58 protein-coding genes (2 of these 58 running past the window's edge) are annotated in these 55,399 nt (G+C 71.6%); 28 read left to right on the top strand and 30 right to left on the bottom strand.

Going from position 1 to position 55,399, the window contains the following annotated elements:
* On the bottom strand, positions 1-444 hold the 5' portion of the coding sequence (locus tag LG278_RS01270) for a VOC family protein (RefSeq protein ID WP_404390143.1). 270 nt of this gene lie to the left of the window's left edge; 444 of the gene's 714 nt are visible here — the first part of the coding sequence; the start codon lies at positions 442-444; its stop codon lies off the left edge, out of view.
* 78 nt (positions 445-522) lie between these two features.
* Entirely contained in the window at positions 523-1,041 is a 519-nt protein-coding gene (locus LG278_RS01275; RefSeq protein ID WP_404390145.1) for a putative immunity protein, read from the bottom strand.
* A 56-nt stretch (positions 1,042-1,097) separates the two neighbouring features.
* Between LG278_RS01275 and LG278_RS01280 the strand changes: the two genes are divergently transcribed.
* The gene (locus LG278_RS01280; RefSeq protein WP_404390147.1) at positions 1,098-1,439 is read left to right on the top strand and encodes a DUF2200 domain-containing protein; all 342 of its coding nucleotides are present in this window, start codon (positions 1,098-1,100) and stop codon (positions 1,437-1,439) included.
* A 21-nt stretch (positions 1,440-1,460) separates the two neighbouring features.
* Here the strand turns inward: LG278_RS01280 and heR are convergent, their stop codons facing one another.
* Complete coding sequence (gene heR, locus LG278_RS01285; RefSeq protein ID WP_404390149.1) at positions 1,461-2,306, bottom strand: heliorhodopsin HeR; 846 nt, start codon at positions 2,304-2,306, stop codon at positions 1,461-1,463.
* Positions 2,307-2,404: 98 nt separating this feature from the next.
* Between heR and LG278_RS01290 the strand changes: the two genes are divergently transcribed.
* Positions 2,405-2,911: a nitroreductase/quinone reductase family protein gene (locus tag LG278_RS01290; RefSeq protein ID WP_404390151.1), complete on the top strand. Its 507-nt coding sequence runs from the start codon at positions 2,405-2,407 to the stop codon at positions 2,909-2,911.
* Between the two features lie 38 nt (positions 2,912-2,949).
* Positions 2,950-3,666, top strand: a complete 717-nt coding sequence (locus LG278_RS01295) for an AIM24 family protein (RefSeq protein WP_404390153.1) — start codon at positions 2,950-2,952, stop codon at positions 3,664-3,666.
* 8 nt (positions 3,667-3,674) lie between these two features.
* On the opposite strand, the gene LG278_RS01300 is transcribed toward LG278_RS01295, so the two are convergent.
* The 4 genes from LG278_RS01300 to LG278_RS01315 form a co-directional block, all read right to left on the bottom strand.
* Positions 3,675-4,235 carry a DUF1905 domain-containing protein gene (locus LG278_RS01300; protein ID WP_404390155.1) on the bottom strand — a complete coding sequence of 187 codons (561 nt, stop codon included), beginning with the start codon at positions 4,233-4,235 and terminating at the stop codon, positions 3,675-3,677.
* Positions 4,236-4,393: 158 nt separating this feature from the next.
* The gene (locus LG278_RS01305; protein ID WP_404390157.1) at positions 4,394-4,813 is read right to left on the bottom strand and encodes a YciI family protein; all 420 of its coding nucleotides are present in this window, start codon (positions 4,811-4,813) and stop codon (positions 4,394-4,396) included.
* A gap of 219 nt (positions 4,814-5,032) precedes the next feature.
* Complete coding sequence (locus tag LG278_RS01310) at positions 5,033-5,476, bottom strand: PA2169 family four-helix-bundle protein (RefSeq protein ID WP_404390159.1); 444 nt, start codon at positions 5,474-5,476, stop codon at positions 5,033-5,035.
* A gap of 100 nt (positions 5,477-5,576) precedes the next feature.
* The gene (locus tag LG278_RS01315; protein ID WP_404390161.1) at positions 5,577-6,077 is read right to left on the bottom strand and encodes a hypothetical protein; all 501 of its coding nucleotides are present in this window, start codon (positions 6,075-6,077) and stop codon (positions 5,577-5,579) included.
* An 83-nt stretch (positions 6,078-6,160) separates the two neighbouring features.
* Between LG278_RS01315 and LG278_RS01320 the strand changes: the two genes are divergently transcribed.
* Positions 6,161-6,721 (top strand): NYN domain-containing protein, encoded by a 561-nt coding sequence (locus tag LG278_RS01320; RefSeq protein ID WP_404390163.1) that lies wholly within the window; start codon positions 6,161-6,163, stop codon positions 6,719-6,721.
* A gap of 62 nt (positions 6,722-6,783) precedes the next feature.
* Here the strand turns inward: LG278_RS01320 and LG278_RS01325 are convergent, their stop codons facing one another.
* The 3 genes from LG278_RS01325 to LG278_RS01335 form a co-directional block, all read right to left on the bottom strand.
* Positions 6,784-8,310, bottom strand: coding sequence for an alpha/beta fold hydrolase (locus tag LG278_RS01325; RefSeq protein ID WP_404390165.1), 1,527 nt, complete (start codon positions 8,308-8,310; stop codon positions 6,784-6,786).
* Positions 8,311-8,518: 208 nt separating this feature from the next.
* A complete protein-coding gene (locus LG278_RS01330; protein ID WP_404390167.1) occupies positions 8,519-8,998 on the bottom strand; it encodes a nucleotidyltransferase domain-containing protein in 480 nt (159 codons plus the stop codon).
* A 29-nt stretch (positions 8,999-9,027) separates the two neighbouring features.
* Positions 9,028-9,660 (bottom strand): dihydrofolate reductase family protein, encoded by a 633-nt coding sequence (locus LG278_RS01335; protein ID WP_404390169.1) that lies wholly within the window; start codon positions 9,658-9,660, stop codon positions 9,028-9,030.
* 215 nt (positions 9,661-9,875) lie between these two features.
* On the opposite strand from LG278_RS01335, the gene LG278_RS01340 reads away from it, so the two are divergent.
* Positions 9,876-10,091, top strand: coding sequence for a hypothetical protein (locus LG278_RS01340; RefSeq protein ID WP_404390171.1), 216 nt, complete (start codon positions 9,876-9,878; stop codon positions 10,089-10,091).
* A gap of 74 nt (positions 10,092-10,165) precedes the next feature.
* Here the strand turns inward: LG278_RS01340 and LG278_RS01345 are convergent, their stop codons facing one another.
* Positions 10,166-11,026 carry a hypothetical protein gene (locus tag LG278_RS01345; RefSeq protein ID WP_404390173.1) on the bottom strand — a complete coding sequence of 287 codons (861 nt, stop codon included), beginning with the start codon at positions 11,024-11,026 and terminating at the stop codon, positions 10,166-10,168.
* A gap of 172 nt (positions 11,027-11,198) precedes the next feature.
* Between LG278_RS01345 and LG278_RS01350 the strand changes: the two genes are divergently transcribed.
* Complete coding sequence (locus LG278_RS01350; protein WP_404390174.1) at positions 11,199-11,531, top strand: MmcQ/YjbR family DNA-binding protein; 333 nt, start codon at positions 11,199-11,201, stop codon at positions 11,529-11,531.
* Positions 11,532-11,567: 36 nt separating this feature from the next.
* Here LG278_RS01350 and LG278_RS01355 read toward each other — a convergent pair whose 3' ends face one another.
* Genes LG278_RS01355 through LG278_RS01370 form a run of 4 tightly spaced genes read right to left on the bottom strand, consistent with a single transcriptional unit; the run spans position 11,568 to position 20,905 of the window.
* Positions 11,568-12,950, bottom strand: a complete 1,383-nt coding sequence (locus tag LG278_RS01355) for a wax ester/triacylglycerol synthase family O-acyltransferase (protein WP_404390176.1) — start codon at positions 12,948-12,950, stop codon at positions 11,568-11,570.
* Positions 12,951-13,003: 53 nt separating this feature from the next.
* Positions 13,004-15,334, bottom strand: a complete 2,331-nt coding sequence (locus LG278_RS01360) for a beta-galactosidase (RefSeq protein WP_404390178.1) — start codon at positions 15,332-15,334, stop codon at positions 13,004-13,006.
* Positions 15,331-17,526, bottom strand: coding sequence for a glycoside hydrolase family 3 N-terminal domain-containing protein (locus LG278_RS01365; RefSeq protein WP_404390180.1), 2,196 nt, complete (start codon positions 17,524-17,526; stop codon positions 15,331-15,333). The genes LG278_RS01360 and LG278_RS01365 overlap by 4 nt, the downstream gene beginning before the upstream one ends.
* A 1-nt stretch (position 17,527) precedes the next feature.
* Positions 17,528-20,905: a GH36-type glycosyl hydrolase domain-containing protein gene (locus LG278_RS01370; protein WP_404390182.1), complete on the bottom strand. Its 3,378-nt coding sequence runs from the start codon at positions 20,903-20,905 to the stop codon at positions 17,528-17,530.
* A gap of 176 nt (positions 20,906-21,081) precedes the next feature.
* Between LG278_RS01370 and LG278_RS01375 the strand changes: the two genes are divergently transcribed.
* The 6 genes from LG278_RS01375 to LG278_RS01400 all read left to right on the top strand — a co-directional run bounded on the left by LG278_RS01375 (position 21,082) and on the right by LG278_RS01400 (position 27,994).
* Complete coding sequence (locus LG278_RS01375; RefSeq protein ID WP_404390184.1) at positions 21,082-22,749, top strand: ABC transporter substrate-binding protein; 1,668 nt, start codon at positions 21,082-21,084, stop codon at positions 22,747-22,749.
* A gap of 61 nt (positions 22,750-22,810) precedes the next feature.
* Positions 22,811-23,800: an ABC transporter permease gene (locus LG278_RS01380; RefSeq protein WP_404390186.1), complete on the top strand. Its 990-nt coding sequence runs from the start codon at positions 22,811-22,813 to the stop codon at positions 23,798-23,800.
* Positions 23,801-23,808: 8 nt separating this feature from the next.
* Entirely contained in the window at positions 23,809-24,747 is a 939-nt protein-coding gene (locus LG278_RS01385) for an ABC transporter permease (protein ID WP_404390187.1), read from the top strand.
* Positions 24,744-26,597 (top strand): dipeptide ABC transporter ATP-binding protein, encoded by a 1,854-nt coding sequence (locus tag LG278_RS01390; protein WP_404390189.1) that lies wholly within the window; start codon positions 24,744-24,746, stop codon positions 26,595-26,597. Before LG278_RS01385 ends, LG278_RS01390 begins: the two co-directional genes overlap by 4 nt.
* 87 nt (positions 26,598-26,684) lie before the next feature.
* The gene (locus LG278_RS01395; RefSeq protein WP_404390191.1) at positions 26,685-27,728 is read left to right on the top strand and encodes a LacI family DNA-binding transcriptional regulator; all 1,044 of its coding nucleotides are present in this window, start codon (positions 26,685-26,687) and stop codon (positions 27,726-27,728) included.
* Positions 27,729-27,793: 65 nt separating this feature from the next.
* Complete coding sequence (locus tag LG278_RS01400; protein ID WP_404390193.1) at positions 27,794-27,994, top strand: hypothetical protein; 201 nt, start codon at positions 27,794-27,796, stop codon at positions 27,992-27,994.
* 364 nt (positions 27,995-28,358) lie between these two features.
* On the opposite strand, the gene LG278_RS01405 is transcribed toward LG278_RS01400, so the two are convergent.
* Together LG278_RS01405 and LG278_RS01410 are read right to left on the bottom strand one after the other, a co-directional pair.
* A complete protein-coding gene (locus tag LG278_RS01405; protein ID WP_404390195.1) occupies positions 28,359-28,760 on the bottom strand; it encodes a hypothetical protein in 402 nt (133 codons plus the stop codon).
* Positions 28,757-29,113, bottom strand: a complete 357-nt coding sequence (locus LG278_RS01410) for an HNH endonuclease (RefSeq protein WP_404390197.1) — start codon at positions 29,111-29,113, stop codon at positions 28,757-28,759. The genes LG278_RS01405 and LG278_RS01410 overlap by 4 nt, the downstream gene beginning before the upstream one ends.
* Positions 29,114-29,185: 72 nt before the next feature.
* Between LG278_RS01410 and LG278_RS01415 the strand changes: the two genes are divergently transcribed.
* Together LG278_RS01415 and LG278_RS01420 are read left to right on the top strand one after the other, a co-directional pair.
* Entirely contained in the window at positions 29,186-29,749 is a 564-nt protein-coding gene (locus LG278_RS01415; protein ID WP_404390199.1) for a hypothetical protein, read from the top strand.
* Positions 29,749-30,036 (top strand): transcriptional regulator, encoded by a 288-nt coding sequence (locus LG278_RS01420; RefSeq protein WP_404390201.1) that lies wholly within the window; start codon positions 29,749-29,751, stop codon positions 30,034-30,036. Before LG278_RS01415 ends, LG278_RS01420 begins: the two co-directional genes overlap by 1 nt.
* A gap of 93 nt (positions 30,037-30,129) precedes the next feature.
* Here the strand turns inward: LG278_RS01420 and LG278_RS01425 are convergent, their stop codons facing one another.
* Entirely contained in the window at positions 30,130-31,248 is a 1,119-nt protein-coding gene (locus LG278_RS01425; protein ID WP_404390203.1) for a carbohydrate kinase family protein, read from the bottom strand.
* 113 nt (positions 31,249-31,361) lie between these two features.
* On the opposite strand from LG278_RS01425, the gene LG278_RS01430 reads away from it, so the two are divergent.
* The 14 genes from LG278_RS01430 (at position 31,362) to cobA (ending at position 44,621) form a co-directional block, all read left to right on the top strand.
* On the top strand, positions 31,362-32,711 hold the full coding sequence (locus LG278_RS01430) for a 6-phospho-beta-glucosidase (protein ID WP_404390205.1): 1,350 nt from the start codon (positions 31,362-31,364) through the stop codon (positions 32,709-32,711).
* A gap of 107 nt (positions 32,712-32,818) precedes the next feature.
* Positions 32,819-33,217, top strand: coding sequence for a universal stress protein (locus tag LG278_RS01435; protein WP_404390207.1), 399 nt, complete (start codon positions 32,819-32,821; stop codon positions 33,215-33,217).
* 131 nt (positions 33,218-33,348) lie between these two features.
* Entirely contained in the window at positions 33,349-34,320 is a 972-nt protein-coding gene (locus tag LG278_RS01440) for a lytic transglycosylase domain-containing protein (protein ID WP_404390209.1), read from the top strand.
* Between the two features lie 166 nt (positions 34,321-34,486).
* The gene (locus LG278_RS01445) at positions 34,487-34,765 is read left to right on the top strand and encodes a LysR family transcriptional regulator (protein ID WP_404390211.1); all 279 of its coding nucleotides are present in this window, start codon (positions 34,487-34,489) and stop codon (positions 34,763-34,765) included.
* Positions 34,766-34,857: 92 nt separating this feature from the next.
* A complete protein-coding gene (locus LG278_RS01450; RefSeq protein WP_404390212.1) occupies positions 34,858-35,133 on the top strand; it encodes a hypothetical protein in 276 nt (91 codons plus the stop codon).
* A 61-nt stretch (positions 35,134-35,194) separates the two neighbouring features.
* Entirely contained in the window at positions 35,195-35,959 is a 765-nt protein-coding gene (locus tag LG278_RS01455) for an ABC transporter ATP-binding protein (RefSeq protein ID WP_404390214.1), read from the top strand.
* Between the two features lie 90 nt (positions 35,960-36,049).
* Entirely contained in the window at positions 36,050-36,358 is a 309-nt protein-coding gene (locus tag LG278_RS01460) for a hypothetical protein (protein ID WP_404390216.1), read from the top strand.
* Positions 36,355-37,797 carry a hypothetical protein gene (locus tag LG278_RS01465; protein ID WP_404390218.1) on the top strand — a complete coding sequence of 481 codons (1,443 nt, stop codon included), beginning with the start codon at positions 36,355-36,357 and terminating at the stop codon, positions 37,795-37,797. Before LG278_RS01460 ends, LG278_RS01465 begins: the two co-directional genes overlap by 4 nt.
* A complete protein-coding gene (locus LG278_RS01470; protein WP_404390220.1) occupies positions 37,794-38,297 on the top strand; it encodes a M50 family metallopeptidase in 504 nt (167 codons plus the stop codon). The genes LG278_RS01465 and LG278_RS01470 overlap by 4 nt, the downstream gene beginning before the upstream one ends.
* A gap of 107 nt (positions 38,298-38,404) precedes the next feature.
* Positions 38,405-40,123, top strand: coding sequence for a nitrite/sulfite reductase (locus LG278_RS01475; RefSeq protein ID WP_404390222.1), 1,719 nt, complete (start codon positions 38,405-38,407; stop codon positions 40,121-40,123).
* Positions 40,120-40,869 (top strand): phosphoadenylyl-sulfate reductase, encoded by a 750-nt coding sequence (locus tag LG278_RS01480; RefSeq protein WP_404390224.1) that lies wholly within the window; start codon positions 40,120-40,122, stop codon positions 40,867-40,869. The genes LG278_RS01475 and LG278_RS01480 overlap by 4 nt, the downstream gene beginning before the upstream one ends.
* Entirely contained in the window at positions 40,866-41,858 is a 993-nt protein-coding gene (gene cysD / locus LG278_RS01485; protein WP_404390226.1) for a sulfate adenylyltransferase subunit CysD, read from the top strand. Before LG278_RS01480 ends, cysD begins: the two co-directional genes overlap by 4 nt.
* A 73-nt stretch (positions 41,859-41,931) precedes the next feature.
* On the top strand, positions 41,932-43,320 hold the full coding sequence (locus tag LG278_RS01490; RefSeq protein ID WP_404390228.1) for a sulfate adenylyltransferase subunit 1: 1,389 nt from the start codon (positions 41,932-41,934) through the stop codon (positions 43,318-43,320).
* 23 nt (positions 43,321-43,343) lie between these two features.
* Positions 43,344-44,621 carry a uroporphyrinogen-III C-methyltransferase gene (gene cobA, locus LG278_RS01495; RefSeq protein ID WP_404390230.1) on the top strand — a complete coding sequence of 426 codons (1,278 nt, stop codon included), beginning with the start codon at positions 43,344-43,346 and terminating at the stop codon, positions 44,619-44,621.
* Here cobA and LG278_RS01500 read toward each other — a convergent pair.
* The 12 genes from LG278_RS01500 to LG278_RS01555 all read right to left on the bottom strand — a co-directional run.
* The gene (locus LG278_RS01500) at positions 44,613-45,182 is read right to left on the bottom strand and encodes a DinB family protein (RefSeq protein ID WP_404390232.1); all 570 of its coding nucleotides are present in this window, start codon (positions 45,180-45,182) and stop codon (positions 44,613-44,615) included. The two genes, cobA and LG278_RS01500, sit on opposite strands and share 9 nt — an antisense overlap.
* A 98-nt stretch (positions 45,183-45,280) precedes the next feature.
* Positions 45,281-47,389, bottom strand: a complete 2,109-nt coding sequence (locus LG278_RS01505) for a heavy metal translocating P-type ATPase (RefSeq protein WP_404390234.1) — start codon at positions 47,387-47,389, stop codon at positions 45,281-45,283.
* A 61-nt stretch (positions 47,390-47,450) separates the two neighbouring features.
* The gene (locus LG278_RS01510; RefSeq protein ID WP_404390236.1) at positions 47,451-48,410 is read right to left on the bottom strand and encodes a phosphotransferase enzyme family protein; all 960 of its coding nucleotides are present in this window, start codon (positions 48,408-48,410) and stop codon (positions 47,451-47,453) included.
* A gap of 25 nt (positions 48,411-48,435) precedes the next feature.
* Positions 48,436-49,068 carry a hypothetical protein gene (locus LG278_RS01515; RefSeq protein ID WP_404390238.1) on the bottom strand — a complete coding sequence of 211 codons (633 nt, stop codon included), beginning with the start codon at positions 49,066-49,068 and terminating at the stop codon, positions 48,436-48,438.
* 73 nt (positions 49,069-49,141) lie between these two features.
* A complete protein-coding gene (locus LG278_RS01520; RefSeq protein ID WP_404390240.1) occupies positions 49,142-49,795 on the bottom strand; it encodes a VWA domain-containing protein in 654 nt (217 codons plus the stop codon).
* A 30-nt stretch (positions 49,796-49,825) separates the two neighbouring features.
* Positions 49,826-50,236: a hypothetical protein gene (locus tag LG278_RS01525; RefSeq protein ID WP_404390242.1), complete on the bottom strand. Its 411-nt coding sequence runs from the start codon at positions 50,234-50,236 to the stop codon at positions 49,826-49,828.
* Positions 50,237-50,608: 372 nt separating this feature from the next.
* A complete protein-coding gene (locus tag LG278_RS01530) occupies positions 50,609-51,502 on the bottom strand; it encodes an anti-sigma factor domain-containing protein (RefSeq protein WP_404390244.1) in 894 nt (297 codons plus the stop codon).
* Positions 51,499-52,098 carry an ECF RNA polymerase sigma factor SigK gene (gene sigK / locus LG278_RS01535; RefSeq protein ID WP_404390246.1) on the bottom strand — a complete coding sequence of 200 codons (600 nt, stop codon included), beginning with the start codon at positions 52,096-52,098 and terminating at the stop codon, positions 51,499-51,501. The genes LG278_RS01530 and sigK overlap by 4 nt, the downstream gene beginning before the upstream one ends.
* Positions 52,099-52,165: 67 nt before the next feature.
* Positions 52,166-52,834 carry a fasciclin domain-containing protein gene (locus LG278_RS01540; RefSeq protein WP_404393503.1) on the bottom strand — a complete coding sequence of 223 codons (669 nt, stop codon included), beginning with the start codon at positions 52,832-52,834 and terminating at the stop codon, positions 52,166-52,168.
* A gap of 117 nt (positions 52,835-52,951) precedes the next feature.
* Positions 52,952-54,514, bottom strand: a complete 1,563-nt coding sequence (locus LG278_RS01545; protein ID WP_404390248.1) for a molybdopterin-dependent oxidoreductase — start codon at positions 54,512-54,514, stop codon at positions 52,952-52,954.
* A gap of 66 nt (positions 54,515-54,580) precedes the next feature.
* Positions 54,581-55,192: a hypothetical protein gene (locus LG278_RS01550; protein WP_404390250.1), complete on the bottom strand. Its 612-nt coding sequence runs from the start codon at positions 55,190-55,192 to the stop codon at positions 54,581-54,583.
* Between the two features lie 76 nt (positions 55,193-55,268).
* Positions 55,269-55,399 carry the end of an SRPBCC family protein gene (locus LG278_RS01555; RefSeq protein WP_404390252.1) on the bottom strand. Its footprint extends 313 nt past the window's final position, so only the last 131 of its 444 coding nucleotides appear in the window; its start codon lies off the right edge, out of view; it ends in the stop codon at positions 55,269-55,271.

The raw sequence follows: 55,399 nt of genomic DNA on the forward strand, positions 1-55,399 counted from the left end.
AGGCCAGCCGGTCGCCGCGCTCCAGAAGAGCCCCACGTCCCGCGTCCCGTCGCAGGCGAGCTCTGCGAGGAAGCCGCACCCGGCGAGGTAGGCGTTGCCCGGCTCGATGACGCAGAACTCGTTGCCCTCCGGGTCCGCGAGCACCACGTGACCCTCCTCGGGCAGCTGCCCGACGTCGAGGTGCCGGCCGCCGAGCTCCAGCGCGCGAGCCACGATCCGCTGCTGGTCGTCGAGGGAGGTGCTCGTCAGGTGGAGGTGGATCTGGTTGCGACCGGACTTCTCCGCGCGGGTCGGCCGGAAGGTGAGCTCGAAGCCCGGGTCGTCGCTCGGCGGCAGGGTGATCCCGTCATCGGAGACGTCGCGGTCGAGCAACCCCGCCCAGAAGCGGGACAGGGCCTGCGGGTCGATCGCATCGACGCAGAGCGCCACGAGGTGAACGGTCACCGTGCCCACGCTAGGCCGGTCGGCGAGCGCCCGGCAACGGCATTGCGCGCCGCGGGTGCCGCGGGTGCCGGGGGACGGTCAGTCGTCGAAGGCGTTCCAGCAGATGGCGCTGCGGCGTCGCTGGTCGTCGAGCACGAGCTCGCGCACTGCGGGTGGGAGCCGCTCGCGCTGCCACTGCCGCTCCTGCGCGCGGGCGAGGTCGGCGGCGTCGGTCGGCACGCTCGCACCCACCGCCCTGATGGCGTATGCCGCGGCGCCCAGATCGTGCGCCGCGACGTGGGCGACGGCGACCGCCTGACCTGCCGACAGCGCAGCGAACTTCACCGGGTCGGGCATCCCCCGAGCCGCAGCGTTGGCCACGAAGGCCGCCTGGTGAGCATCACGCATACGCACCTCCTCCCGGACCCAGGCGTGACCGATCTCAAGAGCGTCACGGGGTCGGGTGTCGTCGGGTCGGTGCTGCTCGAAGAGCGGCAGCACGTGCTCGGCGCACGCGAGCGCCCACTCGGCGAGCAGCCGGTGGTGCTCGTCCGTCAGCGTGCCACCGCGCCGGATGGTGATCAGCCGGGGGTCGCGCTCTGTCGAGAGGATCGGCACCCTGCCATTGCTACCACGGCCTCGCCGCCATGCGCTTCGGGACTACCCTCACGCAGATGAGCAGGATCTTCACGACGAGCTTCGCCTCGGTCTATCCGCACTACGTGGCCAAGGTCGAGCGAAAGGGTCGCTCGAAGGCCGAGCTGGACGCGGTGATCGAGTGGCTCACCGGCTACGACGAGGCAGCCCTCACCGGTCATCTCGCGGCAGGCACCACGTTCGAGGACTTCTTTGCCGAGGCGTCGCTCAACCCGCGCGTCACCTCGATCACCGGCGTCGTGTGCGGGGTGCGCGTCGAGGACGTCGAGGACCCGCTGATGCAGAAGATCCGCTACCTCGACAAGCTCGTCGACGAGATCGCCAAGGGCCGGCCGATGGACAAGGTGCTGAGGACCTGACGCACCGCACAGCACGCTGACTCACCCGATGAGGACGTTGGCGAAGACCTGCCAGGCCAGCAGGCTCTTCGCCACGAGGCTGAGGACGATGTAGGTGCGCTCCCCCGTCAGGTAGTCCCGCCACCGGCCGACCTGCCTGAACTGGAGCCACTGGTTGACGGCGAAGCTGTTGAAGAACACGAAGAGCGAACCGATGATCCCGTAGACGAATCCGGGCGGGCCCGGGCCGTCGAGGACGGCCACGTTGACGAAGAGGTAGGTGGCGGCGGCGAGCCACGGGCCCACTCCCGCGATGCAGCCGAACCAGAAGGGCGTCCACCACGCGCGGTGCCCGCGGGCCGGCTGCCCCTCCTTGCCGTGCATCAAGCCGTTGTTGGACATCTCCATCAGCCAGCCGAAAAGGATCATCGAGACGTTGGCGATGCCGAGCCCGATCAGCGCCGCGACGTCGGAGATCCCCAGCACCAGGCTGATGAGGATGATCATGAGCGTCGAGGAGAGGCTGTACTCCACCCAGCGGAAGCGGTTGCGCCCCTGGGACAGCTCGTCGACGTAGCGCGGGAAGCCCCACGGCGAGGCGATCAGGAAGTGGAAGAACGCCGAGAGGAAGAGGAAGGATGCGGTCGCCACTCCCAAGGGCAGGTCGAAGACGAGGTTGGTGACGCCCTGGGAGAGCGGCGTCCCCGGCGGTCCGCCCAGGGCGAAGGTCGACACGGGCAGCGTGAAGTCGTTGCTGAGAGCGACCATGGCCGAGGCGGATGCCAGGTGCAGGAGTCCCATGACCACGTTGAAGATCCGCAGGCGCTTGGCGGGGTTGGTCCCCACGTCGACGGATCGGGTGTGCAGCTCCAGGGGGTGGGTGTCCATCACGCAGTCTCCCACCCGGAGGCACGGCGACCAGCAGGCTTCGACACCCGGACCTCTGGCCCTGGCGCAGGACGGTGCCTCGGCGTCACCCTGAGCTCATGACCGGTGATCGTGAGGGGCACGCAGCGCAGACCCGTCGAGGGCGGGCACGACTTCAGCCGCGGTGGTTCATCGTGGCGTTCTGGCACGGCCACCGCGCGCTGTTGCGCCTGACCGGCGGCCGGTTCGGTCTGTGGAGGCCGAAGCCGGGCGGGTGGGGGACGCTGTGGCTCACCACGACGGGCCGACGCAGCGGGGCGCCACGACGCGTCGTCCTCGGCTACGTCGAGGACGACGGCAACCTGGTCACGATGGCGATGAACGGGTGGGGCCCGGCCGAACCCGCGTGGTGGCTGAACCTGCAGGCTCATCCGGACGCCGTCGCCCAGACCCGCGACGGAGCGCGACCGGTCCGGGCTCGGCGCGCCGAGGGCGAGGAGCGCGTGCGGCTCTGGTCCAGGTGGGCCGAGATCGACAAGGACCTCGACGACTTCGCCGCGCGGCGGCCCACCGAGACCGCCGTCGTCGTCCTCGAGCGGCGCGACGGACCCGACCCGGCCGGCTGAACCAGCGGCCGAGGGACGTCCGGGCTAGGTTTCAAGACATGAGGACACAGATCACCGGCAGCGTCATGCCCCTGCTCGAGGTCACTCTGAGCGGGGGTGAGCAGATCATCGCCGAGGGAGGCGAGGTCGCCTGGCTGACGCCGGGCTTCGAGATGGAGACCTCGACACGGTTCGGGTCCGGGGGCCGCGGCGGGTTCATGAGCGGCCTGAAGCGAGTGCTCGGTGGTGGCCAGCTCTTCCTGACCGAATACACCGCGCCGTCCTCCGGGGGCGCCGTGACGTTCGCAGCCCGGCTGCCTGGCACCATCAAGGAGCTGCGCATCGACGCCGCCGACGCCTTCATGGTGCAGTCGGACTCCTACACCTGCAGCACCGGTGGGGTGGAGGTCTCGGTCGGGCTGCAGCGCAAGCTCGGCGCGGGCATCTTCGGCGGCGCCGGCCTGGTGTTCCAGAAGCTCTCCGGCAGCGGCACCGCCTGGGTGCAGCTCTCCGGCGAGGTCCTCGAGCTCGAGCTCGCCGCCGGCCAGTCGATGCTGATCCACCCCGGGCACCTGGCGCTCTTCCGCGCGGAGATGAACTTCGAGTTCGCGTCCATGAAGGGCGTCAAGAACAAGCTCTTCGGCGACTCGCTCCTGCTCGCGCAGATCCACGGGCCCGGTCACGTATGGCTGCAGTCGATGACTCCGGCAAAGCTCGCGGGCGCCATCGAGCCCTACCTCCCGGACAAGACCACCACGACCACCACGAGCTCCTAGTCGGCTGCTCAGGAGGGCTCGCGCAGCTTGCCGCTCCTCGCGAGGTCCGGGTCGGTGCACGACGCGAGGTCGAAGCAGCAGGGGCGGCGCTTGCCGCCGTCCATCTTCGAGAGGCTCACCTCGACCCGCCGTTGCCGGGTCTGGGGGTTCGCGGTCGCCTGCACCCAGCGGACCCACTCCCACCTGGCCATCGGCGTGATGTCCTGCCAGACGTCCTGGATCTTCGCCGGCGCGTCGGCGAGGGCCGAGGCGAGATCGTCGGGGACCTCCGGCTCCGGCCAGTCGGGCACCACGTGGAGGGATGCCTCGGCGATGTCGCCCGGGCTGACTCCGGCAGCCCGCTGGAGGGCCTCGTCGACGCGGATCCAGTGGCCACGGCGGCCGTCCGGCTCGACGACGGTGTCGAAGCGGTGCCCCGCCAGGGAGGCCTGCACGGCGACCTGCCCACGCGACGGCAGCTGCTCGCTGGCTGCCTGGGGCAGGCGGACGATGACCGTGTCCTCGATGGTGCACAGCTCGGCGGCGAAGCTGATCGGCTCTCGCGCGGACGACCGGGACGCGGGTGGCATGCACGACCTCCATCGGTGAGCGGACTCCCAGGCTCGGGACGCGACCGCACCTGGTCCCTGCTCGAGCCATCCTCCGCGCGCGCCGGTTTGCCGTCAACCGCTCGCGGCCGGGCCCGCCGAGCGCTCGCCGCTCGGCTCGGCCGAGCCGAGCCCGTCGCTCACTCGGCCGGGCTCGGTGGCTCCGTCCGTGGCTCCGTCCGTGGCTCCGTGTGTGTCTGGGTCTGTGTCTGGGGCTGGGGCTTGAAGCGGCGGACCTCATGGGGCCAGCCGCACGCCTCGGCGATCTTGCCCGCCCACATCGTCGCGGCCTCGTCGTCGGGCACGTCGACCACGGCGAACCCGCCCAGGAACTCCTTCGTCTCCACGTAGGGTCCGTCGGTGATGACCACCGAGCCGCCGGTGGGGTCGGCGCTGAACACCGGGCCGTCCTCCTCCTCCAGACCCCCGGCGAAGACGTAGACACCGGCCTCCTTCATCTCACCGACGACCCCCATCGCGAGCGGTCCGCGTCCGCGGAACCACTCCTCGGTGTGGTCGCCCACCCACTGCTGGTTGAAGTACAAGAGGTACTCGGCCACGACTACTCCTTTTGCTCGGACGGCCCCCGTGGACCGCGCTCACCCACTCCACGAACGGCACCACCCGCATACGACACGGTTGGACCGGGAAGCAGACACCGATTCTGGCTCCGTCGCGGACACGCGAACACCCCTCCACGGGCTGGGCCCGTGGAGGGGTGTCGATAGCCTCGAGCGTCGGTGATGGCGCGACGCCGCGGCGTTGCAGTGCGGGCGAGGTCAGTCCGCGACGTGCAGCGCCTTGACCTCGTCGCGAGCGGCGACGACCGCGGCGTGCTGACGGCTCACGACCTCGCGGAAACCCGCGCTGAGGTCCTGCTCGAGGGCCTTCTCGTACTCCGACACCGCGTGGTCCTCGCCGGTGACGGCCGCGCCGAGGACGCTGCCGGCGTCGTCACCGGTCAGCGCGTCCTTGAGCGAGATCCACCCGCGGTGCAGGGCCGCGACGGCCGATCCGCTCTCGTCGACGTCATCGCCGTAGGCATCTCCGAGAGCGACGATCTCGCGGCGGAAGCCCGCGCGCTGCTCGCACAGACCCTGCAGGGTCGTGGCCCACGCGGGGTGGTCGCTGTCTCGCAGCTTCTCGGCAGCGGAGGCGAAACCCCGCTCGCCGTCCTTCAGGGTCTCAACGAGGTCCTTGGCAACCTTCTCGTCATCCGACATGTGCGCTCCTTAGGTCAGTGGGCAGGTCGTTCGAGTCCTACCCGCCTCACAGAAGGCACAACCATGACGCCGAGGCCTGCGGGCCTCGCCGGCGGTCGTGTCAGCAGCCGTCGCCGACCGCGGCGCTCAGGGCGCGGACCGCGTCACCGAGCGCCCGGGCATCGGTGCCCACGGTTGCCAGGGTCGTGGCCGATGGTGCCTGCACCGCCGCCTGGAGGCTCGACTGCAGGCGAGTGCTCGCGGCCTTGAGCGCGTCGACCTGGCTCGAGTACTGCGCCGAGGCATCGGCCGGCAGCTGCTGGAGGGTGGCCTGCATGGTGGCGAGCTCCGTCGTCAGGGTCGCGAGCGCGCCCTGGCCGATCTCGATGGAGGCGATCTTGTCAGCGGACGCGCGCAGCGCCGTGACGTCGGCGCACACCGCTGGCGTCGTGCTGTCCGTGGTGCTGGGCGTCGGGCTGTCTGTCGTGCTGGCTGTCAAGGCACTCGAGGTGGCGGTGCCGCCCGATGGGGTCGCACCCTCCTGGCTGCTGCAGGCCGAGGCCCCCGCCCCGAGCGCGAGCATGCACAGGACCGAAGCTGCGATCTGCCGAGGTGTCGTCATGCCATCCAGCCTTCGCCTCGGGCGGTCCTTCCACCTCCCCCGCAACGGATGATTCCGGCCGCTGCGACCGTAGGCTTCGCCCCATGGGTGGAGAACCTCGCATCACGTACGTCCTGATCGATGGGGAGAACATCGACGCCACGCTCGGCACGTCGATCCTCGGTCGGCGTCCGCGACCTGAGGAGCGCCCGAGGTGGGAGCGCCTGCTGCAGTTCGCGCAGGAGCTGTGGGGACAGCCGGCGGCTGGGCTCTTCTTCCTCGCCGCCAACAACGAGCTGCCGATGCCCTTCGTCCAGGCCCTGATGGCGATCGGCTACCGACCGGTCCCCCTCTCCGGCGCCCCGGGCGAGAAGGTGGTCGACATCGCCATCCAGCGGACGTTGGCCGAGATCCGTCGTCGTGAGGCGGACGTGCTCCTGGTCAGCAACGACGGGGACTTCGTCGACCAGGTGCGCGACCTGCTGGACGGCCGTCGGGTCGGGGTGGTCGGCTTCCAGGAGTTCCGCAGCAACGCGTTCCTGGCGCTCAAGGAGCAGGGTCTGGCGACCTACGACCTCGAGTACGAGGTGCAGGCGTTCAAGGAGCCGCTGCCGCGCGTGCGGATCATCGCGATCGACGACTTCGACCCCGTGGACTTCCTCTAGGTCCGGCAGCTGCCGCAGGCCGTATGCCGGGGGGCTGGGTCCCCCAGCGACGTGAGCCGCTGTCAGCGGGCGACGGGGTGCACGCGGGTGGCCATGAACGCGACGAACTCGTCAGGCTGCTCGAAGAGCGGCCGGTGGCCGGACCGGTCGAGCACCACCAGCTCCTTGGTGGGCGCGGTGAGCTGGGCGAACCACTGGCCGAAGGGCTCCGAGCGACCCGGCGCCTCGTGCGCCCCCTGGGCGAAGAACACCGGCACGTCGAGCCTCGGCACGTCACTCCTGAGGTCCACGCCCTGGATCTGCGGGTAGAGCGTCCCGAAGGTGTCCATGAAGCCCGCGAGCAGGTGGACCTGGTCGACGAGCGTGTATTCGGGCACGAGGAAGTTCTCCGAGAAGCCGCCCTCGCCCTCGCTGTTGCCCGAGTGGTCGTACGGGTAGACCTCGTGCTCGGAGGACAGGGCGGTCTCATAGTCCAGCATCGAGGCGTAGGGCGGTGGACCGATGGCCGCCAGCTCGGTGGCCAACCCGGTCTGCCCCTGCGTCCGTGCCCAGGCGAGCGTGTCGGCGTAGAAGAGGCGGTCGGTCTCCACCGGGCTGACCATCTGGCCCACGCCCACGAAGGCCGAGTAGAGGGCCGGCTGCCGCTGGACGGCGAGCACGCCGAGGATGGTTCCCCAGGACTGGCCGACGAGCACGATCCGGTCGGTGGCGAAGCGCTCGCGCAGGTAGTTCGTCGTCGCGATGGTGTCATCGACAGCCGACTCGAGCGTGTAGGTGTCGGTCGGGTCGAGGGCCGGGTAGGAGGTGCCGGTGCCGCGCTGGTCGAGCGTGGCCACGGTGAAGTCCTCCTCCAGGGGTGGCAGGTGGTTGCGCATCGCCCCCAGCTCCGACCCGCCCGGGCCGCCGGCGAGGAAGAGCAGCACGGGGTTGTCGATGTCGTGCCCGCGGATCATCAGCCCCAGCTCACGACCGTTGACGTCGATCGACGCCAGCTCGGCGACGCTCCCCGGCACCGCTGCACCGTCGGCTCCGGTGATCGGGGCCGTCGAGGCGGGTCGGGCGACGGCCAGCATGATGGCGGCCATGACGACGACGGATGCCGTCAGGGCCGTCCAGCGCAGGGCTCCGCGGACGCGGCCCCCGGGCAGCTGCCCGCTCCGACGGGCAACGGCGAAGGCGCCCCACGCAGAGCCGAGGGCCATCGGCAGCAGGGAGAGCGCGGCATGTAAGCCTCGCCCGACGACGAGGGCGAACACGCCGTAGGTGCTGAGGTGAGGGGCGTCGACGGTCGGGCCACCCACCGGCATACGGGCGAGCTCGAAGGCGATGGCGAACACGACGGGCGCCAGGAGCATCGCCCACCGCGACCGGGTGAGCAGACCGGCGGCGACGCCGACCGCGAGGCTGACGAGGATCGAGACGAGGGCCGCGGCTGTGGTCTGCGGCGTCCGGGGGGTCAGCACGCCGGCCACGACCCCCCACAGGGCGGCCAGGCCGATGGTCGCGACCCACCGGTGGCGCAGCACGGACGCGACCCGGTGCGGCGGCGGGGATGGGGTCCCCGACGGCGCGGCGGAGGTGGTCGTCATGGACGTCCGATGTGCCATGGTGCATCCGGCCGGCAGGCCGTTCCCTTCCCTGCTGGGGCACGGACTCAGCATCGACGTGCGCGATCCCAGCACCTTCGACGCTACGCCCGCAGCGGGTGCCGAGCAGCGGATGGTGCGCGATCCCACAGCGCAGGCACCGCACCTCGCGCGGTCTCGCGCCACGCACGGCAGGCGGCCTGCGACGGCGTCAGAGGCGATCGAGGACGGCGAGGTCGAGCAGGTCGACGGGCCGGGGCTCGTATCCGGAGCGCAGCTGACGAAGCCGCTCCGCGCAGGCGACGACGACCTCGCGGCCACCGATCGTGCCGACAGTGCGGTCTTCGGCGGCGTGGACGAAGACCTCGTCCCCGAACCCGCGCTGCACCCCGTCTCCGTTGGCGTCGATCGCCATGGCGTGCACGTCGACGCGGCCCCGCTCACCGGCCAGCTCGACCCGGGTCGGGCGCCAGTCCTCCGTGATCCGATACCCCCGCTCACCGAGCCACGCCATCAGCGCGGGCGTGGCGGTGATGTCGACGAAGACGTCGACATCACGATGCGGGCGGGTCTGGCGACGTGCGAGGGCGTCGACACCCCATCCGCCGTTGACCTGATAGGTCACCCCGGCGGCAGTGAGCCAGTCGACGATCAGGACCACCTCTCCCGCCGGCATCTCCTCCGCCAGCACGGGTGGTCTCGCTCTTCCGGTGTCGGGCTTCACGAGGCCTTGCGCGTCAAGGTGAGGTGGGTGACGCCGCTGGGCGAGGTGACCGCCTCGACGTCGTAGCCGTCCTCGAGGGCCTCGAGACCGTCCCAGACGCGGACACCTCGGCCGAGCACGATCGGCACCTGGACGAGGTGTGCGTGGTCGACGAGCCCGGCAGCGAGGAAGTCGCGCACGACCGTGGCGCCACCCCCGATCCGCACGTCCTGCCCGTCGGCTGCTGCCCGGGCGATCTCGAGTGCCTCGGCCGGGGCAGCCTCGAGGAAGTGGAACGTGGTGCCGCCCTCCATCGGCAGCGACGGCCGGGGGTGATGAGTGAGCACGAAGGTCGGTGTGTGGAAGGGAGGGTTGGGGCCCCACCAGCCCTTCCAGTCCAGGTCGTCGCGCGATGCGGGCGGGCCGAACTTGTTGGCGCCCATGATCTCGGCGCCGATGCCGTGGCTGTGGCGCTCGGCGAACGCGTTGTCGACCCCGTCGCTCCCGCCGGCGTCCCAGAAGCGGGTGGCCATCATCCACTGGTGCAGCCGCTGGCCGGCGTGGCCGAAGGGTGCCTCGGCGGTCTGCGGTTCGCCGGTGGCGAAGCCGTCGAGGGAGATGGAGAAGTTGTGGATCCGGGTCAGTGACATCTGCGCGCTCCTCGGTCGGTGAGGTCACTCTGCAGTGGGCGACCCCGGGCCCGCAAGCGCCTTGTCGACCTTCGGTTCCCCCACCTCGGCGCCCTCCCCTCGATGCCTCGCGGCGGCGCAGAAAAAAACTTCACCCGGTCTGCATCCAAACGCCGCGCCCGTGCAGAAGAAGGAGCGACGGGTGATCAAGCACCCACCAACAGAAGGGATGTCCAATGAAGCGCATTCTCGCCGCAGGGTCCATCGCAGCTCTCGCCCTGCTCGGCTCCGCAGCCAGCGCCAGCGCCGAGTCCGCCGAGGCCGCCTGCTTCGGCCAGGTGCACAAGCTCGTCAACAGCGGCGGCGTCGAGGGCATCGACAACGTCGGGCAGCTCGTCAAGGCCTCCGGTGGCGGCGCCATGAAGAACGAGACCGCCAAGACGTTCTGCTGAACAGCTCGTCCCTCCTGAGCAACTGAGGCGGCGGCTCGGATCTCGCATCCGAGCCGCCGCCTCGTGCGTGCTGGTCAGTCGGCGGCCACGGCCCCCGACGATGCCTCTGACCGGGCGAGGACCTGGCGCACCGCCGCCAGCATCGCGGGGTCGAGCTCGACGTGCCGCTCTAGCAACCCGAGGAGGGTGCGCGCCGCGTGCGCGTTGCGCTCGTAGCCCGGCACGAGGTCGGCCAGCGGCAGCAGGTCTGGCGCGAAGCGCCGCTCGGCTCCCCGGTCGATGGCGAAGACATCCTGCTGGGGGCCGCTCCCCAGCCCGAGCAGGCCCAGGATCGTCACCCAGCGGTCGACGGCATACCCCTGGATGAAGCGGGTCGCCGTGAGGCGCTCGCCGCGCAGGTCGCGGTGCAGCCCGACGTAGAGGTTGGTGATCGCCTCACCCACCTGCTCCTCGAGCCGGGGGGTGCCGGGCAGCGGCGCGGTCGGGGTCGCGAGGCCTGCGGGGGCATCGGCGCGCTGCCAGTGCACGCGACCCGGCGGGTAGCCGGCGGTCGCCAGGTCGCTGACGGAGAAGACGGCATACTCCGCGAAGAGCCCGCCCTCGAGCAGCGCCTTGCGCCCGACGGGGCTGTTCTCGAACGACCAGGCGACCGGGTGCGCGGCCTCCAGCCAGTCGATGTCGTCGAGGTAGCGCTGGCGCGCGGCCGCGTGGTCGACCACGACGAAGAAGTCGGCGTCGGAGTGCTCGTCGAGCCGGTGCAGGTCGCGGCCGACCGAGCCGAGGCCGAGCAGCGCCACGGCGTCACCGCGCTCCGCGAGCACGTCACCGAGCCGGCCGAGGAAGGCCATCAGCCGCGCGGGCATGCCCTCCGCCGGGCCGCGGGTGGGGTCGGTCGTGGGGTCGGTCGGGGTGGGGTTCATGGCGTCGCCGGACATCCGTCGCTCCTTCGTCGGGTCGACGTTTCAGCCCGCCCGGCCCAGCGCCGTCGAGGTCGCGACACCGAGAGGGTATGCCGTCCGGCGGGCTCCGCGGAAGGGCTCGCGGCCGCGGCGGCGCGGCTCGGTCGGTGCGGTCGGGGGGCGTGCGTGACAAGGTGGAAGGGTGCCGGTGACGATCGAGCAGGTGCGTGAGGTGGCGATGGGGCTGCCTCGGTCCTACGAGGTGCTCGTGCGCGACCGGGTGAAGTTCCGGGTCGGCAAGGTGGTCTGGCTCGCCTTCTCGCGCGACGAGACCCAGATGGGCTTCGCCTTCCCCAAGGAGGAGCGGGACGTGCTCGTCGCCAGCGAGCCCGACGTCTTCCTCATGCCGCGCCGGTCCGACCTGCGCTTCAACTGGGTCGAGGTGCGTCTCGAGGCGCTCGACGAGGAGCGGATGCGCGAGATCGTCCTCGACGCGTGGCGGATGGTCGTGCCGCAGGCCGTGACGCTGGCGATGGAGTAGCTCGCTCCACCGGGCTCCTCCCCGGGTCGACGCCGCTCAGGCCGGGGCCTCCAGCGAGACGAGGTCGGTGAGCTCGCGCCCCACGGCGTCGATGAGCCGGTCGACGTCGGGCAGCGCCGCGGCGTCGGTGGTGATGCCGATCGTCATCCGGCCCGCGCAGGTGACCATCGCCGTGCTGACCCTGATCTCCTCGGCCGTGGGCGCCCACGGCACGAGCTCGACGAGCCTGCTGCCCAGCAGCCGTTGCTCCTGCGCCGGGCCTCTCACGTTGGACGCGACGAGGTTGACCCGTCCCTGACCTGACTGGCCGTAGGCCCGGGCTCCCCTGGCGAGCAGGACCGCAGGGAGGTGGTCGGCGATCCGCACCACGGCCGCCGTGGCAGCGGGCACGCCACGCGCCTTCTGGTCGGCCGTTCGCGCCTTGACGGCGTTCAGTCGGGCCGCGGGTTCGTCCAGGTCGGTGGGCAGGACGACGAACATCGCCGAGGCGAGGTTGCCGGTCCGCCGGGGCTGCTGCGGGGTGCGGGGCGACACGGGCACGATGGCGCGCACGACGATCGAGTCGACGGCCTCGACCCGGCCCCGGAGGTAGCGCCGAAGGCCCCCGGCCAGGGCGGCGAGGAAGACGTCGTTGACGGTGGCGCCGGCCCGATGGGCGACCTGGGCGACAGGGGCCAGCTCGGTCGACGTCCACCCCCAGGTGCGCTCAGCGCCGAGCGGCCCCGTGAGGGGTGACGGCGGGAGGTCGGGCACGAGCACCTGTCGCAATCCGAAGCGGACCCGAGCGGCTCGTTGCCGCGCCGCGCCCGGGTCGACGACCGAGCGGAGCAGCACCCGGATCGCCCGTAGCGGCAGCAGGACGAGCCACGCGAGCAGGTCTGCGACGAGGGCGACGGGCGTGGGCACCGGCTGGGGGTCGCGTCGGGCCACGGGTTGCGGCTGCGTGGGTGCATCGGCGAGCAGCGCAGCCACGAGGTCGGCGCCCGACTGCCCGTCGACCATCGTGTGGTGCGCCTTAGCGATCACGGCCCAGCGGCCACCTGCGAGCCCATCGACCTGCCACAGCTCCCAGAGGGGGCGGTCGGCGTCGAGCCGACGGCTCATGACCTCGGTGACGACGTCCCGCAGCTGCTCGTCGCCACCCGGCTCGTCCAGGCGAGCGTGGTGCACGTGCTCGGCCAGGTCGATCTCCGGAGCGTCGACCCACACGGGCCGGCCGAGGTCGAGCGGCATCCGCATCGCGCGCCTGCCGAGCACGGGCACGCGCGCCACGGCCCCGACGACGTGGTCGCGGAAGGCCGCCGGGTCGGGCGGCCGACCCTCGAGGATCAGCACCGAGCCGACGTGCAGCGACTGGGTGCTGGTCTCCATCGGCAGGAAGATCGCATCGAGGGCGCGGAGCCGCTGTGGTCGCGACACACCTCCAGTCTGGCCGCGCTCGGGGCCTGCAGCGGCAGATGGTGACGTGCTCGTCAGTCGTCGCGCCCGAGCCGTGTCGTCTGACCATCGACGACGACGGTCGTTCCGCCGTCGGGGTCGAGGCCGACACCGAACACCGGCGCGCCACGATCGTCCACGCGCGTGAACTCCGCACTCACCCAGTCGAACCGGCGCCCGGCGATCTCGAGGCCGAGAGGCAGGACGTGCCCACTGCGGGCGGGCACGCTCAGGCTCACCCCGTCGGCGATGGCCGTGCCGTCGAGAGCCACGGTGACCGCTGCGGGGGCGCCGGAGGTGTTGATGAGGTGCAGGGCGCGCTGACCGTCGTCGGTGCTCGTCGTCGTGGCGAAGAGGCCCGGCCACTGCGTCTCGAGGCGGAGCCCGGGCCGCACGCCGAGGGCGTCGAGTGCTCGGGTGAAGAGCGCCGGCGACGACGGCAGCTGGGCGGCGAGCACGACGGCCCGGCCCCGCCCGAGGTCGACATCGACGCCACACACGGCGCCCTCGACATCGGTGAGCACCACGTCACCGCGGTCATGGGTCAGCGGCTGCACCCAGCCCGCCCGCATCTCCGGCCAGGGTGCCGCCCAGCCGTGGGCGACCAGCGAGGGGAAGTAGTGCCCGTGGTCGCGGCGCACGGCGCCGGCCGTGAGCCCGAGAGCCTCGACGAGCAGCAGGCACGGCGAGCCGTCGAGGTCGCGCTCCGGCAGCGGGCCGAGGAGCACGAGGTTGCCACCCGCCACGACGTGGCCGACGAGTCGCTCCTGCACGATGCGTGACACGTGTCGCCCCGCACCGAGCAGCACCGTGCTGCCGGGCCGAGGGTCGTGACGCTCGAGATGCGTTGCCCCAAAACGGAATCCGCTGAGCAGCAGAGAGCGAGCGAGTGCCTTGCGCTCACCCGCGCCACGGTGCGCCGTCAGATCGTCGACGACCTCGGTCATGACGTCTGAGTCCGGGTGGTGGTACTCCGTCATGTAGGCGTCGAGCGTCAGCCCGAGCGCGATGTCGTCATGGTCCTCGGTCATTCGAGCGAGCCAGGGCTCGTTGGCCTTGACGGCGTGCACCGCTCGCTTGGTCGCCTCGTAGGCGTAGCCGCGCTGGCCCTCGGGCCCGACCGGGGCGGCGGTGCCGTGGCGCTCCCCGGTGAAGGAGATGCGGTCGTTGCCGTCGCCCACCCGCTCGTCGAGCGGCGGGTTGATGCCGCCGGCGAAGAGGTAGTAGTTGATGAGCCGGTTGCCCTGCGCGAGGCAGAGCCGCGTCTTGAGGTCGGCGGTCGACGGGTCGTACTGCATCTCCGACCCCGCGCCGTAGTCGCCCGACCCGGCCTCGAACTCCAGCGACGTCAGCGGCTGGTCGTCGTCGTGCACCGCGGCCATGTAGGCGTTGATGACGTAGAGGTCGGTCATCGTGCCCAGCGTGGCCTCGCCGAGGTAGTGGTCGGACCCCGACACCATGCCGGGGATGCCGGAGTAGGTGTCGACGAGCTGGCTGATGCCGATCGGGAAGGGGGCGCCGTTGCCGCCCTCGGTGCCGTGGATGTTGACGAAGAACGGCACGCCGCCGACTCCCCGCTCCTCGCACATCCGACGCAGCGTCGCGACGTAGTCGCCGAAGCGCCGCCGCATGAAGAGGCCCAGGTCGAGCCGGAGCATGCCGGCCGCGTCCTCGGAGGGCGAGCGCACGAGGTCGGCCCAGCCGTCGTCACCCGGCCACACGGCATACGGCGCGGCGCTCGTGCGGGCGAGGGGCCCGTGACGCTCGAGCACGAAGTCGCCGAACGCGGCCACGAGGTCGTCGGTGAGGTCGGGGGCGTTGGTCACCCAGGCGAGCATGCCGACCTCGTTGTCGAGCTGGACGCCGATGATCGGGCCACCGGCGGGCTGCAGGCGAGGCGTGAGGACGGGGATGATCGCGTCGAACCAGCGACCGCTCTCCTCGAGGAAGGCGGGCGCGAGGTAGTCGATGGTGCGGGACACGGCGGGTCGCCCGTCCCAGCCCACGGGCACGATCTCCGGGTGGTCGCGATAGACGCGGAAGGGGATGCCCTCGTTCTTCAGCTCGGCCATGATGAACGGCCCGGGACGGGCGATGAAGCGCAGCCCCTTCGACGCGGCGAGGTCGATGAAGGCGCCGATGTCGCGCTCGGGGCGGGTCTCGCCGGTGACGTCGAGCGTGCCGTCGGGCAGCTCGTGGAAGAGCCACGGGATGTAGGAGGCGACGGTGTCGCAGCCGGCCTCGACGAGCAGGTCGAGCCGCTGGCCCCACTCCGCGCGCGCGACGCGGAAGTAGTGCACCTCCCCCGACATGACGACGACGGGCTCGCCGTCGATGCGGATCTGGCGGCGGACGGTCTCGATCATGAGGAGGCCTTCGGGGACGTGACGGTGACGGACACGGGCTGGAGGCGGGCCGCGTCGGGCCCGGTGAGCAGGACGATCTCGCCCTCGTCGACGCGCGTCGTGAGGTCACGGCCTGCGTATGCGAACCGCGGGGCCTGCACGTCGAAGCTGACCTCGCGTGAGTGGCCGGGCTCGAGGTCGACGAGCGCCCAGTCGGTCAGCTCGACGAGCGGGCGGGTCACCTGGGCGACGGGGTCGCGGAAGTAGAGCTGGACGACCTCGCGACACGGGCGCTCGCCGGTGTTGGTCACCGTGACGGTGAGGGTCACGGACCCGTCGGTCGTCATCGTCGGCGACGAGAGGGCGGGTGCGCCGTAGTCGACGGTCGAGTACGACAGGCCGAAGCCGAAGGGCAGCCGCGGGTAGGTGAGGGCGTCGATGTAGCGGCCCTCCTGGTGGTCGACGTCGGCGCGGATGAGCCGCCCGGTCGGCCGCTGGTGGGTGCTCGTCGGGATGTGCCCCGTCGACAGCGGGAAGGTCATCGGGAGCCGGCCGTGCGGCTCGGCGTCGCCGAGCAGGAGGTCCGCCAGGGCGGTGCCGGCCTCGGTGCCCGGGTGCCACACGACGAGCACCGCATCGGCGAGGTCGAGGAGCTCGGTGAGGTCGAGCGGACGACCGGTGTAGACGACGGCAACGAGCGGCTTGCCGAACGAGGCCACCGCGCGCACGAGCTCGAGCTGGCCCGGAGGCAGGCCGATGTCGACGACGGACTGCGCCTCGCCGGAGCGGGACCGGTGCTCGCCGAGCAGCAGCACCGACGTGTCGGCGGCTCGCGCCTGCATCAGGGTGACGTCGGTGAAGCGGCCGTCGGCCACCGTGACGCGGTCGCCGAGGCGCTCGCGCAGGGCCGCCTCGGGAGTCGTGACCTCCTCGCCGCGGCCGTCGAGGACCCACGTGCCGAGCAGTGCGTCGCCGTCGTCGACGAACGGGCCTGACAGCAGGACTCTTCCGGAGTCGTCGGTGAGCGGCAGGACGCCGTCGTTCTTGACGAGGACGTGAGCGGCCTGAGCGGCCCGGCGGGCGACGGCCCGCGTCTCGGGAGTGGGCGCGTTCGACACACCCGGCCGGGCGGCATACGGGCGCTCGAAGAGACCGAGGTGCAGCTTGACCCGCAGCACGCGGCGCACCGCGTCGTCGACGAGCGCGACCTCGACCTCGCCCGACTCGACCAGCTCCTCGAGGTGCGCGAGGTAGGCGCCCCCGCACATGTCGAGGTCGACGCCGGCCCGGATGGCGAGCGCCGCGGCCTCGCGCAGGTCGGCGGCGACGCCCTGGTTGACGAGCTGGCCGACGCCGTTCCAGTCGGCGACGACCATGCCGTCCCAGCCCCACTCGCCCTTGAGGACCCCGCGGATGAGGTGCTCGTGGGCGTGCATCGGGGTGCCGTCGACGTCGTTGAAGGCCGCCATGAGGGTGAGCGCCCCGGCGTCGACGGCGTCCTTGAAGGGGCGCAGGTGCAGGTTGCGCAACGTGTTCTCGCCGACGCTGACGGTGTCGTAGTCGCGGCCACCGGCGGCCAGGCCGTAGCCGGCGAAGTGTTTGGCGCAGGCGCCGATCCGGTCGGGGTCGCTCGGGTCGTCGCCCTGGAAACCGCGCACGAGCGAGGCCGCGAGGCGGCCCGAGAGCACCGGGGTCTCGCCGAGCGACTCGGCGACGCGGCCCCATCGCGGCTCCTCGGAGAGGTCGACCATCGGCGCGAAGGTCCAGGCCACGCCGTCGACCGCGGCCTCGCGGGCCGCGACGGTGCCGACCTCCTCGACGAGGGCCGGGTCGAACGACGCGGCGAGCCCGAGCGGGATCGGACACACCGTGCGGTGGCCGTGGATGACGTCGCGGCCGAAGAGCACGGGGATGCCGAGCCGGCTCCCCTCGACGGCGTGCCGCTGGGCGGCGTCGATGTTGCCGACGAGCACTCCGGCGTCGCGCTCGTTGCCCGCGGTGGCGCCGGAGGCGTAGAGGCTCGAGCTGATGCGGCCGGCGCGCAGCTGCTCGGCGTCGGCCTCGGGGTCGATGTTGGCGACCTGGTGGGTCTGGGCGACCTTCTCGGCCAAGGTCATCTCGGCGAGGAGCAGGTCGATGCGGGTCTCGGTGGGCAGCGCGGCATCGAGCCACGGCCGCTCCGCCGGGTGGGCGGGGCCGGTGGGCGAAGTCATGTCAGTGGGTCTCCACAACGATCTCGACGAGGTGCTCGGGGTCCGCAGGCGCCGCTGGGCCGCCCACGAGGGCAGCGGCTGCGACGGCGACTCCGGGCTCACGGTAGGGGTTGGTCAGCGGCTCGAGCTCGAGGTCCCGCCCGGCGACGCTGATGCGGCGCACCCCGTGACCGAGCGGGCCGGCCGTGAAGCGCACGACGGCGGGTCGACCGCCGACCGGCAGGTGGGCGACGAGCTCGCTGCCCGGGGGCAGCACCGGGTCGACCTCGATGCGCTCACCGCGCGTGCGGAAGCCGAGCAGCACCTCCGTAACGAGGCGCAGCACGAGGCCCGGACCGGAGGAGTAGACCCGCCAGCCGCCCTCGAGCGGCACGTCACCGGCGAGGAGTGCCGGGTAGCGCTCCTGTGCCTCGTAGCGATCGGTGAAGGCGCCGTCGGAGGAGGAGTAGTAGCAGCTGGTCTGGCGCGGGCGGGCCTGTGGCACCAGCGTTTCGATACCGACCGGGCTGGCCTTGGCCAGCGCGGTGAGCAGTGCGTCGCCGTCGCCGACGCGGGCGAGCGCCTCCGCGTAGCGCAGGTGGGCGTGGACGTACATCAGACCGATCTCGCGGCCCCAGAAGGTGCTCGCCTCGGCGCGCTGGAAGATCGCCATCGGTCCGCCGACGTAGCCGACCGGCCGGTCGAAGAGCCGCGCGCCGTCGGGGCCGAGCAGGTGCTCCTCGATGAGGTCGAGGTGGTGGCGGGCCTGCTCCGGGGTGAGCAGGTCGGCGCTGATCGCGTGGATCCACGGGAGCACGCCGTAGTGCAGCCCGGTGCGCTCGTCGCTGGGGTGCACGAGGGGCTCGACGGTGCCGTCGTCGTGGTGCAGCAGGTAGCCCGGCAGCACCGGGTCGAGCTCGAGCCGGGCGCTGATCGCCTCGTGGGTGCGGGTCGCGAGCGCATCGGCCTCGGCCGCGAGGTCGGTGGCCTCGGCACCCGGTGCGCCGGTGGCGCGCAGCCCCTCGGCGAGCGTGCGCAGAGCCTGCGTCTGCAGCACCGCGGTCCACGTCGACACCAGGCGTGCGGCGAGGGCCGGGTCGGCCGGCTGGAGCGAGTCGTTCCAGTCGCCGTGGCCGTATGCGGGGAGCGGGCTCCCCGGGACCGTGCACTCCGTGATGCGTGCGATCGCCCGCCGCAGGTGCTCGGTGACCGACGCGTCGCCGGTGAGCCCGTCGTCGCCGACGAAGGGCAGTCGCTCGTCGAGCAGGCTGACGTCGCCCGTCGTGCGCAGGTAGTCACCCGCCGCGAGGACGGGCCAGAAGACGACGTCGCCGTGCGAGTCCTGCTGCCCCGACGAGGGCAGCGGCGGCAGGAAGTCGAAGGCCTGCGGCCAGTCGCCGCGGGCGTTCTGGGCGCGGAAGAGGCGCAGCAGCACGTCGCGCACCGAGTCCTGGTCACCGAGGGCGGTGAGGAGCCCGACGGGCCCCTGGCTGATGTCGCGCGTGCCCCAGGCGCCGCCGGAGAACTGCTCGAGCCCGCGCGGCGAGAGGTAGTGGATGAGGGCGTTGTGCACGAAGAAGGGCAGCGCGGCCGACAGCTGCTCGGCTCGGGAGCGGTGCTCGTCGGTCGTGCTCGTCAGCGAGACGGCTTCGGCGGTGCGTGACCAGAAGGCCTGCCCCAGGCCGGGCGTCGGCGAGTGCACCTCGAGCCCGGCGGGCTCGGGCGGGCCGGCCACGAGCGTCAGCGCGATGGTGTCGACGGGGTCGAAGAGCACGGTGAGCCAGCCCGGGCCGCGCAGGGTGCCGTCGGCCTGGAGGCGTGCGTCGCCGACCTCGGCATCACCGGGGGCCGACCAGGTGAGGTCCCAGGCGTGGGGCGCACCGGCGGAGCGCAGGTGCGCACCGCTCCCGGTCACGGTCACGGTCGGCGGGTCACTGAGGTCGTCGGCCACCTGCCAGGCGAGGAGGATCCGTCGTGCAGGACCGCCGCTCTGGGTGATGCGGAGCCCGAGGGCGTCGTCGTCGGCCGGGGCGCTCGAGGTCACCTCGACCGTGTCACCCGACGCGGCGGCATACCACCACGTGCAGTGGTCGAGACCGACGAACCACGCGCTCGGGGTCTCGAGCAGCTGCCAGCCGCCTGACCCGTCGTCGACGAAGGCGCGGACGCCGTGCGCGCGCTGGAGGCCGAGGTAGGTGCGGCGGCCGGTGGCCACGGGGTCGCGGCCGACGTGCCCACGGGTGATCTGGGAGTGGAACGTCCCGGCCATCCACACCGTGGAGGTGAGCCCGCGTGAGTCGGGCGTCAGGGTGTCGCCGGTGCGCAGGATGTGGCCATGGGGTCGAAGGACGACGAGATCCTTTGCGGCAGTGACGAGTTGGCCACCCCTGACCGTCCACGCGATCTCGTTGCCGTCGGCGTCGGTCTCGACGTGGGTGCGCTCGGTGAGCAGGCCGGGCCGGTCGAGGGCGTCGTGGTCGAGCGGTGTCGCGGCGTGCGCGGGAGCCGACGACCAGAGCGTGCCCGCGTCGGTGCCCACCACGACGGGCTCGTCTTCGCGGGTCGAGGGGGCATCGTGCAGGGCGACCTCCGCCCAGCGCGCGTCAGCGTCCGAGGTCGCCTCGGGGTGGTCGGGCAGGGCGATGCCCCAGAAACCGGTGAGGTGGGTCTGGCCGGGGGCGAGCTCGGTCGGCTGGTCCTGCACGGCGATGAGCGAGTGCTCGTGCTGGAGGCGGCGGCTCGGCAGCGACGGGGCGTCGAGACCGCGCCAGACGACACCCTCGGGCGTGCGCTCGACGAGCTGCAGCGCGTCGGTCGCCCAGGACTCACCGTGGCCGAGCGTGCCGACCATGAGCCACGGCGCCCGCTCACCCGGCATGTTCTGCCGCACGGCGACGGCGACGCCCTGCTCTGCCGTCTGCACGGGCGAGAGGTCGAGATACTGGCTGACGTAGTACTCGTTGGTGCGCACCGCGCCCATCGGCGCGAGGGCGGGGTCGTGCGTCAGCACGGCGTCGACGGTCACGGCGGTCGCGCGGGTGTTGGTCACCTCGAGGAGCCAGTGCCACGTCGCCTGCTCGGACCCGAGGCGCAGCGCGAGACGGTAGTCGACGTCGGCGTGGGTGCCCTCGACGATGACCTCGCGGTCCCCGAGCCGCACTGTCGAGCCGCTGCCGGGTCCGAGGAGCGGACGTCGGCTGAGGCCGTCGGGTCCGTGCACCCGCAGGTGGACGTTGGTCAGGCCCGCCTCGGCGACGGTGGCCGGTTGGAGCAGCAGGCTCAGGCCATGGGCCTCGAGCCGGTGGAGGGCGCCGTGGTGCAGCACCTCTGCCGTCACACCGGAGGGGCTCGTGAGCACTTGGTGCGACAGGGCGGTCAGGACGGCGTCTTCGTCGAGCACCACACCTTCCTATCAGGAGGCTCTGACCTTCGCCCCCTCGAATCCCCTTGAAAACAAATGAAAGCGGCTGTCCCCCACGGTCGGGCCATGAAAGTAGTTTCATGCCGTCCGACCCGTTGACAGACCCCTTTCGGCCATTACGTTGGGCCCCAATCACCACATGGGAGGACGCAACGATGCGCACTCGATCCACGCCCCTCGTCCTGGCAGTTGCCGTGTCACTCGGCCTGAGCGCCTGCGCAGGAAGCGCGGCGCAGAAGGATGCAGCCGCGTCTGCAGACGGCATGATCGCCCAGCTGACGTTCCCCTCCGAGGCCGATGCGGCCGTCGGGGGACTCGTGAACTACAACCCCAACTCGCCCAAGCCGCTCACCGCGACGTGGCTCTACGAGCCGCTCATCGTGCGCAACAACCTCACCTGCGAGGAGACGCCGTGGCTGGCCGAGAAGGCGACGTGGGAGGGCGGCGAGAAGCTCACCTTCGACATCCGCCAGGGGGTCAAGTGGAGTGACGGCAAGCCCTTCACGGCCAAGGACGTCGCCTTCACCTTCAACCTCATGAAGCAGTACCCCGCCTTCGACAAGGCCGGTCTCTGGAACGACACCTTCGGTGCGCCGGCCACGTCGGTCGTCGCCGAGGGCAACAAGGTCGTCATCACCTTCTCGGGCAACGCCGCCCCGAAGTACGACGGGATCATCAGCACCAAGATGCTGCCCGAGCACATCTACTCCAAGGTCGGCGACCCGACGAAGTACGTCGACAAGACCCCGGTCGCGACGGGCCCCTTCAAGGTCGGCAGCTACAACGGCCGCCAGCTCGTCCTCGAGCGGCGCCCCGACTACTGGCAGGCCGACAAGGTCAAGGTCGAGAAGCTCGTGCTCGAGGGGCAGTACGACGCGGCGCAGGCGGCGCTCAAGCTGCGCTCCGGCCAGCTCGACGCCTACTTCGGCGAGGTCCCCAACCCCAAGAAGACCTTCGTCGACGTCGACCCGAAGAACAACCACTTCTACTACGCGCCCAACGGCATGACCGTGCTCACGGGCAACACCGAGAAGGCGCCGTTCAACGACGAGAAGTTCCGCGAGGCCATCTCATACGCGATGAACAAGGAGGAGATCTCCCTCAAGGCGACCTACGGTGTCATGAAGCCGGCCAGCCAGACGGGACTCAAGCTGCCGTCGATGGAGTCGCTGATGCCGGCAAAGTACGCCGGCAAGGACACGGTCGTGCCCTTCGACCTCGCCAAGGCGAACGAGCTGCTCGACGCGGCGGGCTACACGAAGGGCGCCGACGGCAAGCGCACCAACCCCGACGGCTCGCCGCTCGCGGTCAACTTCTCGGTGCAGGCGGGCTTCATCGACTACCAGGCCATCGCCGACGTGGTCGTCAAGGGTCTCAACGACTCCGGCGTCAACGCCAAGGTGACCGCCTCGGCCCCCGACTCGGTCGACGGCCAGAAGAAGACCGGTGAGTTCCAGCTCATGCTCGAGTACCTCCACGGTGGTTGCGAGCTGGCCAAGAACATGGGCACCAAGCTGCTGAGCACGCAGATCCCGACGAAGACCGAGATCCTGCCCAACGTGCAGCGCTTCAAGGACCCGGCAGTCGACGCCGCCGTCGACAAGCTCGCCGCGCAGACCGACAAGGAGGCGCAGAAGGCAGCGCTCGAGCCCCTGGTCGAGACGATGATGACGCGCTACCCCGTCACGGCGCTCATCTACGCGCCGGCTCGCATCCTCTACCGCACCGACAAGGCGGTCGGCTGGCCCAGCGAGGAGGACCCGTACGCGAACCCGTCCGACGACCGGCTCCTCTGGATGACCCACCTCACTGCCCCGAAGTGACCGACCCCACGCGTGCCGGGGCGGCTCGACGAGCCGCCCCGGCCCGGGTCGGGAGGCCCACATGATCTACGTCGCAAGGAAGTTCGGCTTCTTCGTCGCCACGCTGTGGGCGGTCGTGACCCTGAACTTCCTCATCCCCCGCCTGCAGCCCGGCGACCCCGCCGAGATCATGGTGAAGCGGTTGGCCGGCAAGGACGCCGCCCTCGACCAGGCCCAGGTCGAGGCGATGCGAGCCATGCTCGGTGCGCCCGACGGCTCGCTGTGGGAGCAGTACGTCACCTACCTCGGTGAGCTCGTGCACGGCAACTTCGGGCTCTCCTACACCTACTACCCGTACTCCGTCACCGAGGTGATCGCGCAGGCGTTCTGGTGGACGGTCGTCCTGGTCACCATCGTCCAGGTGATCTCCTTCGTCGTCGGCGTCGTGCTCGGGGCGTATGCCGCGTGGCGCCGCAACTCGCGCTTCGACTCGGTGGTCACTCTCGGCTCCACCTTCCTCGGAACCCTCCAGCCGTTCTGGATCGGCCTGCTCCTGCTCTACGTCTTCGGCTACACCCTCGGCTGGTTCCCGACCTCGGGAGGCTACGAGGAGGCCACCCCGGGCTGGAACTGGCCCTTCATCCAAGAGGCGATCTCGCACGCGTTCCTGCCCGCCTTCGCCCTGCTCATCGTCACGCCGATCGGCTGGATCCTCGGCATGCGCAACACCATGATCATGAACCTCGGTGAGGACTACATCCGGCTCGCCAAGGCCAAGGGCCTGCCCGACCGTCACGTGGCGCTGAAGTACGCAGCGCGGAACGCGCTCCTCCCGAGCGTCACCGGCTTCGCGCTCGCCCTCGGTGGCGTGCTCGGCGGGGCCATCCTCGTCGAAACCGTCTTCGACTACCCCGGCCTCGGACGCCTCATGGGTGAGGCGGTCGAATACCGGGACTACCCGCTGCTTCAGGCACTCATGCTGCTGACGGCAGTGGCCACCCTCGTGGCCAACCTCGTCGCGGACCTGCTCTACGGCGTGCTCGACCCGCGTGCAAGGAGGGCTGAAGGATGACCGGCAACATGACCCCTGTGCCAACCCCGGGGGAGGACTTCATGGCCGCGGGGGAGCCAGGGCAGGAGCTCGCTGTCGAGCAGGTGAGCGACGCAGCGAAGCCGGACCAGTGGTGGCAGGTGATCTGGAGCAGCAAGAAGGCCCGGGTCGGCATCATCATCCTGGCGATCTATGTGTTCGTCGCCGTCTTCGCGCCGCTCATCGCGCCCCACGACCCCCTTGACGCCTCCTTCGAGCCGCTCGCGGGTCCGAGCTCGACGAACTGGCTGGGCACCACCACGAGTGGCCAGGACATCGCGTCGCAGCTCATCTACGGCACGCGAATCTCCTTGCTCGTCGGACTTTTCGGCGGACTGTTTGCCACGATCATCGCGACCGTCGTCGGCCTCATCTCGGGCTATGCAGAAGGCACCCTGCTCGACGACCTGCTCTCCTTCGTCACCAACGTCTTCATCGTCATCCCGGTCTTCCCGCTCATCATCACCCTGGTCGCCTACTCGGAGGTGCGAGGGCTCTGGCTCATCGTCGGGGTCGTGTCGATCACGTCGTGGGCCGGCGCGGCCCGGGCGAAGCGCGCCCAGATCATCACCCTGCGCAACCGCGACTTCGTCACGGCCGCAAAGTTCTCGGGTGAGGGCACGTGGCGCGTCGTCTTCCGCGAGATCATGCCCAACATGAGCTCGCTCGTGCTCGCAAGCTTCGTCGGCGCCGCCACCGGTGCCATCGCCGCCGAGGCTGGCCTCGCTGCCCTCGGTCTCGGCGACAGCCGGAGCGTCTCGTGGGGCACGATGCTCTACCAGTCCAACGCCCAGGGGGCGATCGCTCAGGGGCTGTGGCTCTGGGTCTTCGTGCCCGGCGCCGTCCTCGCGATCCTCATGACTGCGACGACCTTCATCAACTTCGGAGTCGACCTCCTGAGCAACCCCCACCTGCGGGAGGACGCATGACACTGCTCGACGTCCGTGACCTGAGCGTCCGCTACGAGCCCAAGGCCTCGCGTCCACTGGACGCCGTCCAGGGTGTCAGCTTCGCCATCGAGCCCGGCGAGTTCGTGGGTCTCATCGGCGAGTCCGGCTCGGGCAAGACCACCCTCGGCACCGCGCTGCTGCGCCTCCTGCAGCGTCCCGGCCGCATCAGCGGCGGGTCGATCAGCTTCAACGGCACCGACATCACCGACCTGCCCGAGGACGACCTGCGCGCGCTGCGGTGGCGCGACATCTCGACGGTCTTCCAGAGCAGCATGAACTCCCTCAACCCGGTGGTCCGCATCGAGGGGCAGTTCCGCGACGCGATCGAGCAGCACTCGAGCCTGCGCGGTGAGGCCGTCACGAGGCGCATCCGTGAGCTCTTCGACATGGTCATCATCGACCCGAAGTTCATGACGGCCTTCCCGCACGAGCTCTCCGGCGGCATGCGCCAGCGGGTCAACCTTGCGCTCGCGCTCGCGCTCGACCCGAAGTTCATCCTGCTCGACGAGCCCACGACGGGGCTCGACGTCGTCGTGCAGCACTCGATCCTCGAGAACGTCCGCCGGCTCCAGGCAGAGCAGGGCTTCGCCGTGCTCTTCATCAGCCACGACATCGGCACCGTGCTCGACCTCTCCGACCGCGTGCTCGTGATGTATGCCGGTCGCATCGTCGAGGACCAGAGCACGGCCGCGCTGCTGCGGGAGCCGCTGCACCCCTACACCAAGGGGCTGCTCGGCTCCTACGGCGATCCGCGCGAGGAGACCATCAAGATCACCTACGTGCCGGGGCGGCCACCGGACCTCAGCCGCGACTTCGTCGGGTGCAGCTTCGCGCCGCGCTGCCCGGAGCGCATCGACCGCTGCGTCACGACCGACCCTCCCCTCGTGCCGCTCAGCGGCGGACGGGCGGCGTGCCACGTCGCCGTCCTGCAGCGCACGGAAGCCGGGGCTGCCGAGTTCGGGGAGCCGAAGCGCGGCTTCGAGGGGCCGCAGTTCGTCAAGACCGCCGAGGAGTCGCGCAGCGCCCTCGACAACGAGGTCGTGCTGTCCGTCGAGCACGTCTCGAAGGTCTTCGAGCGTCGGCGTGGCTTCACCGTGACCCGCACCGAGGCTGTGAGCGACGTCAGCTTCGAGCTGCGGCGTGGTGAGGTGACGGCGCTCGTCGGCCAGAGCGGCAGCGGCAAGTCGACCCTGGCCAAGATGATCACCGGGGTCGAGGCCCCGACCGAGGGTCGCATCGTCTTCCACGGGCCCGAGGGAGACAAGCTCGTCTCGGGCTACAAGGGTCGGGCCCTGCGGGCCTACCGCGGCGACGTGCAGATGGTCTTCCAGGACCCCTACAGCTCGATCAACCCGGCCAAGCGACTCGGCTACGTCCTCTCTCGCCCGCTGGTGAACTACCAGGGCCTCAAGGGCGAGGAGCTGCGCGAGCGGGTCAAGGAGCTGCTCGAGCGGGTCGCTCTCACCCCGGCCGACCGCTTCATCAACCGCTACGGCTACGAGCTGTCCGGAGGCCAGCGCCAGCGGGTCATCATCGCGAAGGCGCTTGCGGTCGAGCCCGAGGTCATCGTCGCCGACGAGCCGATCTCGAGCCTCGACGTGTCGATCCGGGCGGAGGTGCTCGAGCTGCTCAACGACCTCGTCAAGGAGAACAACGTCGGCATCCTCTACATCACCCACGACCTGCTGAGCGCGCGGATGCTCTCCGACGAGGTGATCGTGCTCAACGGCGGCAAGGTCGTCGAGCAGGGGCCCACCCTCGATGTCATCCGCGACCCGCAGGACGACTACACCCGCACCCTGCTGGACGCGATCCCCAACCCGTTCTGACGGCATACCCCTGCGGGGCAGAGCCCTCGGCTCTGCTTGTGGGAGGGCACGGCGCCGTGCACAGTGGACCCCGGAAGAAGGAGCCCGGTGTCCCTCGAGCACGACGACGCGCGCCCGGTCACGATCTACACCGTGGCCGAGCGCGCTGGTGTGTCCATCGCGACCGTCTCGCGGGTGCTCAACGGCTCGACCCCCGCGTCGGCGCGCACCCGGCAGCGGGTGCTGCGGGCCGTCGAGGAGCTCGAGTACGTGCCGCTCCGCGCGGCCAGGCCCGTCGACCGACCCACCCACGAGACCCTCGGGCTCGTGCTGCCAGGGCTACGCGGCCCCTACTACTCCGAGCTGCTCTCCGGCTTCGAGTCGACCGCGGCCGCCGACGGGCAGTCGACGGTCGTCGTCGTGTGCGACGCCTCCAAGGACAAGGAGGCCGCGGTCCGCAAGATCCTCGGCCGCATCGACGGCATCGTCATCGGCAACGACACGATCAGTGACGCGATGGTGCGCCAGGTGTCGCGGTCGACGCCGACCGTGCTCGTGGCGCGCGACGCCATCGAGGGCTGCGACGCGGTGCAGGTCGAGAACTTCATCAGCTCGGCCGAGCTCACCCGCCACCTGCTCGACCACGGCCGGCGCTCGCTCGTCTTCGTCGGCGACCCCGAGGGCTCGCACGACATCTCCGAGCGCTACCGCGGCTTCCATCACGCCCTCGCCCGGCGCCGCGGGTCCCAGGTGGCTCCCCCCGTGCGGGTGGGCTATGAGGAGATGCACGGCCGCACGGTGCTCGCCGCGATCGAGGCGATCGAGGCGGGCGGCACCACGGTCGACGGGCTGGTCTGCGCCAACGACGAGCTCGCGCTCGCCACGATGGTGCTCCTGGCGCGGGCCGGCCGCTCGGTGCCCGACGAGCTGGCGGTCGTGGGCTTCGACGACATCATGACCTCGCGCTACCTCGCACCGGGGCTGACCACGGTGCAGCAGCCGATGCGCGAGCTCGGGCGATGGGCGGCGATCCGCCTCCACGAGCGCATCGAGGGGCGAACCTTCGACGTGCACCCGCAGGTGCTCCCGACGCGCCTCATGCTGCGCGGGTCGTGTGGCTGCGACTGGGACGAGACCGCCCTCCTCGGCTGATGGTGGCGGTATCAGCCGTTCCTCCCGGGTCTCTGTCCTTCAGCACACGCGGACGGAGGACGGCCATGGCCACGCAGCACCAGCGACACCCGCGCGACCACGCCGCTCCGGCTGCGCCGCCGCTCCCCGCCGACGAGTCCGTCGCCCTCTACTGCCCCGAGTGCGGCATGCCGACCTGGGTCGAGTGGAGCGACGGCGGGCACGTCAAGATCCGCTGCTTCTCGCGCCACTGGTTCCTCCTCCTCGCCGACCGCCTCCCCCTCTGATCGAAAGAGCGATACGTCCGCGTCCGGGTCCGCGCGGATCGCTCTTTCGATCGACCTCGTGATCGAGAGAGCGATTCGTCCGCGTCCGGGTCCGCGCGGATCGCTCTTTCGATCGACCTCGTGATCGAGAGAGCGATTCGTCCGCGTCCGGGTCCGCGCGGATCGCTCTTTCGATTGACCTCGTGATCGAGAGAGCGATTCGTCCGCGTCCGGGTCCGCGCGGATCGCTCTTTCGATTGACCTCGTGATCGAGAGAGCGATTCGTCCGCGTCTGCGTCCGGACGAATTGCTCTCTCGATTGGGGTGGCGCGCGGATCGCTCTTTCGATTGGGGTGGCGCGCGGATTGCTCTTTCGATTGGGGGGTCAGGGGCGGCGGAGGTGGTCGGGGGCGGGCATCCGACGCACGTCGACGCTCCAGAAGCGCACGACGAGGCGGTATGCCGCGCGCACCGTCACGTGGTGCTCGTAGCCACCCTCCTCGGCGGGCCCCACCTCCGACCGCGCCACCTCAGCGGCGTCGGCGACCGCCGCATCGAGGTCGCACCGGTTGGCATGGAGCACGACGGCGCCGACGTAGGTGATCGCCACGAGCTCGTGACCGCGCTCGGCGTCTCCGACGAGCAGCGTCCACGAGAAGGCGTCCCGCTCGAAGAGCCAGTCCTGCAGCTGGGCGCCGACGAGGTCGACGGCGGCGAGGCCCTGGACGTCGACGGGGAGGTCGGGTCGTGCCGGCACGCCCCGCGGTGACCCGGTCGACCCGGTCATGGCGCCGCGAATCGCACGGCCAGCTCCGCCCTGATCTCCACGTGGCGCTCGAGGAAGGCGCGCTCGTCCAGACGCTTGCGGCGCAGCCAGCCGGTGACCTCGTCGTTGCACTTGCTGGCGTTGCAGGAGCTGCAGGCAGGAGCAATGTTGTCGAGCGTGTAGCGGCCACCGCGGGAGAGGGCCAGCACGCAGTCACGCTGCAGGGGTCTGTCGGTCGCGCCGCAGTAGGCGCACCCGCCCCAGAGGACCTTGAGCGCTGCCCACTGCTCGTCGCTGAGGTCGTGCTCGACGCGATCCATCCGGCGCTTGCGTCGCCGGGCTGCCACGGCTCTGCGACTCCGGTTCACCGCCACCCCTGCAGCGTAGGTGTCCCCGACGACGCGGGCTACTTGCCAATCTGGAAAGTTGCGCGCATACTTTCCGACATGGAAAGTATGCAGCCCCAGCCGGACCCGGACGAGGCCCGATCCCTGCTCTCCGTGGCGGACCAGTCGCCCCGGCGTCTGACCGCCGACCTTCGGCTGCCGACCGGACTCCATCCCCTGCTCGGCGTCGCCGTCGCGCTGCAGATCGGCACGGCTGCCTATGGCATCGCGCAGCAGACCGCAGCCGGGCTCGCGGTCCTGCTGGCCGGGCTGGCGGTCTTCCTGCTCGTGGCCGCTGTCTCACTGCACCGGTTCCGCCGGATCAACGGGGTCAGGGTCGACGGGCTCGCCAGTCAGGTGCTGCTCGGCACCAACGCCACCTCGTCGGTCGTCTACCTCGCTGCGCTCGCCGCTGCCACGTGGGCAGCCTTCGAGTCGGTGTGGTGGGTCGTCGCGGTGGCAGCCGTGGTCGGGGGAGCCGGCTACGCGCTCGGCGCCCGCCAGTGGTGGCACGCCTACCGCGGCGATCCGGTCGCGCACGCCGGCGGAGTCTCGCCGCGGATGCTCGCTGCGCTCGCCGTGCTCGCGTGTCTGGGCCTCGCGGCACTGCTGGTCGTCGGCTGATGGCCGAGCTCGACCCGCTGATCCACGCCCCGGCCCGCCTGCAGCTCGTGACGTCGCTGTCCGCGGTGTCGGAGGCAGAGTTCTCGGCGCTGCGCGACGTCCTGGACGTCAGCGACTCGGTGATGTCGAAGCACGTGTCGGCCCTGGCCGAGGCGGGCTACCTGCACATCCGCAAGGGCAGCCGGGCAGGGCGGCGGACGACCTGGATCGGCCTCACCCCCGCCGGCCGGAAGGCAGTGCGGGACCACGTCGCCGCGCTGCGCCGGCTCATCGACGTGGTCGACTGACGCCCGCCCCTCGTCGCCTGTCGGCGGCCCCACGCAGCGGTCGCACGGCAGCGTGACCGGGCCGGACGGCATACGGGCTCGGGGTCGGTGTGCTCAGTCGAGCGCCGGCACGTCGGCGCGGCGAGCGATCGTGGCGCTGGCCCGGCGGCACGCGCTGACGGGGACGCGCGGCACGATGTCGTCGAGGAACGCGAAGCGGCGGCGCAGCGAGCGATGGTAGGCGTCGCCGCTCGGGTCGGAGACGAGGGCGGTCCACCAGTCGGAAAGGTCGCCCCAGCCCGGTGCGGCGAGCGAACCGCCGTACTGCTCCAGGGCGAGCCCCGCGCACAGGCTGGCGAACGTCATGCGCTGCTCGAGCGGCCACTCGGCGAGCGTGCCGACGAGCAGGGCCGCCCCGAAGACGTCCCCCGCCCCCGTCGGGTCGACCTCGTGCACGCGCAACGAGGGCACGCGCGCCTCCTCGCCGGTGCGCGCGTCGATGCCGAGGGCCCCGTCGGCGCCGTCGGTGACGATGGCGACGGGCACGCGGTCGGCGAGGGCATAGACGGCCTCGACCGGCGAGCTCGTGCCGGTGTAGGCCATCGCCTCGACGGCGTTGGGCATGAAGACGTCGACGCGGGCGAGGCGGTCGAGCACGTGCCGGGGCCACCGCTGGTGCGGGTCCCAGCCGACATCGGCAAAGACGAGCGCCCCCTGCGAGCGGGCGACGTCGACCCACGTCGCCTCCGAGCCGCCGAAGGCCTCGTCCTCGGCGAGGTCGACCATGACGGCGCGCGAGCGCGGCGGAGTGCCGATGAGCTCGCTCGCCGACACCGGCGCCGGGTGGCCGTGCGAGACCATGCTGCGGTCGTGGTCGACCGACATCGACACGGTCACCGGGCTGTGCCAGTCGGCGAAGCGCCGGCTGCGACCGAGGTCGATGTGCTCCTGCTCCTCGAGCGTGCGCCAGCAGAAGTCGCCGTAGTCGTCGTCGCTGAAGGCCGCCGCGAGCGACGTGCGCAGCCCCAGCCGCCGCGTCGCGACCGCGAGGTTGGCGATGCCGCCCGGGCAGGACGCCAGCCCCTCGGCCCACACCTCCGTGCCGGGCCGGGGCGCGTGCGGCAGCCCGGCGAAGATCATGTCGAGGAAGACGGTGCCCCACACGAACACGTCGATCTCCGGGTCGGCGTCGGTCCGCCGACCCGCGAGCGGGTCGAAGCTGTGGTGCGGCACGCCCCCATGATCGCGCACCGCCGCCCCGGGCACGTGCGGATTAACGAGGCCGACGCCGGTATGCCGCCCGCCCGGGTGCCGCTGCTTGCTACCGTCACGAGGGTGGTGGCGTCATGAGGTTGGTGGTGCTCGGCGGCGGCGGCTTCCGCGTGCCCCTCGTGCACGGCGCCCTGCTCGGCGACACGTCCGAGCGACGGGTGACCGAGGTCGTGCTGCACGACACCGACGCCACGAGGTTGGCCGTCATGGGCCACGTCCTGGAGGCCGCGAGCGCCGGTCGCGAGGGGGCCCCGGCGGTCAGCGTCACGACCGACCTCGACCGGGCGCTCGACGGCGGCGACTTCGTCTTCTCGGCGATCCGGGTCGGTGGCCTCGAGGGGCGCACGGTCGACGAACGGCTCGCCCTCGGTCTCGGGTTGCTCGGGCAGGAGACGACGGGCGCGGGCGGGGTCGGCTACGGGCTGCGGAGCGTGCCGGCCGCCCTGCACATCGCCCGCCGGGTGCAGGCGCTCGCCCCCGAGGCGTGGGTCATCAACTTCACCAACCCGGCGGGTGTCGTGACGCAGGCGATGCAGTCGGTGCTCGGCGACCGCGTCGTCGGCATCTGCGACTCGCCGCTCGGGCTCGCGCGGCGGGCGGCCGGCGCGCTTGGCCACGACCTCGCCGACCTCGAGATCGACTACGCCGGGCTCAACCACCTCGGCTGGCTTTCGGGGCTGCGCCTCGACGGCCGCGACCTGCTGCCCGAGCTGCTGGCGGACGCACGCGCGCTCGGATCGATCGAGGAGGGCCACCTCTTCGGCACCGACTGGCTCCAGTCGCTCGGGATGATCCCCAACGAGTACCTCTACTACTACTACTTCACCCGCGACGCGATCGCGCAGATCAGGTCTGGCGAGAGCACGCGTGGCGAGTTCCTTCTCGCCCAGCAGACGAGCTTCTATGCAGCAGTGGCGAATTCGCCCACGGGTGCCTTCGACCGCTGGGACGCGGTGCGGCGCGAGCGCAATGCGACCTACATGCAGGAGACCCGCGAGGCCACCGACGGCGAGGGCGCGGAGCGGGCGGCTGCGGACGTCGAGGGTGGCGGCTACGAGGGAGTCGCCCTTGCCCTGATGGCGGCGATCGCGCGTGACGAGCCGGCCCGGCTGATCCTCAACGTGCGCAACGGTGGCGCCGTGCCGGGGCTGCCCGACGACGCCGTGGTCGAGGTGCCGTGCCGGGTCGACTCCTCGGGCCCGACCCCGCTGCCGGTCAGCCCGCTGACCGGGTCGGCCCTCGGGCTGGCCCTGCAGGTCAAGGCCGTCGACGAGCTCGTGATCCGCGCCGTGGTGGAGGGGTCGAAATCCGTTGCGGCACAGGCCATCGCCCTGCACCCGCTCGTCGACTCCGTCACCGTGGCACGTGAGCTGCTCGCCGGCTACAGGCGGGCTCTGCCCGACTTCTACGCCCGCTTCTGCTAGGCCGCAGCGTGCCCGGGCCGCGTCGCCCATCTCGGCACGAGGCGCTCCGGCGGGCCGGCTCGCCCGTCCCGTGCAAGAGTTCGTCAGGATCCGACCCTAGGAGCAGCATGTTCACGCAGATCGTCGTCGGCTACATCCCGACCCCCGAGGGCCTCGCCGCGCTCGAGGCCGCCATCTCGCTCGCCAAGGAGGGTGGTGGGCACCTGACGGTGGTCAACACCGGACGCGCCGGCAACTACGCCGACGCGACCTTCGCCTCGGCGGAGGAGATCGACTCCATCGACCTCCAGCTCGCCAACGCCGACATCCCGCACGACGTGCGCCAGCCCACCTCGGGGCTCGTGGCGGCCGACGAGATCCTCGGCGTCGCCGAGCAGGTGGGCGCCGACCTCGTCGTCATCGGCGTCCGGCGTCGCTCACCGGTGGGCAAGCTCGTGACCGGCAGCACGGCCCAGCAGGTGCTGCTCGACGCCGGGTGCAGCGTCCTGGCGGTCAAGGCGTCCTGAACGTCCCGGTCCGGCGGGCGGCCCGGCCGCCCTGCCGTGACCGGTCTGTGGATTCCTCTCGCGCTCCGCGCCGATGGGGGCTCTACTGGAGGTGACGGACCGGGGACCGGAGCACGGAGCGTGGTGAGGGCATGAGGCGCAGCGGCGGGGTCGCGACGAGCGTGTCGTTCGCCTGCGCCGCGCTGGCGGCGAGCGCGGTGCTGGGGGTCGCCCCGGCGACGGCAGCCGGCTCCCCTGCGCCCGCTCCGACTCCGACCCCGACCGCGGAGCCCGAGCGGGCCGACCCCTTCGGCCCCACGCCCGGGTCGGCGGGCGACCCCGAGGCAGGCGGTGCCTCCACGGTCGGCCAGGTGACGGGCGCCGTCGTCGCCCCGTTCTTCGACCACGTGCGCCTCGCGGCCGCCTACGTCGTCGGCTCGACCCAGCCCGGCGGGGTGCCGAGCCCCGCCGGCACAGCCGCTCCCCCAGCTCCGGCGCAGGGCGCGACGGGCGTGACGGGTGCCGACGGCCCCGCCTGGCAGCCGCCGGCCGACCTCCGCGCACCCACGGCCGTCAGCGTGCCCGCCGACGCGGCCAACAGTCCTGCCGCCCTGACCAAGGAGCAGCTGCTGTGGGTGGCCTACACGTGGGCCGCCAAGGCGGCACCCGCCTCCTGCCGTATGCCGGTCGCTCTCCTCGCTGCCATCGGTGAGGTCGAGTCGTCCTCCCTGCGCGGTCGCTCGCTCGATGCTCGCCACAACGTGGTGCCCCCGGTGATCGGGGTGGCGCTCAACGGCAGCGGTTTCGCCGCGATCCGTGACTCCGACGGCGGCAGGCTCGACGGTGACCCCGTCTGGGACCGCGCGGTCGGACCGATGCAGTTCATCCCCGGCACGTGGCGGGCGTGGGGCAGCGACGGCAACGGCGACGGGGTGGCCGACCCCCAGAACATCGAGGACGCGACCCTCTCGGCGGCTCGCTACCTCTGTGCGGGAGGCAGGGACCTGTCCCGCCGGTCCGACCTCGACCGGGCCGTCCTGTCCTACAACGGCTCGCAGCGCTACCTGGCCACCGTCACCGGCCTGATGGACCGGGTGACCTCCGGCACCGACGCGGCACCCTGACCGGGCAGACCGGGCAGACCGGGCTGACCGGGCTGACCGGGCTGACCGGGACAGAAGGTGCCATGACCAGTTGGTGCCACACCGCCGACCGTCAGAGGCGCGCGTGAGGTCCTAGGTTGCGAGAGGTGTCGGGCTCTGGTTCCCGACGTTCGCCACAGGGGGATCCATGTTCGACCAGCGCCATCTCAGAGCCTTCATCGCTGTCGCAGAGACCGGCTCGGTCAGCCGGGCCGCCACCTATCTGGGCTACTCACAGCCGGCGGTCACGCAGCAGATCCGCCACATGGAGCAGGAGCTCGGGGTCCCGCTCTTCGACCGCGACTCCCTGCCGCTGCGCCTGACCCCCGAGGGCCGTGAGCGACTCATGGTCGCCGAGGCCATCGTCATGCTCGGCCAGCGACTCAGCAAGAGTGCCGCGCAGGCGCCGCATTCGGATATCAAATAGGTGCTGGAGCTCCAGCGAGGCCGCTCCATACCTTTCTCTCGGGTTCAGGGAAACGGCTCTGGCCACGAGAAGCGAGAAAGCAGGGAAAAGACATGAGCATGGTCACCGAAGCACAGTTCAGCACGACCAGCGCCCTTCTGGGGGCCCGACTGCGCGCCCAGGCGGCGGTGGGTCGGCGGCTCGACAGCGAGTACCGCGCCATCTGGATCGTCGTCTTCATCCTCGGCATCTTCATCATCGGCGCCGCGGCCCTGGCGATCTACTGCATCAGCCGCGGTCGCAGCGGCGGCGTCATCGACTTCAACGTCTCCCGCTGGTACAAGGGCTGGATCCCGGTCGGCATCCGCGTCGAGATCAAGTGTGTCTGAGGCCCTCGCCTCGCATCCCGCGTCACTCCGCCTGAACTGACTCCCTGAAGGGACACCCGCCATGACCGAGATCCGCATCGACCGGGTGTCCCATCACTACGGGAGCCACGCCGCCCTGACGGACGTCAGGGCGCGCGTGGCCCCCGGGCGGATCACCTGCCTGCTCGGACCCAACGGCGCCGGCAAGTCCACCCTGGTCCACTGCATCGTCGGCCTCATCACCCCGACGGAGGGCGCCATCACCGTCGACGGCGAGGTGTCAGGCTCCCGAAACGCTTGTGAGGAGATCGGATTCGTCTATGACGACCTTCCGCTCCCGGTCAACCTCACCGGCCGCGAGGCACTCGATCTGCTGCAGTCCTCGCACCGCGAATGGGACGTCACCCTCGTCGACCAGCTCACCGAGCTCCTCGGCCTCGGCGACGCCCTCGACCGTCTCGTCGCCGAGTACTCGCACGGCATGAAGCGCAAGCTCCAGGTCATCGGCTCGCTCGGTCACCGTCCCAGCGTCTGGGTGCTCGACGAGCCCTTCCGCGGCCTCGACCCGGTGGCCACCTCGGTGCTCTCGCACCTCATCACGGAGTTCGCCCGAGCGGGCACGGTGCTCATCGCGACGCACGACCTGCTGCGGGCCCAGCAGCTCGCCGACGACGTGCTCGTCGTCGACGGTGGACGTCTCGTCGGCTCGGGCCCGCTGGAGCAGGTGCTCGACGGCGAGGCCGACCTGTCGGCGCGCTACCTCATCCTCACCTGCCTCGACGTCGTCGTCGAACGCACGAAGGGTGACATCGCAGACCTGCACCTGGCCCGAGACCTCGTCTCGTGAAAGGGCCGGCACGAATTGTCTTGCGAAAGGGACACCGATGAATGGCAGACGCCCGTCAAAGAAATGCACGCAACACTTCTGGAGGCACCAATGAAAACGACCACGACGGGCCGCCGGATCATTGCGGCCGCGACCTTCTCCGCCGCTGCCATCCTCGTGGCCATGGTCGTGCAGCTCATCGTGGCGCTCGTCCTGAGCGCCGACCTGTCGATCTGGGGACTGCTCTCGGTGACCGTCACCGAGACCGCGGACGCCTCCTCGATCGGCTTCGGGTTCTCGCTGGTCGAGACCCTGCTGCTCTGGCTCGTGCTGACAGCGCTCGGCTCCCTCCCCTGGGGTCGGCGGGGCCGCACCGCGGACGAGAGCCTGGGCGGCGGGGCGCGCCCGCAGACGAGATGAGCGACCGCCGCGCCCTCCTCGGCCTCTCCCGCGCCGTCGTGCGCACGTGGGTCAACCGCGCCTCCGTGATCTGTGGAGGGCGGACCCGGTTCCGGACCGTCGCCGCCCTGCTCGCGGTGGGGGTGCTGGCCGTGGAGGCCGCGGTGGTCGTCAGTGCCGGTGCCGCCACCCCTGTCGGCGCCCAGCCCATGCTGGCGCTCGCACCGTCACTCAGCATCGTGCTGTTCGTCATCGGGCTGGTGATGGCGGCGCTGCTCGGCCTGACGATGCCCGACGGTGACGACCTCGGGGTCTTCATCGCTCCCTCAGGCCTCTCTCGCGGGGTCCGTCGTCTCGGCACCGAGCTGCCGATGTTCGGGCTCTTCGCCGTCGCGGGGGCGGTGCTCAGCATCCCGATGTCGGTCAACGTGCTCCAGGGCGAGCTCACCGTGGGCATCGTGGCGACCCGGCTCGTCGGCGCGTTCGCGCTCACGGTTTCGGGCCTCTTCGTCGGTCGCGCCGTCTGCCTTGCCGTCGTCGCGTTGCTCAGCCACCTCCGGGCCTCCCGCATGCTGGCCACCGGTCTCGCCAGTGCCGTGACGGTCGTCCTCGGCGGGCTCACGATGAAGCTCAGTCAGCCCTCGGCAGCCGATGTGACCTCACCGCCGGTCTGGCGCCGACTCGTGGGGTCCGCACTCGTGCCGGGCTGGCTGACACCGGTCATGTGGGCGACGCTCGCAGTGCTCATCGCGCTGACGCTGTGGGCGCTGGTCCGGCTCCCGGCCGGGGAGCAGCGCACCGTGGTCGAGCGTCCGGCGGCGTGGCTGCGCCGACCGTCGCGGCGCGGGCCGCTCGGGCTCGGCACGGTGACCCTCGTGGCGACGTTGCGCGAGCCGAGTGTCGTTATGTGGCTCGGCTTCGCCGCCTCGGCTCCGGCCCTCTTGCGCGGCGCCTCCTGGGTGTCGCAGCTGCCGGCCGAGATCTTCGCCGTCTATGCCATCGGCCTGCCGGCGCTCACGGCGGCGTATCCCTTCGGGGTGACCCGGGGGGCGCGACAGTGGCGCGCCGCCGCTGCTCCGGCCACGCGACGTGATGTCGTCTCGCAGCTGCTGGCCGCCGGGGCGCTCGTCGCCGGGGCCGTCGCGCTCCAGGTCGTCGTCGGGCTGCTCGTCGGCCTCCCGCCGCAGCTCGTCCAGTGGCCCCTCGTCGCCATCGTCTTCGCGGCGTCGCTCTTCTGGGGGCACGTCACCCCCGTGGTGCGGGGGGAGTCCTCGACCTGGGTGGCCGTCGACGTGCTCGCCGTGGTCACCTCCGCTCTCGTCGTCGTCGGAGGTGTCCTGCTCGCCGAGCGGCTCCCGATCGAGGCGTCGGTCTTCGAGCCGCTGGCGCTCGGCCTGCTGCTGGTGGCCGGCCTGGCCACCCTCTCGCTCGCCCGTCGCCGCGGCTCGGCCGTGGCATGAGCGCTGCCGGCCCCACGCGGTGGTGGGGGCTCGCCCTGCTGGGCAGGGCGCTCTGGTGGACGTCGTGGTGGGGCGGCCCGCTCGTCGTCACCGCCGTGCTCATCGCCGCGGTCTTCCCGCAGACAAGGCCCCTCGTGCCGCTCACGGTCGCTGTCTGGGTGTCGTATGCCGTGCACGAGCTCGGCCACGCAGCCGCGGCGGTCGCGCGGGGGGCGGAGTCGTCTCGCGTGCGGCTCGTTCGCCGCGGTGCCGGGCTCGCGGTGCTGGCCCCCGCATTGGCGCCCGTCGACACCCGTGTCATCGCACTGGCCGGCCCGGTTGCCGGGGCCGTCTCGGGGTTGTCCCTCGTGGGCGTCGTCGGTGCGGCGATGGCGGTGTCGTGGCCGCTGCTCGCCCTCCCCGGCCTCGTCGTCGTCGTGCATCATGCGGTCAACCTGCTCCCGTTCGCACCGGACGGGCGGCACGTGTTCCGGGCCCGCGGTGGTGCGCCGGCGGTCTGACCCGGCCCTCGGGGCCTGCCCGCGGCATATCCCACGTCATGGGTGGGGATGGGCCGGATGCCGGACCCGTTTGGGCGTAGATAAGCGACGGTTATACATTCGATTACATGACCGTCACCGACTCCGCGTCCGCGCCCACCCGGGCAGCGACCCGTCCGCCCCGCGCCGGACGCTCCAACGGGCAGTGGAAGGTCGACGGCACCGACCCGCTCAACGCCAACGAGACGTGGAAGCAGGAGGACGGCGGGCTCAACGTTCGTGAGCGGATCGAGCAGATCTACTCCCGCGAGGGTTTCGCCTCGATCCCGCCGCAGGACCTCTCGGGCCGCTTCCGCTGGTGGGGTCTCTACACGCAGCGCAAGCCGGGCATCGACGGCGGCCGCACGGCCCAGCTCGACGACACCGAGCTGTCGGACGAGTACTTCATGCTGCGCGTCCGGCTCGACGGCGGCGCCGTCTCGCTGGCCCAGGTGCGCGTTCTCGCAGAGATCAGCCAGGACTTCGCCCGCGGCACCGCCGACATCAGCGACCGTCAGAACATCCAGTACCACTGGATCCGCGTCGAGGACGTGCCCGAGATCTGGCGCCGCCTCGAGGCCGTCGGGCTGCAGACGACCGAGGCGTGCGGCGACACCCCCCGCGTCATCCTCGGCAGCCCGCTCGCCGGGGTCGCGAAGGACGAGCTCATCGACCCGACGCCGGTGATCGACGAGATCCTCGATCGCTATATCGGTGACCCCGAGCTCGCCAACCTCCCCCGCAAGTTCAAGTCGGCCATCACCGGGCACCCGAGTCTCGACGTCGTGCACGAGATCAACGACATCTCCCTCGTCGGGGTCGTGCACCCCGAGCTGGGCGTCGGCTACGACCTGTGGGTCGGCGGTGGCCTCTCGACGGCGCCGCGCCTCGCCGAGCGCGTCGGCGTCTTCGTGCGGCCCGAGGAGGCTGCCGAGGTCTGGCACGGTGTCATCCGCGTCTTCCGCGACTACGGCTACCGCCGGCTGCGCAACAAGGCGCGCCTGAAGTTCCTCCTCGCCGAGTGGGGCCCGGAGAAGTTCCGCCAGGTGCTGCAGGACGAGTACCTCGGTCGCGAGCTGCCCGACGGCCCGCCCCCGGCCCCGGCCAGCGGGCCCGGCGACCACGTCGGCGTGCACCTGCAGAAGGACGGCAACCGCTACGTCGGCGCCGCCCCCACCGTCGGGCGCATCAGCGGCGACGTGCTCGCCGGTCTGGCCGACATCATGGAGTCCGTCGGCTCCGACCGGCTGCGCCTGACGCCGCACCAGAAGCTCGTGCTGCTCGACGTGCCCGGCCGCCGGGTGCGCGGTGTCGTGAGCCGACTCGAGAAGCTCGGACTCTCGACGGCGCCGAGCCCCTTCCGTCGGCACACGATGGCCTGCACCGGCATCGAGTTCTGCAAGCTCGCCATCGTCGAGACCAAGGCGACGGCGGCGACGACCATCGCAGCCCTCGAGCAGCGGCTCGCCGACGTGGCGCCGAAGCTCGACACCCCGATCAGCCTCAACGTCAACGGCTGCCCCAACTCGTGCGCCCGCATCCAGGTCGCCGACATCGGTCTCAAGGGTCAGCTCGTGACGATCGAGGGCGAGCAGGTGCCCGGCTTCCAGGTGCACCTCGGAGGCGGTCTGGCCTCCGTCGACCGCGACGAGGCGGGCCTCGGCCGCACCGTCCGCGGCCTCAAGGTCACTGCCGACGACCTGCCCGACTACGTCGAGCGCGTCGTGCGGACCTTCCTCGACCAGCGCGAGTCCGGCGAGACGTTCTCGTCGTGGACCCGTCGAGCAGACGAAGGAGCACTCCTGTGAGCGCAGTCCCTCTGGCCACCCCCAAGGTCCCGCGCAAGCGGCGCTCGGAGACCGAGCTCAAGGCGATCGTCGACGACTTCAACGCGACGCTGGCGGCCGACCCCGAGCACGAGCCGACCGCCGACGAGGTCGCGGCCTGGGCCGCCCTCCACTTCGACGGCACGCTGGCGGTCGCCTGCTCGATGGCCGACGCCGTGCTGCCCCACGTCGTCTCGCGTTTCGCGCCCGGCGTCGACGTGCTCTTCCTTGAGACCGGCTACCACTTCTCCGACACGATCGTCACCCGCGACATCGTCGCGGAGGACCTGCCGATCACGCTCGTCAACGTGATGCCCGAGCTCACGGTCGCCGAGCAGGACGAGAAGTTCGACCCCCGCCTCTACGAGCGCGACCCGGCGCTCTGCTGCCAGATGCGCAAGGTCGAGCCCCTCGCCCGCACCCTCCCGCTCTACGAGGCGTGGGTGACGGGCGTGCGGCGCGACGAGGGCCCGACCCGGGCTGACGCACCGCTCGTGACGTGGGACGACAAGAACGGTCTCGTCAAGATCAACCCGCTCGCGGCGTGGACCTTCGACGAGCTCCTCGCCTACGCCGGCGAGCACCAGGTCGAGGTCAACTCCCTTCTCTCCGACGGCTACCCGTCGATCGGCTGCGAGCCGTGCACCCGCCGGGTCGAGCCCGGCGAGGACCCCCGAGCCGGCCGGTGGGCCGGCTTCGCCAAGACCGAGTGCGGACTCCACACATGACGACGACCAGCACCCCAGCCACCCGGGTCACCGGCGACGACAGCGCCGCGGGCGACCCGGCGTTCCTGAGCGCACTCGCGGGCAGCGCCGACGACCGGCGGCTCAGCCACCTCGACGCTCTCGAGGCCGAGTCGATCCTCGTCATCCGCGAGATGGCCGGCGAGCTCGAGCGCCCCGCGCTGCTCTTCAGCGGCGGCAAGGACTCCGTCGTCATGCTGCACCTCGCGGCCAAGGCCTTCTGGCCGGCGCCGATCCCCTTCCCCGTGCTGCACGTCGACACGGGTCACAACTTCCCCGAGGTGCTCGCCTACCGCGACGAGACGGTCGAGCGGCTCGGGCTGCGCCTCGTCGTGGCGAGCGTGCAGGACTACATCGACGACGGCCGCCTGCGCGACCGCGCCGACGGCACGCGCAACCCGCTGCAGACGCTGCCCCTGCTCGACGCCATCAACGACAACCGCTTCGACGGGGTCTTCGGCGGTGGCCGGCGCGACGAGGAGAAGGCGCGCGCCAAGGAGCGCATCGTCTCTCTCCGTGACGAGTTCGGGCAGTGGGACCCCAAGAACCAGCGCCCCGAGCTGTGGAACCTCTTCAACCCGAGGCACCGGCCGGGTGAGCACGTTCGCGTCTTCCCGATCAGCAACTGGACCGAGGTCGACATCTGGCGCTACATCGACCGCGAGGACATCCCGCTCGCGCCCCTCTACTACGCCCACGAGCGCGAGGTCTTCAACCGTGACGGCATGTGGCTCGCCGTCGGGCCCGTGAGCCTGCCACGCGACGACGAGACCGTCGAGACCAGGCTCGTGCGCTACCGCACCGTCGGTGACATGTCGTGCACGGGGGCCGTCGAGTCACCGGCCCGCACCAATGCCGAGATCGTCCTCGAGGTGGCCGCCTCGACGCTGACCGAGCGCGGCGCCACGCGCGCCGACGACCGCATCTCGGAGGCAGCCATGGAGGACCGCAAGAAGGAGGGCTACTTCTGAACTCCCCACGAAGTTCTCCGCTCGTTCCTCGCTCCGATACTTCGCGAGGGCCCCTAGACAAGGACCAGCTCACATGAGCGCTCCCGCGCAGACCGCGACCGCAGCCACGCCCACCCTCGACCCGGCCGCCGTCGCCGGTGCCGCCCACGGCACCCTGCTGCGCCTCGCCACCGCCGGCTCGGTCGACGACGGCAAGTCGACCCTCGTCGGGCGCCTCCTCCACGACACGAAGTCGGTGCTCTCGGACCAGCTCGCCGCCGTCGAGCGGGTGAGCCGCGACCGCGGCCTCACCGCCGCCGACCTCGCGCTGCTGACCGACGGCCTGCGCGCCGAGCGCGAGCAGGGCATCACCATCGACGTCGCCTACCGCTACTTCGCCACGGCCAAGCGCTCGTTCGTGCTGGCCGACTGCCCCGGCCACGTGCAGTACACCCGCAACACCGTCACCGGCTCCTCGACGGCCGACGTCGTGGTGCTGCTCGTCGACGCCCGCAAGGGGGTGCTCGAGCAGACCCGCCGGCACCTCGCCGTCACGGCGCTGCTGCGGGTGCCCCACGTCGTCGTCGCCGTCAACAAGATCGACCTCGTCGACTTCTCGCAGGAGGTCTACGAGCGCGTCGAGGCCGAGGTGCAGACCGTGGCCCGCGAGCTCGGCGTCTCGCAGGCCATCGCGATCCCCGTCAGCGCGCTCGAGGGCGACAACATCGCCGAGCGCTCCACGCTCACGCCCTGGTATGCCGGTCCGAGCCTCCTCGAGCTGCTCGAGGCCCTGCCCCCGTCCGACGACCCCGCACACGAGTCCTTCCGCCTGCCCGTGCAGCTCGTCATCCGCCCCCAGGGCGCCGCGCGCGACGAGGCGCACCGCGACTACCGGGGGTATGCCGGCCAGGTGGCGTCGGGCGTCGTGCGCGTCGGTGACGAGGTGGTGGCGCTCCCGTCCGGTCGGCGCACGACCGTCGTCGGCATCGACCTCGGCGAGCGCTCGCTCGAGGAGGCCTTCGCGCCCCAGTCGGTGACGCTGCGGCTCGCCGACGAGATCGACATCTCGCGCGGCGACGTCATCGCCGCCGCTGCCGACGCCCCCGAGCCGACGCAGGACATCGAAGCCGTCGTCTGCTGGCTGGGCGACGCACCCCTGCGGCCCGCGCAGCGGCTGCTCATCAAGCACGGCTCGCGCACGGTGCAGACCGCGGTGCGCTCGCTGAGCGGCGTGCTCGATCTCGACAACCTGCACGCCGTGCCCGCAGAAGCCCTGTCCCTCAACGACATCGGGCTCGTGACGCTCAGGCTGGCGGCCCCGCTGCCGGTCGAGAACTACTCGGTCTCGCGCCGCGGCGGCTCCTTCCTGCTCATCGACGCCCATGACGGCCGCACCGTCGCCGCCGGCATGGTCGGCGCAACCCTGCCCACCGCGGCCCCTGCCCCCACCGAGCCGGAGGGTGACGAGGAATGGGAGATCTAGACGCACAGGGGGCTCCGCCCCCCGTGTCCCCCCCGAAGACCCGCGCGGCTGGGTCGAGCAACCAGCCTGCTGCGCCGAAGGCGGCGCTGCCGGTCGTGCTCGACCTGGGCGGACGTCTGGTCGTCGCGGTCGGCGGCGGTCCCGTGTCTGCCCGCCGGGTGCGGGCATTTCTCGACGAGCGCGCCGTCGTGCGCGTCGTGACCCCGTGGCTCTGCGAGGACCTGCGCGACCTGGCTGACGCCGGGCGGGTCGAGTGGGTCGAGCGTGACTACGTCGGCCCCTCCGACCTCGACGGCGCGTGGCTGGTGCACACGGCGACCGGTGAGCCGTCCGTCGACCGTGAGGTCGCGGCCGACGCCGAGGCCCTGCGCCTGTGGTGCATCGACGCGACCGATGCCGCGGCGACGTCGGCCAGCATGACCGCACGTGCCGACGTCACCACCCCGGACGGCCGGGTCACCGTCTCGGCGTATGCCGCGGGCGACCCCGGTCTCGCCGTGACCGTGCGCGACGGGGTGGAGCAGGCGATAGCCACTGGCGGCCTCGACCTCCGACGCACCCGCACCCACGGCCGCAAGGGCTGGGTCGCGCTCGTCGGCGGCGGTCCGGGCATCGACGGGCTGCTGACGACCCGCGGGCGCGAGCTGCTCGCGTCGGCCGACGTCGTGGTCGTCGACCGGCTCGCTCCGCGCGCGGTCGTCGACCGGCTGCCCGCCTCGGTGCGCGTCATCGACGTCGGCAAGACGCCGGGCAACCACCCCGTGCCGCAGTCACGGATCAACGACATCCTCGTCGAGGAGGCCCAGCGCGGCTTCGGCGTCGTGCGTCTCAAGGGCGGTGACCCCTACGTGCTGGGGCGCGGAGGCGAGGAGCGCGACGCGTGCGAGGCACACGGCATACCGGTCGAGGTCGTGTCGGGCGTGACGAGCGCGATCAGCGTGCCCGCGGCGGCGGGCATCCCCGTCACCCACCGCGGCGTCGCGCGCGGCTTCTCCGTCGTGACCGGTCACGAGGACATCCCCGCCCTGCCGACGGGCGGCGACCACACCCTCGTGCTGCTCATGGGCGTGACCCAGCTGCACCGCACGACCGACCTGCTCGTGGCCCACGGGCGATCCGCCGACTGCCCCGTGGCCGTCGTCGAGCGCGGCTACCAGCCTGACCAGCGCACGACGGTCGGCACGGTCGCGACCATCGCCGATCTTGCGGCCGAGCGCGGCGTGCGGGCACCGGCGGTCATCGTCGTGGGCGATGTCGTCCGCCTCAGCCCCGAGTGGCCGTCGGCCCGACCGTCAGCCTGACTGCTCGGCCACGGCCCGCAGCCGGTCGACGTAGGCGCTCCACCAGGCCGCGTCGCCCTCGGGCAGGTTGGGGTGGGCGGCCAGCATGCCGCGCCGTCCGTCGATCTCCTCGCGGAGGATGTCCATGTGCCCGGCGTGGCGGGCCGTCTCAGCGAGCATGTGCACGAGGAGCCGGTGCAGGGTGGTCTCCTGGGGGTTCCACCACGGCACCGTCGCAGGTGCCTCGAGCGGCAGCTCCGCGATGCCGACGTCGGCATGCGCGACGACGCGCCGATAGAGGTCGGCGATCGCCTCCGGCGACTCTTCTGCCGTCGCCCACATGTCGGCGTTCGGCTCGGCGTCGTCGTCCCAGAAGGGCATCGGCTCGGGCCAGGGCCGGCCGAGGCAGCCGCCGAAGTACTCCGCCTCGACACCGGCGAGGTGCTTGACGATGCCGAGCAGGTTGGTGCCCGAGGTCGTCATCGGCATGCGCTGGTCACGCTCCGAGATGCCGTCGAGCTTCCACAGCACGGTCTCGCGCTGGCCCTTGAGGTAGTCGTGGAGGGTCGCCTTCATGTCCATGCCGCCCACCTTGCCAGCGCGAGCCCCTCTGGTGCACCGGGGTTGTCGGCGCCGCACGACCGTCCTGGGCGGAGGGTCGTGCGGCGCCACCGGGTGTTCTAGCGGGCGTCCGGCCGCAGGTCGAGGCGCCGCAGCAGCTGGGCGTTGAGCGCCACGACGATCGTCGAGAGCGACATGAGCACCGCACCCACCGACATCGGCAGGACAAAGCCGACAGGGGCGAGCACGCCCGCTGCGAGCGGCACGGAGACGAGGTTGTAGCCCGCCGCCCACCAGAGGTTCTGCTTCATCTTGCGATAGCTCGCGGCCGACAGGTCGATGACCGACACCACCGAGCGCGGGTCGTCGCTGGCGAGGATGACGCCTGCCGAGGCGATGGCGACGTCGGTGCCCGCACCGATGGCGATGCCCACGTCGACCTGGGCCAGGGCCGGGGCGTCGTTGACGCCGTCGCCGACCATCGCGACCCGCTTGCCCTCGTCCTGCAGCTGCTGCACCGTGGCGGCCTTGTCCTCGGGTCGGACCCCAGCGAACCACCGGACGATGCCGATCTCGTCGGCGACCGAGCGGGCGACCGCCTCGGCGTCACCGGTGACCATGACGACCTCGACACCGCGGGCCTTCAGCTCAGCCACGGCCTGTCGCGACTCGCGACGGATAGCGTCCTCGAGCCGGAGCGCGCCGACGACCACGCCGTCCTGCAGCACGTGGAGGATGATCGCACCGTGGTCGCGCCACGCGTCGGCAACGGCCACTTCGGTGCGGCCGGCCTCGTCGAGCAGCCTCGGGCCACCCACCCTGACCTCGCGGCCGGACACCGTGGCCGTGACGCCGACGGCGGGGGAGGAGGTGAAGCCGGTCGACTCGGGCACTGACACCCCGCGGTCGCGGGCTGCTCGCACGATGGCCTTGGCCAGGGGGTGCTCGCTGTCGGTCTCAGCCGCCGCGGCCAGCGCGAGGACGGCGGTCTCGTCGAGGTGCTCGGGGTCGGCGGCCTCGATGGCGACCAGCGTGGGCTGGCCCGTGGTCAGCGTGCCCGTCTTGTCGATGAGCACGACGTCGACGGTCCGCATGCTCTCCAGCGCCAGGCGGTCCTTCACCAGCACGCCTGCGGCGGCAGCGCGCTCGGTGGCGATGGAGACCACGAGCGGGATCGCGAGACCGAGGGCGTGGGGGCAGGCGATGACGAGCACGGTGATGGTGCGCACGACCGCCTCGTCGGGGCTCCCCGCGACCGACCACACGAGAGCCGTGATCGCCGCGGCGCCGAGGGCGAACCAGAAGAGCCACGCCGCGGCACGGTCGGCGATGCGCTGGGCGCGTGACGACGAGCTCTGGGCTGCGGCGACGAGCCGCTGGATGCCGGCCAGCGCCGTGTCGTCACCGGTGGCGGTCACCTCGACGCGCAGGCCGGAGTCGGTGGCGACGGTGCCCGCGGTGACCCGCTCGCCGGTGGTCCGGGCGACGGTGCGCGACTCGCCGGTCACCATCGACTCGTCCATTTCGGCCCGACCGTCGACGATGACTCCGTCGGCGGGGACGCTGCCGCCCGGTCGCACCACGACGACGTCGCCGAGGCGCAGGTCGGCCGGTGCCACGGTCACGATCTCGCCGTCCTCGACGCGCTCGGCCTCGTCGGGCAGCAGCGCCGCCAGCGAGTCGAGCGCCGAGGTCGTCTGGGCCAGCGAGCGCATCTCGAGCCAGTGCCCGAGCAGCATGATGACGATGAGCAGGGCGAGCTCCCACCAGAAGTCGAGCTGGTGGTCGAGCACCCCCAGGGTGGCGCCCCACGACGCGACGAAGGCCACGCTGATGGCGAGCCCGACGAGGAGCATCATGCCCGGGCGGCGGGCGCGGATCTCGTCGATCGCCCCCGTGAGGAACGGCCGGCCTCCCCAGAGATACATCACCGTGCCGAGCACGGGCGACACCCACGCCACCCAGGCGAGGTCGGGCAGGGAGTAGCCGACGATCATCGCGAACATCCCGGAGGCGGCGACGACCGGCACGGCCAGGGCCAGCATCAGCCAGAAGAGCCGGCGGAACATCGCCGCGTGGTCGGCCCCGTGACCAGCGTGGCCTGCGTGGGCGCCGCTGCCGCCCCCATCGGTCCCGTCGTGGGTGGGGGTGTGGTGGCCGCCCTGGTGCGTGGGGTGGCCCGTGTGTGCGTCGTGCCCCTCGGGTGCGGATGGGGCCAGATCCGGCATCGATGTGTTCATACCGACGTCAACGACATACCCCCATGGGGTATTCCCGGGTAGCCGCAGGTCAGCTGACCGCGGCGAGGATCCGGTCGATGCGGGCGAGGGTCACCGGGTCGTCCGGGATCTCGAGGAACCATGCAGCCAGCCGCTCGCGCTCGGTGGCGTGCGACGCTCCCACCCACCGCGAGCACGCGAGCTGGCCGATGTGGGCCTGCTCCGCGACGAGCATTGTGAAGTGACCGCGCCGGGTCACCCGCCCGGGTCCACCGGCGTCGAGGTATGCCGTGTGGATCGACCGCGACCGCGCCGGGTCGTCTGCCCCGAATTCGAAGAGCACCATGGCGAGCTCCTGGCTGGGGTCAGCCGGACCGAGGTTCTCGAAGTCGATGACGCAGACCCGTCCGTCTGCGGTGGGCAGCACGTTGTCGGCCCACAGGTCGCGGTGGCACACGATCGGCGCCTCGTGCGGCTCGATGACGGACTCCACGGCGATGAGGTCGCCAAGCAGGGCGCCGAGCACCGGGGCGAAGGGCGCTCCCTCGCGAGCGACCCTCTGCTGCAAGGAGACCCAGCTCGACTCGCCGACGCCGGTGGCAAACCAGTTGTCCACGGACTCGCGGGTGGGTGCGCCGGCTCGGTGCAGCGCGGCCAGGGTCGAGCCCACCGCGCTCGGGTCGAGCAGGCGGGTGCGGGGCAGCAGGTCGACCCACTCGAAGACCCGGATCGCCGTGCCTGCGCGCGCGGAGCCGTCCGGGATCACGGCGCTCACTGCTCCGTCGGTCGCCCGGACGATCGCCGGCGTGACCACGCCCTCGGAGCGGGCGGCAGCGACGAAGTCTGCGTCCCGAGCCACCTCTGAGAGGTCAGGCTCGGCGAACCACTCCTTGACGGCATACGGGCCCGTGCTGGTGTCGAGGCGCCACACCTGCCCGAGCTGCCCGCGCGCGACCGGGCCCTCGAGTCGCGCGTCGTGCCCGAGCGCGAAGGCGACGGCCACCGCGTCGGCGTCGGCGGCGCTCAGCACGGCAGGTGACGGGGGCGCTGGGCGATCACGGCAGCAGGCGCCAGATGGCGACCCCGACCGTGACGACGGCGAGTGCTGCGGAGGCCCATCCGAGCAGGTCACGGCCGCGGGGACCACGCCCGAGCAGGAGCACGAGGGCCGCGAGCACCGAGATCACCGCGGCCACGATGATCTCCTCGGGCCAGCGGCCGACGCTCTCGATGAAGAGCGTGGAGATGGGGCCCTGGCGCACGAGCGTGCCGAGGAGTCTGACGACGACAGTGACCCACCAGCCGACCGTGATCCAGAAGAGGGCGGCGCCGATCTGGGCGAGGAGCGGGTCGGGCACCGCGTCGGGGTCCTGCGTCGCCGCGGTGGCGGGGGCGGGGGCCCCGGTGAGGCCCGGGGTGGCGACGGGCGGCCCGCCCTCCCACGGCGGACGCGGCAGCTGCCGGGTCGGCTCGGCGACGGGCAGGACCTGGGTCTGCAGCCGGTCGTGGGCCGGTGGCGGATAGGGCAGCGGCGGCGAGGTCGGCGGCGGGTAGGCAGATCGAGCGGACGGCGGCGGGGGCTGCCCGGGGCCCGGGACGGACTGCGGTGCAGCGGCGCTCGGGATCGGCACGGTGAACTGCTCCTCCGCGGGAGCCGGGTCGGGGCCCTCGCCCCGGTCGTCACTCATGGCGACAACGTACCCCCGACCCTGCCGGGGCGACGCGCCCTTCGCCGCGCGCCGCCCGGGCCGCCCGGGCCGCTCACTCGGCTGCGGCGACGCGCTGCTCGTCGTCGAAGGCCATGTGCAGGGCTGCCTCGGTGGGGGTGGCGCCGGCGGCCACGGCCGATCGGGTGCGTCCGATGTTGCGCGACGTCGCAGCCATGGCCTCGGCGACACGCCCCCGACCGTAGGTCATCGAGTTGGCGGCCGAGACGCCGATGCTCGCGCCCACCTCGATCGCGTCCTGGTCGGCGCCGAGGTAGAGGAACTGCCAGGAGTAGTCGCGGGTCTGGCGCTCGATGAGGGCCTTGACCTGGGGGTGGGTGAGCTCGCGTGACGCGTTCTCGTGCCCGTCGGTCATGATGCCGACGATGACGACCCCCGGCCGACGGTCCTCGGGCAGCGCCGCCAGGCGTCCGCCCGCCTCGCCGATGAGCCGCCCGATGGAGTCGAGCAGGGCTGTCGTGCCGCGCGGGTGGAGCTGGAGCGGGGGCACCTCGGCGACGGCCAGGTCGGCGTAGACCTGCTCATAGGTGTCGTCGAACTGCGCCAGCGTCACCCGGCACTCACCCGGCTGGGTGCGCTGCTCGGCGATGAAGGCGTCGAAGCCGCCCTCGGTGTCTCCCTTGATCGACTGCATCGAGCCGCTGCGGTCGAGCAGGAAGTAGAGGTGCGTGAGGTTCGGGTCGGTCATGGGGTGCCTCTCTCGCTCAGGTGGTCTCGCTCAGGTGGTGCGGCGTGCGCGGAAGCGCATCGGCGCGGGTGGCTCGGGCAGGTCGGTGCCGTCGCGGTGCCGACCCTCCTCGAGGTCGTAGCGGGCGCGCTCGACGCCGGCAGCGGTGACGCGACCGGACTCAGAGCCGTAAGCGGCGAGCAGCCGCGTGCGGGCGAGGCGCGGTCCGACGGCGTTCTCCGAGAGCCCGGCAAGCGCCCCCGTCGTGCGGATCGAGCCGCCCTCGGTGACGAGCACCGCGGCCATGGCCTCGTCGGTGGCCACGGTGAGGTGGTGCTGGGCCTCGCGGAGCAGCGGCAGGGCGGCTGCGGGCGTCGCCGGATCGGCCGCTGCGAGCGCCGCCGACGCGGCCCGGAGGGCGTCGGCGATCGTCTCTTGCGTCGTGGTGCGGGCGGGGTCCATGACTCCATCGTGCCGCACTAACTGCGACTCCGCAATACCCGCGCCCAACCCAGTCGAGTGCCCAGTTCCCGACGGGCATACCCCGTCGGAAAATGGGCACTTGACCGTGGGGGGTGTCAAGAACTGCCCACTCGACGGGTGGGGAGTCGAGTGCCCAGTTCCCGACGACATGCCCGGTCGAGTGCCCAGTTCCCGACCGGCATACCCCGTCGGAAAATGGGGACTCGACCAAGCGGCACGTCGAGTGCTCACTTCCCGACCTCGACTTTGGCGAGCGTCAGGAACTGGGCACTCGACGTGAGAGATGGGGTCGGGCGGTCGCGGGCGCCAGCTGGGGAAGCCGGAAGTGTGCCCGTGACCGCCCGACGGCTGTCAGGCGAAGGAGAAGAACGCGATCGGGTTGGACGTCGGCTGCTCCGAGCCGCCCGCCGGCTCGACCGTGATGCCGGCCCCCTGGGCGTCTGCTGCGTCGCCCTGGAGCACGACCGTCTGGTCGCCCGCTGCTGCCATCAGGCCCGCCGAGGTGAACTGGCCCTCGGTGTCCTGCAGCCACAGCTGGTAGACCTTGCCGGCCGGGGCGCTGGGCAGGTCGGACGTGATGACGACCGCCTTGCCGAGCGAGGCCGACCGCACGACGGTCGCCGTGCCGCCGCCCGGGAGGGCGACGTCGGACGAGGTCTTCGCGTCGGGGGCGGTGCGCACCTGCTCGGCGACGGTCGGTGGTGGGGTGGACCCGCCGTCGGTGGAGCGCCAGACCGTGAAGCCGCCGATGGCGAGGATGGCCGCCGTCGCTGCGGCGACGAGCCAGCGCAGCGGGCTGCGGCGGGTGTCGGCGTGCCGACCGGCTCGACGGGCGGCGAGCTCGTCGGGCGCGGGCTGCTCCTCCGCCTCGGTCTCAGGTGCGGTCTGAGGCGCGGCCTGAGGAGCGGCGACGGGAGCGGGCGCTGGGGCCGGCTCGGGCGCCGACGGCGTGGCTCCCGCGGCGGCGGGCGGCTGGCTGCCGAGGTCGCGCTGCTCGCGATCGGCGGGGACGACCGGGGGCAACGGCCGCACGGTCGTGATGCCCTGGAGCACCTTGGCCCGCAGCGACGGCGGCGGAGCCACGTCGCTGAGCGAGGACAGTGCGGTCGCCGCGGCCACGAGGCTGGCCACCTCGGCCTGGCAGGCCGAGCAGCCGGCGAGGTGCCGCTCGAACTGCTCCCGCTCGACGTCGTCGAGGGCGTCAACGGCGTATGCGCCGGAGAGCGCGTGGATGTCGTCGCTCATGAGGTCACCCCCAACGTGTCTCGAAGTCTGATGAGTCCGTCTCGGATGCGGGTCTTCGCTGTGCCGAGTGGTAAGTCGAGCATCGTCGCCACCTCCGTATGCGTGTAGCCCGAGAGGTAGGCGAGCTCGAGGGCCTGTCGTTGCGCCTCGGTCAGGGTCGCGAGAGCCCGATGAACCCGCTCCGCATCCAGCCGTTCGACGACGGCCTCCGACGTGGAGTCGTGGGTGACGTCCTGGTTGGTCGTGCCGTAGTTGTCGTCGCGGTGACGGGCGGCCTCGGCCGAGCGGACCCGGTCGACGGCCTTGCGGTGCGCGATGGTGAGCATCCACGAGAGGGCACTGCCGCGGGTGGGGTCGAAACGGGCGCTGTGGCGCCAGATGTCGAGGAAGACCTCCTGGGCCACCTCCTCCGACTGGGCCGGATCGCGCACGACGCGGCGGACGAGGCCGTAGAGCCTCGACGAGACCGCGTCGTAGAGCTGGGCGAACGCGTCCTCGTCACCGGCCGCGGACCTGCGCAGCAGGCGCTCGAGATCGATGCGGGCGGGCCCCTCCGGCGAGCTGTCGCCGGAGGGGACCACCGAGAAGCGTGACATGGGATCCATTGTGTCGCCCAGTCCGTCAGTCTGCGTCAGTGAGGGTCGGTCGAGGGTCAGTCGACGCTCAGGGAAGCAGGACCGAGTCGATGATGTAGACCGTGGCGTTGGCCGTCATCACGTTGCCGCAGATGACCTTGGCGTCCATCGTGCCGACGGTGAAGTTCTCGCCCGATCCCTTGACGGTGATCGTGGTGCCGGCGAGCGTCTTGTGGTCGCCCGCAAGCTGGTCCGGCGAGAGCTTGCCCGCGACGACGTGGTTGGTGAGGACCTTCGTCAGGGTGGGCTTGTCGGCGAGCACGGCCTTGAGGTCGGCGGCCGGGATCTTGGCGAACGCGTCGTTGGTCGGCGCGAAGACGGTGATCTCGGGAGCCGAGTTCAGGGTGTCGACGAGCCCGGCCTCCTTGACGGCGGTGACCAGTGTCGAGAGCAGCGGGTTGTTGCTCGCGGCAGTGGCGACCGGGTCGGTGGCCATGCCGGAGAACGAGCCCTTGCCGTCCTTCGGCACGGCGGCGCAGCCCTCACCGAAGGTGGCCGACATCGCGTCCATCGACTCGGAGGAGGTCATCGTGTCGCTGGGGGTCGAGCTCGTCATCGAGTCGGAGCTCGTGGCGGCAGGGGTCGAGCCGGCGCCCGGGGAGGTCGTCGCCGTGTCGGTCGAGCTGCCACAGGCGGCGAGGCTCAGGGGCAGGGCGATCGCGAGGGCGGCAAAGGTGGTGCGGGTCTTCATGCTCATCATGTCAGTCACTCCTTGTGGCTGTGTGGTGCACGGTCATCGGTGGTTCGGCGCCGGCGTCGTGCCGGATTGGTCTGTGCGAGAACTTCTTTCGCGGTTCATGACAGTCATCGGCGATCATTCGACGGTCACCACCACCTCCTGGACGCCGCTGGAGCCGCTGGGGAAGGGCGTGGCCCGCTCGACGATCTGGGGCTGGCCCTTGCGGTCGACGGCACGGACGGCGATGCGGTGCAGGCCCGGCTCGGCGTCCCAGGGCAGATACCACTGGCGCCAGTAGTCGATGTTGACCTCCGGGCCCAGCTCGGTCTGCTGCCAGTCCCCCTCGTCGATGCGGACCTCGACCTTGCCGACCCCGCGGTGCTGGGCCCACGCGACACCGCCGATGGCGGTCTTGCCGGCCTTGATCGTCGACAGCGGTCGGGGGGTGTCGATGCGGGCACTCGTCTTGATGGGGGCGTCCGTCGCCCACTGCCGCTGGGTCCAGTAGGCCTGCTCGGCGGCATACGTCGTCAGGGTGAGCTTGGTGAGCCACTTCGTCGCGCCGACGAAGCCGTAGAGGCCGGGGGTGATGAGGCGGGCCGGGAAGCCGTGCGCCTCGGGCAGCTGGGTGCCGTTCATGCCGATGGCGATCATCGCGTCGCGACCGTCGCGCACGACGTCGAGGGGCGTGCTGATGGTGAAGCCGTCGACCGCGGTGCTGAGTACTTGGTCGGGCGCGCCGCTGATGCCGGCGCGGTCGAGCACGTCGCGCAGGGGCACCCCGAGCCAGCGGGCGGCGCCGACGTAGCCGCCGCCGACCTCGTTGGACACGCAGGTCATCGTGATGTCGCGCTCGATGAGGGGCATGGCCGCGAGCTCGTCGAAGGTGAGGCTGAAGGGGCGTTCGACCATGCCGTCGACCTCGAGGGTCCAGCCGTCGACGTCGACGCGCGGCACCGCGAGGTTGGTGTCGACGCGGTAGAAGGTGTCGTTGGGGGTGCGCAGCGGGGTGATGCCGGGGACCTTGGCCTCGAGCCCGGCGGGGAAGGCCGGCGCCGGGTCGGCAGGGCGTGGCAGCACGAGCCGCTTCGCCGCCTGGGCGCCGGCGCGCAGCTGCCCACCGGCAGCCGCGAGCACCGACAGCGCCGTGACTGCGAGGGCGCCACCGAGGAATGCCCGGCGGCCAGTCGAGCCATCGGCCGAGCCACCGGCCGGGCGACCGGCTGGGCGCGCTCCAGACTGGCGCTCGGTGGCAGAACCGCGATCGCGGTCACCGGCCAGCGCGAGGCCCGTCAGCCACCAGAAGGCTCCGAGGCCGGCGACGAGCGTGACAAGGGTGGGTGCCAGGTCGACCGGGGCGAAGGTCGGCCGGGTGAGGGCCGCGGCGCCGGTCAGCAGGACGAGCACGCCGAGCAGGCTCGTTGCGAGCACCCGCCGCCGACGCGCGAGCAGTCCGATGAGGGCTGCTGCCACGAGGGTCACGAGCACGACGGAGCCGAGCAGGATCGGCTTGTCCGCCGTGCCGAAGCGGGCCACCGCCCACTCCTTGACGGGGGTCGGCGTCAGGTCGATGACCGTCGATCCGATGGTGAGCACGGGCGACGTCGCGGGGTCGACGAAGCCGGCCACGAGGTGGCCGGCAGCGATCCCGGCGGCGGCAGCCAGGATGCCGCTCAGGGCGAGTCTGATGCGGATCATGCACGGGGTTCGTCACCCGCGTGCCCGGCGGATTGGCTTGCCCCCTCGGGCCTGGGCGCTGCGGCCCTACGTCGTCGGGCTCGCAGTCGCGGTGGAGGTGGGCGACGGTGCCGGTGGGGCGGACGCCGTCGCGCTCGTCATCCACGCGACGCCGAGCAGGATGACGATGCCGCTGACGAGCACGAGGGCGGCACCGCGCAGCTTGCCGAGCGCCTCGATGATCCTGGACGGGTCGGGGATCTCTCGCTCGCCGGTGGCCGTCGGCGCCTTCGTGAAGCGGCCGCGCCACTCCGTCATCGCCATCCAGACGCCGAAGAGGGTGACGGCGACGCCCACGACGGTCACCGGCCCGATGACGCGAGCGCCGATGAGCGCGCGTCCGTCGAGCTTGGCCGTCTCTGCGGCGTCGAGCCCGAGGTTGTCGGCGAAGAGCTGCGACATGACGACGAAGGCGCCGAGGAGCAGCGCGATCACGATCGCACTGGTGATGGCAAATCCCTTGTGCCAGATGGTCGGTGGGTCAGCGGGGGTGGTGGTCGTTGTCGTATGAGTTGCCGGACCGCCCGTGGGCGGCGTGCCCGCACCGCCTCCACCCGCACCGGCACCACCCGCGCCGGCGCCCGACTGACCGCCCACCCTGAAGATGGCTCGCTCGCCCTCCGCGGAGTCGTCGCTCATGCGTCCATCGTGGCAGCGCCGTGTGGGGCGAGGTGGCGTTTCGGGCGAATCGCCCGCCCCCGACCGGCGATGGACGTCAGCCGCGCCGCAGGAGCTCGACCAAGGCCTTGCGGTATGCCGTCCGGGCCACTCGGGCGACCACCGGCTCGGCCACGCGTGGCACCCATCGCACGCTGATCTGCTGCGACCAGTCGACCGTCGAGGTCG

It is taken from the genome of Humibacillus xanthopallidus (genome assembly GCF_044793955.1).
Taxonomy (GTDB): domain Bacteria; phylum Actinomycetota; class Actinomycetes; order Actinomycetales; family Dermatophilaceae; genus Humibacillus; species Humibacillus xanthopallidus_C.

Bases quoted from the DNA above. Each gene is read 5' to 3' on its own strand.
- LG278_RS01280 (WP_404390147.1), top strand. From the start codon at position 1,098: ATGAGCAGGATCTTCACGACGAGCTTCGCCTCGGTCTATCCGCACTAC.
- heR (WP_404390149.1), bottom strand. From the start codon at position 2,306: ATGGACACCCACCCCCTGGAGCTGCACACCCGATCCGTCGACGTGGGG.
- LG278_RS01290 (WP_404390151.1), top strand. From the start codon at position 2,405: ATGACCGGTGATCGTGAGGGGCACGCAGCGCAGACCCGTCGAGGGCGG.
- LG278_RS01295 (WP_404390153.1), top strand. From the start codon at position 2,950: ATGAGGACACAGATCACCGGCAGCGTCATGCCCCTGCTCGAGGTCACT.
- LG278_RS01300 (WP_404390155.1), bottom strand. From the start codon at position 4,235: ATGCCACCCGCGTCCCGGTCGTCCGCGCGAGAGCCGATCAGCTTCGCC.
- LG278_RS01310 (WP_404390159.1), bottom strand. From the start codon at position 5,476: ATGTCGGATGACGAGAAGGTTGCCAAGGACCTCGTTGAGACCCTGAAG.
- LG278_RS01315 (WP_404390161.1), bottom strand. From the start codon at position 6,077: ATGACGACACCTCGGCAGATCGCAGCTTCGGTCCTGTGCATGCTCGCG.
- LG278_RS01320 (WP_404390163.1), top strand. From the start codon at position 6,161: ATGGGTGGAGAACCTCGCATCACGTACGTCCTGATCGATGGGGAGAAC.
- LG278_RS01325 (WP_404390165.1), bottom strand. From the start codon at position 8,310: ATGACGACCACCTCCGCCGCGCCGTCGGGGACCCCATCCCCGCCGCCG.
- LG278_RS01335 (WP_404390169.1), bottom strand. From the start codon at position 9,660: ATGTCACTGACCCGGATCCACAACTTCTCCATCTCCCTCGACGGCTTC.
- LG278_RS01340 (WP_404390171.1), top strand. From the start codon at position 9,876: ATGAAGCGCATTCTCGCCGCAGGGTCCATCGCAGCTCTCGCCCTGCTC.
- LG278_RS01345 (WP_404390173.1), bottom strand. From the start codon at position 11,026: ATGTCCGGCGACGCCATGAACCCCACCCCGACCGACCCCACGACCGAC.
- LG278_RS01360 (WP_404390178.1), bottom strand. From the start codon at position 15,334: ATGATCGAGACCGTCCGCCGCCAGATCCGCATCGACGGCGAGCCCGTC.
- LG278_RS01365 (WP_404390180.1), bottom strand. From the start codon at position 17,526: ATGACTTCGCCCACCGGCCCCGCCCACCCGGCGGAGCGGCCGTGGCTC.
- LG278_RS01375 (WP_404390184.1), top strand. From the start codon at position 21,082: ATGCGCACTCGATCCACGCCCCTCGTCCTGGCAGTTGCCGTGTCACTC.
- LG278_RS01380 (WP_404390186.1), top strand. From the start codon at position 22,811: ATGATCTACGTCGCAAGGAAGTTCGGCTTCTTCGTCGCCACGCTGTGG.
- LG278_RS01385 (WP_404390187.1), top strand. From the start codon at position 23,809: ATGACCCCTGTGCCAACCCCGGGGGAGGACTTCATGGCCGCGGGGGAG.
- LG278_RS01390 (WP_404390189.1), top strand. From the start codon at position 24,744: ATGACACTGCTCGACGTCCGTGACCTGAGCGTCCGCTACGAGCCCAAG.
- LG278_RS01400 (WP_404390193.1), top strand. From the start codon at position 27,794: ATGGCCACGCAGCACCAGCGACACCCGCGCGACCACGCCGCTCCGGCT.
- LG278_RS01405 (WP_404390195.1), bottom strand. From the start codon at position 28,760: ATGACCGGGTCGACCGGGTCACCGCGGGGCGTGCCGGCACGACCCGAC.
- LG278_RS01415 (WP_404390199.1), top strand. From the start codon at position 29,186: ATGGAAAGTATGCAGCCCCAGCCGGACCCGGACGAGGCCCGATCCCTG.
- LG278_RS01420 (WP_404390201.1), top strand. From the start codon at position 29,749: ATGGCCGAGCTCGACCCGCTGATCCACGCCCCGGCCCGCCTGCAGCTC.
- LG278_RS01430 (WP_404390205.1), top strand. From the start codon at position 31,362: ATGAGGTTGGTGGTGCTCGGCGGCGGCGGCTTCCGCGTGCCCCTCGTG.
- LG278_RS01435 (WP_404390207.1), top strand. From the start codon at position 32,819: ATGTTCACGCAGATCGTCGTCGGCTACATCCCGACCCCCGAGGGCCTC.
- LG278_RS01440 (WP_404390209.1), top strand. From the start codon at position 33,349: ATGAGGCGCAGCGGCGGGGTCGCGACGAGCGTGTCGTTCGCCTGCGCC.
- LG278_RS01445 (WP_404390211.1), top strand. From the start codon at position 34,487: ATGTTCGACCAGCGCCATCTCAGAGCCTTCATCGCTGTCGCAGAGACC.
- LG278_RS01450 (WP_404390212.1), top strand. From the start codon at position 34,858: ATGAGCATGGTCACCGAAGCACAGTTCAGCACGACCAGCGCCCTTCTG.
- LG278_RS01455 (WP_404390214.1), top strand. From the start codon at position 35,195: ATGACCGAGATCCGCATCGACCGGGTGTCCCATCACTACGGGAGCCAC.
- LG278_RS01460 (WP_404390216.1), top strand. From the start codon at position 36,050: ATGAAAACGACCACGACGGGCCGCCGGATCATTGCGGCCGCGACCTTC.
- LG278_RS01465 (WP_404390218.1), top strand. From the start codon at position 36,355: ATGAGCGACCGCCGCGCCCTCCTCGGCCTCTCCCGCGCCGTCGTGCGC.
- LG278_RS01470 (WP_404390220.1), top strand. From the start codon at position 37,794: ATGAGCGCTGCCGGCCCCACGCGGTGGTGGGGGCTCGCCCTGCTGGGC.
- LG278_RS01475 (WP_404390222.1), top strand. From the start codon at position 38,405: ATGACCGTCACCGACTCCGCGTCCGCGCCCACCCGGGCAGCGACCCGT.
- cysD (WP_404390226.1), top strand. From the start codon at position 40,866: ATGACGACGACCAGCACCCCAGCCACCCGGGTCACCGGCGACGACAGC.
- LG278_RS01490 (WP_404390228.1), top strand. From the start codon at position 41,932: ATGAGCGCTCCCGCGCAGACCGCGACCGCAGCCACGCCCACCCTCGAC.
- LG278_RS01500 (WP_404390232.1), bottom strand. From the start codon at position 45,182: ATGGACATGAAGGCGACCCTCCACGACTACCTCAAGGGCCAGCGCGAG.
- LG278_RS01505 (WP_404390234.1), bottom strand. From the start codon at position 47,389: ATGCCGGATCTGGCCCCATCCGCACCCGAGGGGCACGACGCACACACG.
- LG278_RS01515 (WP_404390238.1), bottom strand. From the start codon at position 49,068: ATGAGTGACGACCGGGGCGAGGGCCCCGACCCGGCTCCCGCGGAGGAG.
- LG278_RS01520 (WP_404390240.1), bottom strand. From the start codon at position 49,795: ATGACCGACCCGAACCTCACGCACCTCTACTTCCTGCTCGACCGCAGC.
- LG278_RS01525 (WP_404390242.1), bottom strand. From the start codon at position 50,236: ATGGACCCCGCCCGCACCACGACGCAAGAGACGATCGCCGACGCCCTC.
- LG278_RS01530 (WP_404390244.1), bottom strand. From the start codon at position 51,502: ATGAGCGACGACATCCACGCGCTCTCCGGCGCATACGCCGTTGACGCC.
- sigK (WP_404390246.1), bottom strand. From the start codon at position 52,098: ATGTCACGCTTCTCGGTGGTCCCCTCCGGCGACAGCTCGCCGGAGGGG.
- LG278_RS01540 (WP_404393503.1), bottom strand. From the start codon at position 52,834: ATGAGCATGAAGACCCGCACCACCTTTGCCGCCCTCGCGATCGCCCTG.
- LG278_RS01545 (WP_404390248.1), bottom strand. From the start codon at position 54,514: ATGATCCGCATCAGACTCGCCCTGAGCGGCATCCTGGCTGCCGCCGCC.
- LG278_RS01550 (WP_404390250.1), bottom strand. From the start codon at position 55,192: ATGAGCGACGACTCCGCGGAGGGCGAGCGAGCCATCTTCAGGGTGGGC.